43 protein-coding genes (2 of these 43 cut by a window edge) are annotated in these 57671 nt (G+C 62.1%); 24 read left to right on the forward strand and 19 right to left on the reverse strand.

What is annotated here, in order from left to right; all coding sequences use genetic code 11:
• From H7995_RS11650 to H7995_RS11685, 8 genes are all read left to right on the forward strand, one after another.
• On the forward strand, positions 1 to 234 hold the 3' portion of the coding sequence (locus H7995_RS11650; protein ID WP_182342174.1) for a RodZ domain-containing protein. Its footprint begins 765 nt before the window's first position; 234 of the gene's 999 nt are visible here — the last part of the coding sequence; its start codon lies off the left edge, out of view; the stop codon is at positions 232 to 234.
• A 3-nt stretch (positions 235 to 237) separates the two neighbouring features.
• The gene (gene ispG, locus H7995_RS11655; protein WP_095166042.1) at positions 238 to 1347 is read left to right on the forward strand and encodes a flavodoxin-dependent (E)-4-hydroxy-3-methylbut-2-enyl-diphosphate synthase; all 1110 of its coding nucleotides are present in this window, start codon (positions 238 to 240) and stop codon (positions 1345 to 1347) included.
• A 22-nt stretch (positions 1348 to 1369) separates the two neighbouring features.
• Positions 1370 to 2659: a histidine--tRNA ligase gene (gene hisS / locus H7995_RS11660; protein WP_166593063.1), complete on the forward strand. Its 1290-nt coding sequence runs from the start codon at positions 1370 to 1372 to the stop codon at positions 2657 to 2659.
• A gap of 40 nt (positions 2660 to 2699) precedes the next feature.
• Positions 2700 to 3341, forward strand: coding sequence for a tetratricopeptide repeat protein (locus tag H7995_RS11665; protein WP_185818392.1), 642 nt, complete (start codon positions 2700 to 2702; stop codon positions 3339 to 3341).
• The gene (gene bamB, locus H7995_RS11670; protein ID WP_095166036.1) at positions 3334 to 4485 is read left to right on the forward strand and encodes an outer membrane protein assembly factor BamB; all 1152 of its coding nucleotides are present in this window, start codon (positions 3334 to 3336) and stop codon (positions 4483 to 4485) included. The genes H7995_RS11665 and bamB overlap by 8 nt, the downstream gene beginning before the upstream one ends.
• Before the next feature lie 212 nt (positions 4486 to 4697).
• A complete protein-coding gene (der, locus tag H7995_RS11675) occupies positions 4698 to 6161 on the forward strand; it encodes a ribosome biogenesis GTPase Der (RefSeq protein ID WP_166592548.1) in 1464 nt (487 codons plus the stop codon).
• A gap of 123 nt (positions 6162 to 6284) precedes the next feature.
• Complete coding sequence (locus H7995_RS11680; RefSeq protein ID WP_185818393.1) at positions 6285 to 7433, forward strand: pyridoxal phosphate-dependent aminotransferase; 1149 nt, start codon at positions 6285 to 6287, stop codon at positions 7431 to 7433.
• Positions 7421 to 8212, forward strand: coding sequence for an amidohydrolase (locus H7995_RS11685; RefSeq protein WP_185818394.1), 792 nt, complete (start codon positions 7421 to 7423; stop codon positions 8210 to 8212). Before H7995_RS11680 ends, H7995_RS11685 begins: the two co-directional genes overlap by 13 nt.
• A 134-nt stretch (positions 8213 to 8346) precedes the next feature.
• On the opposite strand, the gene leuA is transcribed toward H7995_RS11685, so the two are convergent.
• The 4 genes from leuA to H7995_RS11705 all read right to left on the reverse strand — a co-directional run bounded on the left by leuA (position 8347) and on the right by H7995_RS11705 (position 13597).
• On the reverse strand, positions 8347 to 10026 hold the full coding sequence (gene leuA, locus H7995_RS11690; protein ID WP_166592551.1) for a 2-isopropylmalate synthase: 1680 nt from the start codon (positions 10024 to 10026) through the stop codon (positions 8347 to 8349).
• 426 nt (positions 10027 to 10452) lie between these two features.
• On the reverse strand, positions 10453 to 11274 hold the full coding sequence (locus H7995_RS11695) for a M23 family metallopeptidase (RefSeq protein ID WP_166592552.1): 822 nt from the start codon (positions 11272 to 11274) through the stop codon (positions 10453 to 10455).
• A gap of 3 nt (positions 11275 to 11277) precedes the next feature.
• Entirely contained in the window at positions 11278 to 12657 is a 1380-nt protein-coding gene (gene xseA / locus H7995_RS11700) for an exodeoxyribonuclease VII large subunit (protein WP_166592570.1), read from the reverse strand.
• Between the two features lie 43 nt (positions 12658 to 12700).
• Positions 12701 to 13597 carry a LysR family transcriptional regulator gene (locus H7995_RS11705; protein ID WP_166592553.1) on the reverse strand — a complete coding sequence of 299 codons (897 nt, stop codon included), beginning with the start codon at positions 13595 to 13597 and terminating at the stop codon, positions 12701 to 12703.
• Positions 13598 to 13696: 99 nt separating this feature from the next.
• On the opposite strand from H7995_RS11705, the gene H7995_RS11710 reads away from it, so the two are divergent.
• From H7995_RS11710 to tadA, 7 genes are all read left to right on the forward strand, one after another.
• Positions 13697 to 14464 (forward strand): sulfite exporter TauE/SafE family protein, encoded by a 768-nt coding sequence (locus H7995_RS11710; RefSeq protein ID WP_185818395.1) that lies wholly within the window; start codon positions 13697 to 13699, stop codon positions 14462 to 14464.
• A gap of 163 nt (positions 14465 to 14627) precedes the next feature.
• Positions 14628 to 15176: a sugar ABC transporter ATPase gene (locus tag H7995_RS11715; RefSeq protein WP_166592555.1), complete on the forward strand. Its 549-nt coding sequence runs from the start codon at positions 14628 to 14630 to the stop codon at positions 15174 to 15176.
• Positions 15177 to 15292: 116 nt separating this feature from the next.
• Positions 15293 to 16762, forward strand: coding sequence for an IMP dehydrogenase (guaB, locus tag H7995_RS11720; RefSeq protein WP_095166020.1), 1470 nt, complete (start codon positions 15293 to 15295; stop codon positions 16760 to 16762).
• A 99-nt stretch (positions 16763 to 16861) separates the two neighbouring features.
• The gene (gene guaA, locus H7995_RS11725; protein ID WP_166592556.1) at positions 16862 to 18439 is read left to right on the forward strand and encodes a glutamine-hydrolyzing GMP synthase; all 1578 of its coding nucleotides are present in this window, start codon (positions 16862 to 16864) and stop codon (positions 18437 to 18439) included.
• 267 nt (positions 18440 to 18706) lie between these two features.
• Positions 18707 to 19264 carry a hypothetical protein gene (locus H7995_RS11730; RefSeq protein WP_185818396.1) on the forward strand — a complete coding sequence of 186 codons (558 nt, stop codon included), beginning with the start codon at positions 18707 to 18709 and terminating at the stop codon, positions 19262 to 19264.
• Positions 19265 to 19415: 151 nt separating this feature from the next.
• Positions 19416 to 20792 carry a multicopper oxidase family protein gene (locus H7995_RS11735; RefSeq protein WP_182342163.1) on the forward strand — a complete coding sequence of 459 codons (1377 nt, stop codon included), beginning with the start codon at positions 19416 to 19418 and terminating at the stop codon, positions 20790 to 20792.
• Positions 20792 to 21289 (forward strand): tRNA adenosine(34) deaminase TadA, encoded by a 498-nt coding sequence (gene tadA, locus H7995_RS11740; RefSeq protein ID WP_166592558.1) that lies wholly within the window; start codon positions 20792 to 20794, stop codon positions 21287 to 21289. Before H7995_RS11735 ends, tadA begins: the two co-directional genes overlap by 1 nt.
• 26 nt (positions 21290 to 21315) lie before the next feature.
• Here tadA and cmoB read toward each other — a convergent pair whose 3' ends face one another.
• The 7 genes from cmoB to H7995_RS11775 all read right to left on the reverse strand — a co-directional run bounded on the left by cmoB (position 21316) and on the right by H7995_RS11775 (position 31163).
• On the reverse strand, positions 21316 to 22272 hold the full coding sequence (gene cmoB, locus H7995_RS11745) for a tRNA 5-methoxyuridine(34)/uridine 5-oxyacetic acid(34) synthase CmoB (protein WP_166592559.1): 957 nt from the start codon (positions 22270 to 22272) through the stop codon (positions 21316 to 21318).
• Positions 22269 to 23012 carry a carboxy-S-adenosyl-L-methionine synthase CmoA gene (gene cmoA, locus H7995_RS11750; protein WP_166592560.1) on the reverse strand — a complete coding sequence of 248 codons (744 nt, stop codon included), beginning with the start codon at positions 23010 to 23012 and terminating at the stop codon, positions 22269 to 22271. The genes cmoB and cmoA overlap by 4 nt, the downstream gene beginning before the upstream one ends.
• 211 nt (positions 23013 to 23223) lie before the next feature.
• Entirely contained in the window at positions 23224 to 23874 is a 651-nt protein-coding gene (locus tag H7995_RS11755) for a lysoplasmalogenase (protein ID WP_166592561.1), read from the reverse strand.
• Between the two features lie 2 nt (positions 23875 to 23876).
• A complete protein-coding gene (locus H7995_RS11760; protein WP_166592562.1) occupies positions 23877 to 24269 on the reverse strand; it encodes a protease inhibitor I42 family protein in 393 nt (130 codons plus the stop codon).
• A gap of 169 nt (positions 24270 to 24438) precedes the next feature.
• The gene (gene lon / locus H7995_RS11765) at positions 24439 to 26865 is read right to left on the reverse strand and encodes an endopeptidase La (RefSeq protein ID WP_244647699.1); all 2427 of its coding nucleotides are present in this window, start codon (positions 26863 to 26865) and stop codon (positions 24439 to 24441) included.
• A 295-nt stretch (positions 26866 to 27160) separates the two neighbouring features.
• Entirely contained in the window at positions 27161 to 29569 is a 2409-nt protein-coding gene (locus H7995_RS11770; RefSeq protein WP_182342156.1) for a glucose/quinate/shikimate family membrane-bound PQQ-dependent dehydrogenase, read from the reverse strand.
• A gap of 211 nt (positions 29570 to 29780) precedes the next feature.
• A complete protein-coding gene (locus H7995_RS11775; RefSeq protein WP_166592565.1) occupies positions 29781 to 31163 on the reverse strand; it encodes a carbohydrate porin in 1383 nt (460 codons plus the stop codon).
• A 278-nt stretch (positions 31164 to 31441) separates the two neighbouring features.
• On the opposite strand from H7995_RS11775, the gene H7995_RS11780 reads away from it, so the two are divergent.
• Entirely contained in the window at positions 31442 to 31672 is a 231-nt protein-coding gene (locus H7995_RS11780) for a VF530 family protein (RefSeq protein ID WP_095166001.1), read from the forward strand.
• A 9-nt stretch (positions 31673 to 31681) separates the two neighbouring features.
• Positions 31682 to 32338 (forward strand): Pr6Pr family membrane protein, encoded by a 657-nt coding sequence (locus H7995_RS11785; protein ID WP_166592566.1) that lies wholly within the window; start codon positions 31682 to 31684, stop codon positions 32336 to 32338.
• 28 nt (positions 32339 to 32366) lie between these two features.
• Here H7995_RS11785 and H7995_RS11790 read toward each other — a convergent pair whose 3' ends face one another.
• Entirely contained in the window at positions 32367 to 33143 is a 777-nt protein-coding gene (locus H7995_RS11790; RefSeq protein ID WP_185818397.1) for a siderophore-interacting protein, read from the reverse strand.
• Positions 33140 to 33718, reverse strand: coding sequence for a PadR family transcriptional regulator (locus tag H7995_RS11795; RefSeq protein WP_182342150.1), 579 nt, complete (start codon positions 33716 to 33718; stop codon positions 33140 to 33142). Before H7995_RS11795 ends, H7995_RS11790 begins: the two co-directional genes overlap by 4 nt.
• Before the next feature lie 555 nt (positions 33719 to 34273).
• Here H7995_RS11795 and H7995_RS11800 point away from each other — a divergent pair.
• From H7995_RS11800 to H7995_RS11820, 5 genes are all read left to right on the forward strand, one after another.
• Positions 34274 to 34762, forward strand: coding sequence for a CS1 type fimbrial major subunit (locus H7995_RS11800; RefSeq protein WP_185818398.1), 489 nt, complete (start codon positions 34274 to 34276; stop codon positions 34760 to 34762).
• Between the two features lie 112 nt (positions 34763 to 34874).
• On the forward strand, positions 34875 to 37397 hold the full coding sequence (locus H7995_RS11805) for a TcfC E-set like domain-containing protein (RefSeq protein WP_185818399.1): 2523 nt from the start codon (positions 34875 to 34877) through the stop codon (positions 37395 to 37397).
• A gap of 32 nt (positions 37398 to 37429) precedes the next feature.
• The gene (locus H7995_RS11810; RefSeq protein WP_425312228.1) at positions 37430 to 38695 is read left to right on the forward strand and encodes a hypothetical protein; all 1266 of its coding nucleotides are present in this window, start codon (positions 37430 to 37432) and stop codon (positions 38693 to 38695) included.
• A gap of 59 nt (positions 38696 to 38754) precedes the next feature.
• Positions 38755 to 39498 (forward strand): molecular chaperone, encoded by a 744-nt coding sequence (locus H7995_RS11815; protein WP_166593068.1) that lies wholly within the window; start codon positions 38755 to 38757, stop codon positions 39496 to 39498.
• A 63-nt stretch (positions 39499 to 39561) separates the two neighbouring features.
• Positions 39562 to 40053 (forward strand): CS1 type fimbrial major subunit, encoded by a 492-nt coding sequence (locus H7995_RS11820; protein WP_166593067.1) that lies wholly within the window; start codon positions 39562 to 39564, stop codon positions 40051 to 40053.
• A 97-nt stretch (positions 40054 to 40150) separates the two neighbouring features.
• Here the strand turns inward: H7995_RS11820 and H7995_RS11825 are convergent, their stop codons facing one another.
• Both H7995_RS11825 and H7995_RS11830 read right to left on the reverse strand, forming a co-directional pair.
• Positions 40151 to 44866 carry an NEL-type E3 ubiquitin ligase domain-containing protein gene (locus H7995_RS11825; RefSeq protein WP_425312227.1) on the reverse strand — a complete coding sequence of 1572 codons (4716 nt, stop codon included), beginning with the start codon at positions 44864 to 44866 and terminating at the stop codon, positions 40151 to 40153.
• 167 nt (positions 44867 to 45033) lie between these two features.
• Positions 45034 to 48144 carry a transglycosylase domain-containing protein gene (locus H7995_RS11830; protein WP_166593066.1) on the reverse strand — a complete coding sequence of 1037 codons (3111 nt, stop codon included), beginning with the start codon at positions 48142 to 48144 and terminating at the stop codon, positions 45034 to 45036.
• 491 nt (positions 48145 to 48635) lie between these two features.
• Here H7995_RS11830 and H7995_RS11835 point away from each other — a divergent pair, with 491 nt between their 5' ends.
• Complete coding sequence (locus H7995_RS11835; RefSeq protein WP_166593065.1) at positions 48636 to 50057, forward strand: amino acid permease; 1422 nt, start codon at positions 48636 to 48638, stop codon at positions 50055 to 50057.
• A 1035-nt stretch (positions 50058 to 51092) separates the two neighbouring features.
• Here the strand turns inward: H7995_RS11835 and H7995_RS11840 are convergent.
• From H7995_RS11840 to H7995_RS11850, 3 genes are all read right to left on the reverse strand, one after another.
• Positions 51093 to 52661 carry an FGGY-family carbohydrate kinase gene (locus H7995_RS11840; protein ID WP_185818401.1) on the reverse strand — a complete coding sequence of 523 codons (1569 nt, stop codon included), beginning with the start codon at positions 52659 to 52661 and terminating at the stop codon, positions 51093 to 51095.
• Between the two features lie 75 nt (positions 52662 to 52736).
• Positions 52737 to 54320, reverse strand: a complete 1584-nt coding sequence (locus H7995_RS11845) for a glycerol-3-phosphate dehydrogenase/oxidase (protein WP_185818402.1) — start codon at positions 54318 to 54320, stop codon at positions 52737 to 52739.
• 4 nt (positions 54321 to 54324) lie between these two features.
• The gene (locus H7995_RS11850) at positions 54325 to 55920 is read right to left on the reverse strand and encodes an FAD-binding oxidoreductase (RefSeq protein WP_166590362.1); all 1596 of its coding nucleotides are present in this window, start codon (positions 55918 to 55920) and stop codon (positions 54325 to 54327) included.
• A gap of 211 nt (positions 55921 to 56131) precedes the next feature.
• Between H7995_RS11850 and gliR the strand changes: the two genes are divergently transcribed.
• A complete protein-coding gene (gliR, locus tag H7995_RS11855; protein WP_166590361.1) occupies positions 56132 to 57160 on the forward strand; it encodes an AraC family transcriptional regulator GliR in 1029 nt (342 codons plus the stop codon).
• Between the two features lie 182 nt (positions 57161 to 57342).
• Here the strand turns inward: gliR and ggt are convergent, their stop codons facing one another.
• Positions 57343 to 57671, reverse strand: the 3' end of a protein-coding gene (gene ggt, locus H7995_RS11860) for a gamma-glutamyltransferase (protein ID WP_166590360.1). It continues 1339 nt past the right edge of the window; the window shows 329 of its 1668 coding nt (coding positions 1340-1668); the start codon falls outside the window, past its right edge; it ends in the stop codon at positions 57343 to 57345.

Here is a 57671-nt window from a genome sequence, read left to right on the forward strand (position 1 = left end):
CAGGTCCGGATCCAGTATGTGTCCGACTGCTGGACGCAGGTTTCCGACGGCAATGGCAAAGTGCTGTTCAGCGGTCTGAAACGCAAGGGCGAAACCGTCGACGTCAGCGGCAAGCCACCCTTTGCCGTCCGCCTGGGCTTTGCCCGCGGCGCGCAAGTCAGCTACAACGGACAGGCTGTCGATGTAGCTCCGTTCACCAGTGGCGAGACTGCTCGCCTGAAGTTGGGTCAATAAGTCATGCACGGCGAATCTCCAATCAAACGTCGCGAATCCCGCAAGATCTGGGTCGGTTCGGTACCGGTGGGCGGTGATGCGCCTATCGCTGTGCAGAGCATGACCAACAGCGACACCAACGATGTTGCCGCCACCGTGGCCCAGATCAACCGTCTGGAAGCCGCTGGCGTCGACATCGTGCGGGTTTCCGTCCCGGACATGGATGCTGCTGAAGCCTTCGGTCGGATCAAGCAGTTGGTGAAGGTGCCGCTGGTGGCCGACATTCACTTCGACTACAAGATCGCCCTGCGGGTCGCTGAACTGGGTGTCGACTGCCTGCGGATCAACCCGGGCAACATCGGTCGTGAAGACCGCGTGCGTGCGGTGGTCGATGCCGCCCGCGACCGTGGGATCCCGATCCGTATCGGGGTCAACGCCGGTTCCCTGGAAAAAGACCTGCAAAAGAAATATGGCGAGCCAACGCCGGCGGCGCTGGTGGAGTCGGCCTTGCGCCACGTCGAGCACCTTGAGCGCCTGAATTTCCAGGACTTCAAGGTCAGCGTGAAGGCCTCCGACGTGTTCATGGCCGTCGAAGCCTACCGCTTGCTGGCCAAGGAAATCGTCCAGCCGTTGCACCTGGGCATCACCGAGGCCGGTGGATTGCGTTCAGGCACAGTGAAATCCGCGGTGGGCCTCGGTATGCTGCTCGCCGAAGGGATTGGCGATACTATCCGCATCTCGCTGGCGGCTGATCCCGTCGAGGAAGTGAAAGTCGGCTACGACATCCTCAAGTCCCTGCACCTGCGTTCCCGTGGCATCAACTTCATCGCCTGCCCGAGCTGCTCGCGGCAGAACTTCGATGTGGTCAAGACCATGAACGAGCTGGAAGGGCGCCTCGAAGATCTGCTGGTGCCGCTGGATGTTGCGGTCATCGGCTGCGTGGTCAACGGTCCTGGCGAAGCCAAGGAGGCCCACATCGGCCTCACTGGCGGCACGCCGAACCTGATCTACATCGACGGCAAGCCGGCGCAGAAACTGACGAATGACAATCTGGTGGATGAGCTGGAACGGCTGATCCGCCAGAAGGCGGCCGAAAAGGTCGAAGCCGACGCAGCGCTGATCGCTCGCGGCTGATCAACCGAATTAAGGAATTTTTGTGAGCAAGTCTCTGCAAGCCATCCGTGGCATGAACGACATCCTGCCCGAACAGACCCCACTGTGGCGTTATTTCGAAGGCACCGTTTCGCGTCTGCTGGATAACTACGGTTACAAGCAGATCCGCATGCCGATCGTCGAGTTCACCGAGCTGTTCAAGCGCTCTATCGGTGAAGTGACCGATATCGTCGAAAAAGAGATGTACACCTTCGAGGACCGCAACGGCGATTCCCTGACCTTGCGTCCCGAAGGCACCGCAGCCTGCGTGCGGGCTGTGCTGGAGCACGGCATCACCGGCGGTGGCCAGGTACAGAAACTCTGGTACATCGGCCCGATGTTCCGCCACGAGCGTCCACAGAAAGGCCGCTATCGCCAGTTCCACCAGATTGGTGTCGAAGTGTTCAACCTCGACGGTCCGGACATCGACGCCGAGCTGATCGTGCTGACCTGGCGCCTGTGGGGCGAGCTGGGGATCCGCGACGCGGTCAAGCTCGAGCTCAACAGCCTGGGCACCAGCGAGTCCCGTGGGCGTTACCGCGAGGCGCTGGTCGAGTACCTCTCGGCGCGCCTGGACCAACTGGACGAAGACAGCCAGCGTCGTCTCAAGACCAACCCGCTGCGCGTGCTCGACACCAAGAACGCCGATACCCAGGCGGTACTGGTCGACGCACCGAAGATGGCCGACTACCTGGATGACGAATCGCGCGCGCACTTCGAAGGCCTCAAGGCCCGCCTGGACGCCGCCGGCATTCCTTATGTGATCAATCCCAAGCTGGTACGCGGGCTGGACTACTACAGCAAGACCGTATTCGAGTGGGTCACCGACAAGCTCGGCGCCCAGGGCACCGTGTGCGCGGGCGGCCGTTACGACGGTCTGGTCGAGCAGATGGGCGGCAAGCCGACCACCGGCGTGGGTTTCGCCATGGGCATCGAGCGCCTGGTGTTGCTGCTGGAAACCCTGGAGCAGATCCCGCAAGAGATTTCCCGGCAGGTCGACGTCTACCTGTGCGCCTTCGGCGAGGCTGCCGAACTGGCCGCCCTGACCCTGAGCGAGCGGGTGCGTGACCAGTTGCCCAACCTGCGCCTGCAAGTGAACGCCGGCGCCGGCAGCTTCAAAAGCCAGTTCAAGAAAGCCGACAAGAGCGGTGCGCTGTATGCACTGATCCTCGGTGACGACGAGATGGCCCAGCAAGTGGTAGGTTTCAAACCCCTGCGTGGCCAGGGCGAACAACAAAGCATTGCCTGGGACGCGCTTGCCGCTCACCTGGCCACCTGCGTCGTGCAGGGTTGAAGCTGTCAAACAGCCGATTTAGCGAATAAGGAGTATTGGGGTGTCGAGTACCGAAGATGAACAGCTGGCGGATTTGAAGGACTGGTGGACGCGCAACGGTAAACCCCTGGTCGCTGGCGGCCTGTTGGCGCTGGTCATCGTGTTCGGCTGGCAGGCGTTCCAGAAGTATCAGAGCAACCAGTCGCAAGGCGCCTCGATGCTCTACCAGCAACTGCTGGAAACCACGCTGACCCCGGACGGCAAGCCTGACGCGGCCCGTGTTGCGGACCTCGCCAACAAGCTCAACAGCGAGTTCGGTGGTACTGCCTACGCGCAGTACGGTCGCCTGTTCGTGGCCAAGGTTGCGGTCGACAGCGGTAAGCTCGACGACGCTGCCAACGAACTCAAGGCCGTGGCCGACAAGCCAGTCAACCCGACCCTGGGCGAAGTGGCGCGTCAGCGTCTGGCCCAGGTGCTGGCGGCGCAGAACAAGACCGACGAAGCCCTGAAGCTGCTCGAAGGCGATGCGGACAAGGCCTTCCTGGCCACTCGCGAGGAACTCAAGGGTGACCTGCTGGTCCAGTTGGGTCGTACCGACGAAGCCCATGCGGCCTACCAGAAAGCCAAGGCGGCGCTGTCGGATGAAGCGGCAGTCGGTGGCCTACAAATCAAGCTGGACGACCTGGCCAAAGGGGATGCGTGACGTGATTCGTTGGAAACATGCAGCATTGCTGGCTCTGGCCGTCCTGGCCGCGGGTTGCAGCAGCAACAGCAAAAAAGAACTGCCACCGGCCGAACTGGTCGACTTCAAGGAAGAAGTGGTCCTGCAAAAGCAGTGGAGTCGTTCGATCGGTGACGGTCAGGGCGAAACCTACAACATGCTGGTGCCGGCCATCGACGGCGATACCATCTATGCCGGTGACGTGAATGGCACGGTCATGGCGATGGATCGCGGCAACGGTGACGTCAAGTGGGAGAAAGACCTCGAGCTGCCAGTTTCCGGCGCCGTGGGCGTGGGTTACGGGCTGGTCATGGTCGGTACCCTCAAGGGTGAAGTGATTGCCCTGGACGCCATCAACGGTGAAGAAAAATGGCGTGCCCGGGTCACCAGCGAAGTGCTGGCCCCGCCTGCCAACAACGGTGATGTGGTCGTGGTGCAAACCCAGGACGATCGCCTGATCGGCCTGGACGCCGCCACCGGCAACCAGCGTTGGTTGTACGACAGCACCCCGGCGGTCCTGACCCTGCGTGGCACCAGTGCGCCGATCGTGACCAACCGCCTGGCGCTGGCCGGTCTGTCGACCGGTAAAGTGGTGGCGCTGAACATCAACAACGGCGTGCCGATGTGGGAAACGCGTGTAGCGATCCCGCAGGGCCGTTCCGAGTTGGATCGCGTAGTCGACATCGACGGTGGCCTGCTGTTGTCCGGCGGCACCCTGTATGTCGCCAGCTACCAGGGTCGCGTTGCGGCACTGGACCTGGAGAGCGGTCGTCAGCTGTGGCAGCGTGATGCCTCCAGCTACGCCGGTGTCGCTCAAGGTTTCGGCAACGTTTATGTGAGTCTGTCTTCGGGTACCGTTGAAGGCGTCGACGAACGTTCCACCACAGCCTTGTGGAGCAACGATTCGCTGGCCCGTCGTCAACTGTCGGCCCCGGAAGTGTTCTCCAGCTACGTTGCAGTCGGTGACCTGGAAGGTTACCTGCACCTGTTGAGTCAGGTGGATGGCCGTTTCGTCGGCCGTGAACGCATCGACAGCGACGGCCTTCGTGCCCGTCCGCTGGTGGTGGGTGACACGATTTATGTGTATGGCAACAGCGGCAAACTGGAAGCGCTGACCATCAAGTAAGAACTATGCTTGGGGTTGAACCCCCAGGCGGCTTCACCTGTGGGAGCGAGCTTGCTCGCGATGGACGTCAACGATGACGCGTAGAGCCTGTAGATACGTGGTGTTGTAACGTTTTTCGCGAGCAAGCTCGCTCCCACAGTGCTGCCCCCGAGCACCAGCCGCTGCCTCGCAGCGGCTTTTGTATTTTCTGAAATAACGAAGTGGAGAGCCGCATGGTTCCCGTAATCGCCCTGGTGGGCCGACCGAACGTCGGCAAATCCACCATGTTCAACCGCCTGACCAAAAGCCGCGACGCTATTGTCGGCGACCTTTCCGGTCTGACCCGTGATCGCCAATACGGTGAGGCAAAGTGGCAAGGGCGCTCCTATATCCTGGTCGACACCGGCGGTATTTCCGGTGACGAACACGGCATGGACGAAAAGATGGCCGAGCAGTCGCTGCTGGCCATCGAAGAAGCCGATGTCGTTCTGTTCCTGGTAGACGCCAAGGCGGGTTTCACCGCCGCTGACCAGATGATTGCCGAGCACTTGCGCAAGCGCAACAAACGCTCCCTGTTGGTCGCCAACAAGATCGACAACATCGATCCGGAAATGGCCCGTGCTGAATTTGCTCCCCTGGGCATGGGCCACGCCATTGGCGTTGCCGGTGCACAAGGTCGCGGTGTCAACACCCTGCTGGAAGCCGCCCTCGCCGAATTCCCGCGTGACACCGAAGAAGAGGATCTGAACGCCAACGTCGCCGAAGGCGAAGAAGCGGTACGGATTCCTGGCCCGAGCGAAAAAGATGGCATCAAGATCGCCATCATCGGTCGGCCGAACGTCGGCAAGTCGACCCTGGTCAATCGCATGCTCGGCGAAGACCGAGTCATCGTCTACGACGAGCCGGGCACGACTCGCGACAGTATCTACATCCCGTTCGAGCGTAACGACGAGAAGTACACGCTGATCGACACCGCGGGTGTGCGCAAGCGCGGCAAGATCAACGAGGAAGTCGAAAAGTTCTCGGTGGTCAAGACCCTGCAAGCGATCAAAGACGCCAACGTGGTGATCTTTGTGATGGACGCCCGTGAAGGTGTGGTCGACCACGACCTGAACCTGCTGGGCTTTGCCCTGGAGGCCGGTCGCGCCATCGTCATCGCGCTGAACAAGTGGGACGGCATGACGTCGTCGGAGCGTGACTTCGTGAAGATCGAGCTGGAGCGTCGGTTGTTCTTCGTCGACTTCGCCGACATCCACTTCATCTCGGCCCTGCACGGCACTGGCGTGGGCAACCTGTACCAGTCGGTACAGAACTCGTTCAAGTCGGCGATCACTCGCTGGCCGACCAACCGCCTGACCCAGATCCTCGAAGACGCCGTTGGCGAGCACGCGCCGCCGATGGTCAACAACCGCCGGATCAAGCTGCGCTACGCCCACTTGGGGGGTGCCAACCCGCCGCTGATCGTGATCCACGGTAACCAGGTCGAGAAGGTTCCGAACTCGTACGTGCGTTACCTGGAAAACACCTACCGCCGTGTGCTGAAGCTGGTTGGTACGCCGATCCGCATCGAGTTCAAGGGTGGCGAGAACCCGTACGAGGCGAACAAGAACACGCTCACCGACCGTCAGGTCAACAAGAAGCGTCGTTTGATGTCGCACCACAAGAAAGCCGATAAGAAACGCCGCGACAAGCGTTGATTGCCGCTGCTGTGCAACATCGGAAAGGGCGCCTGCGGGCGCCCTTTTTCGTGTCTGGTGTTTGCGCTATCCTCGGGCTCTCCCGCGCCGTTGTCAGCGCGAGCGTCCAGTAGGGAACACTTGATGATCACCAGCAAGTTGCCGAATGTCGGCATCACTATCTTCACCCAGATGTCCCAGCTCGCGGCTTCGAGCGGCGCGCTCAACCTGTCCCAGGGCTTCCCCGATTTCGACGGCCCGCAAGCCCTGCGCGATGCACTGGGGTGGCACGTGGCCAATGGACACAACCAGTATTGCCCCATGACAGGCCTGCCGGCATTGCGCCAGCAAGTGGCGGCGAAGATCGCCCGCAGCTATGGGGTCAGCGTTGATGCCGAAGACGAGGTGACAATCACCCCGGGTGCCACCCAGGCGATCTTCTGCGCGATCCAGGCGGTGATCCACAGCGGTGACGAGGTCATCGTCTTTGACCCGGCCTATGACAGCTATGAGCCCTCGGTCGCCCTGGCCGGCGGACGCTGCGTGCATGTGCAACTGGCGGCGAACGACTTCGCGATCGATTTCCAGGCCCTCAAGGATGCGCTCAGCCCGCGTACGCGAATGATCATCCTCAACTCGCCGCACAACCCCAGTGGTGCGCTGATTTCCCGCGCCGAGCTTGAGCAGTTGGCCGAACTGATCCGTGACCGCGACATCTACCTGGTCAGCGACGAGGTCTATGAGCACCTGGTGTACGACGGCGTGCCCCATGCCAGCGTGCTGGCCCATCAAGAGCTGTATCAACGGGCCTTTGTGGTCAGCTCGTTCGGCAAGACCTACCACGTCACCGGCTGGAAGACCGGCTACGTGGTGGCGCCACCGGCCCTCACGGCAGAGCTGCGCAAGGTGCACCAGTACGTCAGCTTCTGCGGCGTGACCCCATTGCAGTACGCGCTGGCCGACTACATGGCGGCCCATCCGGAACACGTCGAACAACTGCCAGCCTTCTATCAGGGCAAGCGTGACCTGTTCTGCGATCTGCTGCTGCCATCGCGATTCAGCTTTACCCGGGTCACCGGGACTTATTTCCAACTGGTCGATTACTCGCAGATTCGCCCGGACCTGAACGATGTCGACATGGCCGTCTGGATGACCCGTGAGCACGGCGTGGCCGCTATTCCGGTGTCGGTGTTCTACCAGAACCCACCGCAGGAACAACGCCTGGTGCGCCTGTGTTTTGCCAAGCGAGAGGAGACGCTGCGTGAGGCGGCGGAAAAACTATGCGTGATCTGAGCAATCTACCCAACCTCAACCTGGCACTGATCCAGACCACGCTGGCCTGGCACGACCGCCAGGCGAACTTCGAACACTTCGAACTGTTGCTGGAACAGGCGCTCGGCGCGGACCTGATCATCCTGCCGGAGATGTTCACCACGGGTTTTTCCATGGAATCGGCCACCCTCGCCGAAGCGGAAAACGGCCCGACCAGCAAATGGCTGCGGGCCCAGGCGGCGAAGCTGGATGCAGTGATCACCGGCAGCATCATCGTCCAGGCCGCCGATGGCAGCCATCGCAACCGCCTGCTGTGGGCGCGGCCCGATGGTGAAGTCTGGCACTACGACAAGCGTCACCTGTTCCGCATGGCGGGCGAACACAATCACTTCACGCCCGGCGAGCGCCAGGTGCAGTTCGAACTCAAGGGATGGCGCATACGCCCGTTGATTTGCTACGACCTGCGCTTCCCGGTGTGGAGTCGCGATCCCCAGGACACCGACCTGCTGCTGTACACCGCCAACTGGCCGGGCGCGCGCCGCCAGCACTGGAATCGCCTGTTGCCGGCCCGGGCCATCGAGAACCTGTGCTACGTCGCGGCGGTGAACCGCGTGGGTACCGATGGCAAGGGCTTTGCCTACACCGGCGACAGCCAGGTGCTGGACTTCCAGGGCGAGACCCTGCTCAGCGCCGGCGAGGCCGATGGGGTGTTCCAGGTGGTGCTCGACGCGGCCGAACTGGCCGCCTACCGCACGCGATTCCCGGCGAACCTGGATGCCGATACCTTTGAGTTCACCTGAGTTGATTGTTGCCTGACAGACCGTCATCGCGAGCCTGCTCGCGATGGCGGACCTCCTACTGGCGCATAAACATCAGGCAAATAAGAAGGCCCCGAGGTTCTCACCGCGGGGCCTTTTGTCTTGCGCTCAGCCTGTTACGCCGCTTTGGCCTGTGGCTGGCTCAGGGAGCGGTTCAGCGCGCTGAACAGGGCCTTGAAGCTGGCGGTGGTGATGTTTTCATCGATGCCCACGCCATGCACCGCACGTTCGCCGTTCACTCGCAGTTCAATGTAGGCCGCGGCCTTGGCATTGGTGCCGGCGCCGATGGCGTGTTCGTTGTAGTCCATGATCTCCACCGGGATCGGCAAACCGGCCACCAGGGCTTCCAGGGCGCCATTGCCCTTGCCGCGCCAGTGCAGGTTGGTTTCGCCCTGGCCCTTGCTCGAGACTTCCACTTCCACGGCGCTGTGGCCGTTTTCTTCCTGCAGGCGATGGCTGACCAGCGCGTACGGGGTGTTGGCCTGCAAGTACTCGCTGTGCAACAGGGCGTGGATCTGTTGGGCGGTCATCTCGAGGCCCAGGCGATCGGTCTCGCGTTGCACTACCTGGCTGAACTCGATCTGCATGCGGCGCGGCAAGTTGATGCCGTATTCCTGTTCCAGCAGGTAGGCGATCCCGCCCTTGCCGGACTGGCTGTTGACGCGGATCACCGCCTCGTAGCTGCGACCGATGTCGGCCGGGTCGATCGGCAAGTACGGTACTTCCCACAGGGCGTCCGGCTGCTGCTGGGCGAAGCCCTTGCGGATGGCATCCTGGTGGGAGCCGGAGAACGCGGTGTGCACCAGGTCGCCGACATACGGGTGACGTGGGTGTACGGCAATCTGGTTGCACTCTTCGACGACTTTGCGCACGCCGTCGATGTCGGAGAAGTCCAGCTCAGGGTTCACGCCCTGGGTGTAGAGGTTCAAGGCCACGGTGACCAGGTCGACGTTACCGGTGCGCTCGCCGTTGCCGAACAGGCAGCCTTCGACACGGTCGGCGCCGGCCATCAGGCCCAGCTCGGTGGCGGCAACGCCAGTGCCACGGTCGTTGTGGGTGTGCAGGCTGATGAGCACGCTGTCACGACGGTTGATGTGGCGGCCGAACCACTCGATCTGGTCGGCGTAGATGTTCGGCGTGGCGCACTCGACGGTGGCAGGCAGGTTGAGGATCATCTTGTGTTCCGGCGTCGGGTTCCAGACCTCGATCACCGCGTCACAGACTTCCTTGGCGAACTCCAGCTCAGTGGCGCTGAAGGTCTCTGGCGAGTATTCGAACGTCCACTCGGTCTCTGGCTGCTGGGCGGCGTACTTGACGAACAGCTTGGCCGCGCTGACCGCGATTTCCTTGATGCCGTCCTTGTCCTGATTGAAGACGATCCGGCGGAAGGACGGGGAGGTGGCGTTGTAGAGGTGAACGATGGCCTTTTTCGCCCCACGCAGGGATTCGAAAGTGCGGGCGATCAAGTCTTCACGGCCCTGGGTCAACACCTGGATGGTGGTGTCGTCCGGGATGTGGCCGTCTTCGATCAAGGTCCGCACGAAGTCGAAATCGGTTTGCGAAGCGGCCGGGAAGGAGGCTTCGATTTCCTTCACGCCCACCTGGACCAGGGTTTTCCAGAAGCGCAGCTTTTTCACCGCATCCATCGGCTCGATCAGCGACTGGTTGCCATCGCGCAGGTCGGAGCTGCACCAGATCGGCGCGGACGTGATGGTCTTCGACGGCCAGGTGCGATCAGGAATGTCGATGGTCGGGAACGCGCGGTATTTCGAAGACGGGTCTTTGAGCATGCTCATCTGGGAATCCTTATTCTGTTGTTGGCCGAAAAGAGGCGGCCTGCCGGTGGATCACTGTTGCGTTGGATAAATCTTGGGGCGAGGCGCTGCGATTCAGCCCGGCAGTCGTGCGCTGACGAGGCACAGGCTGCGGTGCTGGCGAAGCTGAATGAGGGTGTGAGAGGTTTTCATGCCTTCAACCCTAACCGCGACGGGAAAAGATGGCAAGCAGTCGGAAAACTTTGATAGGAATACTCGAAAAGCCACTTTTATCGAGATTTTATTGCGGGTTGTTTTGAAAATTATCTGGATGTTTGCGTAGGGTTGGAGCAATGCGCAATTGAAGGCTGGCGGTTCAGGGTGCTTCTTCGCTGTCTTTGGAATTGTCATCGCGGGCAAGCGGAGCGCCGCCCGGCCCGCGATGAGGCCGCTAGCCTCGCCCATGCATCAGGGCTGGAATGCCCCAATGAAAATCGCCGGGTCAACCCGCGCATCATTCAGGCTGATATTCCAATGCATGTGCGGACCGGTCGCGCGGCCGGTGGCGCCGACCTTGCCGACCACGGCACCACGTGCCAGCGACTGGCCGGGCTTCACGTCGATTTTCGACAGGTGGCAGAACATGCTGATGAAGCCCTGGCCGTGGTCGACGAACACGGTATTGCCGTTGAAGAAGTAGTTACCAATCAGGATCACCTTGCCATTGGCCGGGGTCTTGACCGGGGTCCCGGCCGGGACGGCGAAGTCCAGGCCTGAGTGGGGATTGCGCTCTTCACCGTTGAAGAAACGGCGTACGCCGAACTTGCTCGACAGTGGTCCGTTGACCGGTTTGTCCAGCAGCAGGTTGCTCGGGATGTTCGGGCTGAAGGTGCGGTACGCCTGGATCTGCTCGGCCAGTTCGGCCTCGATGCGCTTGAGGTTGGCCGGGTTGGGATTGACCTGCTGGGTGTTTTTCAGGGTGATGCGTTGTTCCGGGTACTTCTTGTTACCCACCGTAAAGCTCAAGTTGCGTCCCGCGCTGCTGATTCGCTGGGTCCCCGGCTTGACGGTCAGGGGCACCCCGACAATGGCCAGCCAATTGTTCTGTTCCTTGACCACCAGCACCGGCTTGCCCTGGTAGCTGGCTTTGGGCGCCTGTGCCGCAGGGCCGAGGTCGACCACCGCCACACCGCCGGGTACCGGCTTGTTCAGCAGGCGGGTGATGTAACTGTCGGCGTGGGCGTTGAAGGTCAGGCATAACAGCAGCAGCGGAGCAAAAAAACGCGGCATCGATCAATCCAGTAAAGAAAGGGTGACAGGTGTCAGGTGATTGTCTTCGACCCGCACCTGCAATTGGCCTTCGCCCAGCCTGGCTGTCAGGCGCTGGCCGGTATGGGTTTGCCCGGCGCTGCGGATCGCATTGCCGCGTTCATCGAGCAAAATGCTGTAGCCACGGGCCAGGGTCGCCAGCGGGCTGACCACTTGCAGGGTCTGGACCTGACTTTGCAACAGCAGGCGCCGCGACTTGAGCCCTTCACGCATGGCCCGGGGCAGGCGTTCGGCAAAACTGTCCAGGCGCTGGCGCAGCAATGCCAGTTGCCGCCCCGGATGTTGCCCGGCGAGGCGGGTTTCCAGGCGGATCAAGCGTTCACGGCGGGTGTTGAGGCTGCGCTCGAAGGCTCGGCGCAGGCGCATGTCCAGGTCGTCGAGGCGTTGCGCTTGTTGGCGCAGGCGTTCACCCGGGTGACGCAGGCGCCGGGACATGCCTTCCAGGCGCAAGCGATCGCGCATCAGGCGGTCGCGCATTCGCATCACCAGGCGTCGATGCAGGCTTTCGACCCGGCGCAGCAGGTCGCTGGAGTCCGGTGCCAGCAGTTCGGCGGCGGCCGACGGCGTGGGCGCGCGGACGTCCGCCACGAAGTCGCTGATCGACACGTCGGTTTCATGCCCGACGGCGCTGACGATCGGCGTGACGCAGGCATCCACGGCGCGGGCCACGGCTTCCTCGTTGAAGCACCAGAGGTCTTCCAGCGAGCCGCCGCCACGGGCCAGGATCAAGGCGTCGAAGCCCCGGGCGTCGGCCAGTTGCAGGGCGCGGACAATCTGCGCGGTGGCTTCGCGGCCCTGCACGGCGGTGGGGATCAGGGTCAGCGACACCTGGGGCGCACGGCGGCGGAACACGCTGATGATGTCGCGGATCACCGCGCCGGTGGGCGAGCTGATGATGCCGATGCGCTGCGGGTGGGCCGGCAGCGGTACCTTGCGCTCGGCGCTGAACAGGCCTTCGGCGCTGAGCTTTTCCTTCAGCGCATCGAACGCCAGGCGCAGTGCACCCTCACCGGCGGGCTCGACGGTGTCGAGAATCAGTTGGTAGTCGCCGCGCCCTTCAAACAGCGAGACCTTGCCCCGCACCTTGACGGCCAGGCCATCCTTGAGTGCCTGGCGCACCCGCGCGGCGTTCTGCCGGAACAGCGCGCAACGCACCTGGGCACCGCTGTCCTTGAGGGTGAAATACACATGACCAGACGCCGGGCGGGCGAGGTTGGAGATTTCGCCTTCGACCCAGATGTTGCTGAACACGTCTTCGAGCAGCACCCGCGCGCGGCCGTTGAGTTGGCTGACGGTGAGGACTTCGCGGTCCAGGCCGAGTCTTGCAAAGGGATCTTTAATCATGGGGCGCATGATAAAGGCAATCTTGCGCCTAATGCACGATCCCCTATGCCGGCCGGCTCATGTGTTCCACGAACTGCTGAACCAGCGCGGTGGGATCTTGCCGGCAGGCGAGGGCGACACTGCTGTAGCAATCCGGGTCGGCCAGGGGCAGGAAGTGAATGTCGGGCGGCGCGATGTCCTGCATCGATTCAGGGAGCAGGGCAATGCCGAACCCAGCCTGGATCAATTGCAACTGAGTGGTTTTGCGCGACACCACCCGCGCGGCCTTGGGAAAGAAGCCCTGGCGCATGCACAGCTCGGCAGACAGGTAACTCAAGCCGCCGCGTTGCGGGTGAGGAATGGAGATGAACGGCAGCTCCTTCAGTTGCCCCAGCCCGATGCCCTGTTCAGGCGTGTTGCGCGCCAGTGCATGCCCAGGCGGCACCGCCAGCAGCAAACGTTCGCGATACAGCTCGATGATCTGTACCCCTTCGCGCTGGCGCAGCACCGGCAAGCGCAGCAGGCCCACGTCCAGGCGACCCTCGGCGAGTTCCTGCAACTGGGCCTCGGAGGACAGCTTGACGATGTCCATCGACACATCGGTCTGCTGCTCCAGATAAGCGCTGATACCGCCCAACACCCGGCCGCTCATGGGAACGGTGCTGGAGTGACTCAGGCGCAAGGTGCCGAGTTGGCCGTTGCCGACCTGGGTCGCCATCTCACTGGCCTTGAGCAGTTCACTGAGCAGGCTTCTGGCACGAGGCAGGAAGGCCTGGCCGGCGGCGGTGAGCCGTGGCTGGCGTGCGGTACGTTCGAACAGCGGGGTCTGCAGGCGGTTCTCCATGTCCTTGATCTGCCGGCTCAGGGCTGACTGGGCGATGAACAGACGTTCGGCAGCGGCACTGAAACTGCCGCACTCGGCGATTTCCACGAAGTAACGCAATTGACGAGTCGAAAGCACGAGCCATGCCTTTTTGAGATGGATAGAGGGTCGGGAAGATATTAGTCGCAATGCTGCAGGCTGGCTAAAGTGATCAGCGCTAAATCAAGGAAAGCCCTGATGAACCTGATCGAGTTGTTGCAACAATGGCCATTTGGCGCCACGGACTGGCTGATCATCGCCCTGGCAATCAGCCTGGCCTATATCGTGTTTGGCATTGCCGGTTTTGGCACGGCCCTGGTGGCGGGGCCGATCCTGATCCTGTTCATGCCGCTGTCGAAAATCGTGCCCTTGCTGGTGCTGCTGGATTTTGTCGCAGCGTTTGGCAACCTGCTGCCCTCGCGCCGTGACGTGGCCAGGCCCGAGTTGTTACGCCTGCTGCCGTGCATGGCGCTGGGCTGCACCCTGGGGGTGATCTTCCTGCTGAACCTCAAGTCCGACCTGTTGCTGCTGTTGATGGGCCTGTTCATCAGTGCCTACGCCATGTACAGCCTGTGGGTGAAGGTTCGCCCAACGCAGTTGGCCGCCGGTTGGGCGATCCCCATGGGCACGGTCGGTGGCTTGTTTGGTGCGTTGTTCGGCAGTGGCGGCTTTCTATATGCCATTTACCTCAACAGCCGCCTGCCCAAGGACGCCGCCCGCGCCACGCAAAGTGCCCTGATCAGTTGCAGCACCCTGGTGCGCCTGAGCCTGTTCCTGATCGCCGGGGTCTACGCCGAGCTACCCTTGTTACTGTTGGCCCTGTGCCTGTTGCCGGCCATGGCGCTGGGATCGTGGATCGGCCTCCGCCTGGCCCTGAAGTTGTCCCGCGAGGCCTTTGTGCGGTTGGTGACCTGGCTGGTGCTGGCCAGCGGGATTGCCTTGCTGACCCGCTACTTCAGCACTTGACCTGAGTCTGTCAGGGATTAAGCTGCCGGCCGCAAATCCTGTGGGAGCGAGCCTGCTCGCGATGAGGCCATACAGCCAACATTGATGTTGCCTGATCCGCCGCCATCGCGAGCAGGCTCGCTCCCACAGGTCAATCTTTCAGTATTTGTACCAGGCCTGCCCCATGAACTCGCAAAGCATCCTCGTCCCGAAAATCTCCACCCTGCCGGTGCACGAACCCCGGGCGCGGGCGATTGTGCGGTGGCTGGTGCGCAAGAACATCATCGAAGAACAACTCACTACCTGCGGGCGTACCGGCAATCGCATGGCCCACGCCATCGCCCCCGGCGCGCGGGAGGTGGTGCTGCACCCGCAGGCGTTGCCGTTCGGTGAGCCGATCAATGGCCTGGAGATCATCACCAAGCGCTGCATCTATACCCCCGCCAAAGGCTTTCTCGAGGAGGCCGGCTGCGCCGAGTGCCGCAAGGAAGTGGGCGAGGCATTGTTCGAAAGCCTGGAAGACTGGATGCCTGGGCGCACCGACAACTTCATCTGCCCCGAGTGTGGGCACGAAGATGACATCAATGGTTTTCTGTTCTTGCAGGAGTGCGGGTTCTCCAACCTGGGCTTCATCTTCAACAATTGGGCCGAGGCCGGGTTCAAGCAGAGTTTTATCGACGAATTTGCCGAGTGGCTGGACTTGCCTGTCAGTTGGGTCAAGGTCGAGTTATAGGCGGCAACAACCCCCGTCGATCACTGCGTCGATAATAGACAGAGTTTTACATTGAACCGCAGGGGGTGTCTGACTATAATGTCGCGCTTCCAATTTCCCGCTCGGGAGCCCCCGCGATGCTGCGTATCAGCCAAGAAGCTCTGACCTTCGACGACATTCTTTTAGTGCCCGGTTATTCCGAAGTACTGCCTAATGAAGTCAGTTTGAAGACCCGCCTTACCCGTGGCATCGAGCTGAATATCCCACTGGTTTCCGCCGCCATGGACACCGTCACTGAAGCCCGTCTGGCAATCGCCATGGCTCAGGAAGGTGGCATCGGCATTATCCACAAGAACATGACCATCGAGCAGCAAGCTGCCGAAGTGCGCAAGGTCAAGCGTTACGAAGCCGGTGTGGTCAAGGACCCGATCACCATCGAGGCTGACGCCACCGTTCGCGAACTGCTCGAACTGACCGGTCTGCACAACATCTCCGGTGTTCCTGTGCTGCACGATGGCGACCTGGTCGGCATCGTCACCTCCCGCGACGTCCGTTTCGAAAACCGTATGGAAGCCACTGTCCGTGAAGTGATGACGCCTAAAGAGCGCCTGGTCACGGTCAAGGAAGGCGCCGACAAGAACGACGTGCGTGAACTGCTGCACAAGCACCGCATCGAGCGCGTGCTGATCGTCGACGACAAGTTTGCCCTCAAAGGCATGATGACCGTCAACGACATCGAAAAAGCCAAGGCTTACCCGCTGGCCAGCAAGGACGACCAAGGTCGTCTGCGTGTGGGCGCTGCCGTCGGTACCGGTAAAGACACCGGTGATCGCGTCGCGGCCCTGGTCAACGCCGGCGTTGACGTGGTGGTGGTCGACACCGCCCACGGTCACTCCAAAGGCGTGATCGACCGCGTGCGTTGGGTCAAGCAGAACTTCCCGCAAGTCCAGGTGATCGGCGGCAACATCGCCACCGGCGCCGCTGCCAAGGCCCTGGCCGAAGCAGGCGCGGATGCGGTCAAGGTCGGTATCGGCCCTGGCTCGATCTGCACCACCCGTATTGTCGCGGGTGTCGGCGTGCCGCAAATCAGCGCCATCGCCAATGTTGCCGCTGCCCTTGAAGGCACCGGCGTGCCGTTGATCGCCGATGGTGGCATCCGTTTCTCCGGTGACCTGTCCAAGGCTATCGTGGCCGGTGCTTCCTGCGTGATGATGGGCTCGATGTTCGCCGGTACTGAAGAAGCGCCAGGCGAGATCGAACTGTACCAGGGCCGTTCGTACAAGGCTTATCGCGGCATGGGTTCGCTGGGCGCCATGTCCCAGGCACAAGGCTCCTCCGACCGTTACTTCCAGGACTCCTCGGCAGGCGCCGAGAAACTGGTTCCGGAAGGCATCGAGGGCCGTGTCCCGTACAAGGGCACCCTGAGCGCGATCATTCACCAGTTGATGGGCGGTCTGCGTTCCTCGATGGGCTACACCGGCAGCGCCGACATCGAAGAAATGCGCACCAAGCCTGAGTTCGTGCGGATCACCGGTGCCGGCATGGCCGAGTCCCACGTCCACGACGTGCAGATCACCAAAGAAGCGCCAAACTACCGTGTAGGTTGAGGCTTCAGGCAAATCATCAAGCAACCGGGGCTGTTTTATTCAGCCCCGAGTTGTTTCTGAATCAAGACTGTTTCTGAATTACTAAGACGAGACTGAATCATGGCCCTCGACATTCACGCTCACCGCATCCTGATCCTCGACTTCGGTTCCCAATACACCCAACTGATCGCCCGCCGCGTGCGTGAGATCGGCGTGTACTGCGAACTGCACCCGTTCGACATGGACGATGAAGCGATTCGCGAGTTCGCTCCCAAAGGCGTCATCCTCGCCGGCGGCCCCGAGTCCGTGCACGTCGCCGACAGCCCGCGCTGCCCGCAAGCGGTGTTTGACCTGGGCGTGCCGGTCTTCGGTATCTGCTACGGCATGCAGACCATGGCTGAACAGCTGGGTGGCAAGGTCGAAGGTTCCGAGCTGCGTGAGTTCGGTTATGCCCGCGTTGACGTAGTCGGCAAGAGCCGCCTGCTCGACGGCATCGAAGACCACATCGACGCCGACGGCCTGTTCGGCCTCGACGTGTGGATGAGCCACGGTGACAAAGTCACCAAGATGCCGGAAGACTTCCACATCCTGGCCAGCACCCCGAGCTGCCCGATCGCCGGCATGTTCAACGACGAGCGCGGCTACTACGGCGTGCAGTTCCACCCGGAAGTGACCCACACCAAGCAGGGCGGGCGCATCCTGTCGCGCTTCATCCTCGACATCTGCGGTTGCGAAGCCCTGTGGACGCCGTCGAAGATCGCCGAAGACGCCATCGCCAACATCCGTGCCCAGGTTGGTACCGACAACGTACTGCTGGGCCTGTCCGGCGGTGTCGACTCTTCCGTCGTTGCTGCGCTGTTGCACAAGGCCATCGGCGACCAACTGACCTGCGTCTTCGTCGACAACGGCCTGCTGCGTCTGCACGAAGGTGAGCAAGTGATGGCCATGTTCGCCGAGAACATGGGCGTCAAGGTGATCCGTGCCAACGCCGAAGAGCAGTTCCTCAACAACCTGGCTGGCGAAAGCGACCCAGAGAAGAAACGCAAAATCATCGGCCGTACCTTCATCGACGTGTTTGATGCCCAGTCCAACAAACTGGACAACATCAAGTACCTGGCCCAGGGCACCATCTACCCGGACGTGATCGAGTCGGCTGGCGCCAAGAGCGGCAAGGCCCACGTGATCAAGTCGCACCACAACGTGGGCGGCCTGCCGGAAGAAATGAACCTCAAGCTGGTCGAACCTCTGCGCGAGCTGTTCAAGGACGAAGTCCGTCGTCTGGGCCTGGAACTGGGCCTGCCGTACGACATGGTCTACCGTCACCCATTCCCAGGCCCGGGCCTGGGCGTGCGGATCCTGGGTGAAGTGAAGAAGGAATACGCCGACCTGCTGCGTCGCGCGGACCACATCTTCATCGAAGAACTGCGCAAGGCCGACTGGTACCACAAGGTCAGCCAGGCATTCGTGGTGTTCCAGCCGGTGAAATCGGTCGGTGTGGTCGGTGATGGCCGTCGTTACGCCTGGGTCGTGGCCCTGCGTGCCGTGGAAACCATCGACTTCATGACCGCGCGTTGGGCACACCTGCCTTACGAACTGCTGGAAACCGTCAGCGGCCGCATCATCAATGAAATCGAAGGCATCTCCCGCGTCACCTACGACGTGTCGAGCAAGCCGCCGGCGACTATTGAGTGGGAATGATTGGATGTCCGGCACTGACCGGCACCCACTAGCAAGAAACACCCTGAAGCCCGCGTAAGTGCGGGCTTTCGGCTTTTTGGGTGTGGCAAATTCTGGCAGCTTTGTGTATCGCCAAGCACTGTCCTACTGCCCTCCGGGATCGTCCCTCCAGTGCCGGGACTAAAACCTGCGCTCGGTGTCAGGGTATCGACAGCCGGGTCAATTCCAGGAACTTTGGCTCTGCAAGTGGCTCTACTCAGGCCTACTTCTAGCTTGTTCAGGGATCGAATGAAAACCTCTTTGGCTTTTCCGTTAGCAATCACTTTCGCGCTTGTCATGACCGGCTGCAGTAGCCGCCAGGCGGGTGATTTGACTTCAGAGCCGGTAGTTCCACTGGTCATGAATGACCATCAAGCCAGCATGACTTTCCGAACCATAGGCGGCGAGGGTGATCATCCTGTCAGTTACACGTACGGCTATGCCAATGCTGGATTTCAGAGCGCGGGTGATCGGGTTTATGACTCCGCTTACTTCAAGCGCATACCGGCTTATCTGAAGAAAATCGCCGGTGGTACCGACAGCATCAGTCAGCTGGTCGAGGCTGACAAAACCGTTTACGTGGAAGGGGAGGTCAAGGCCAAATCGTTTACCTTGAACGGTATTCCCATGCCTACGCCGTTCGACAAGGAGCAGCCTGCTGCGCAGCAATTCACGCCGCACGCCAAGAAGAATTACCTGGTTGAAACCGTGATCGCCGACACGTGGGTCATGAGCGTGTACGAAGTCAGCGCAACCGGTGAGCGCAAAACCATTGGCGTTCGAAAAGTCGATAGCGCCGCAAACTGACCGCGCAGGGAGCTCATGGGTAGCCGCCAACCTGGCCACCCTGCGTCCCGTAGTCACGTGCGCTTTGCTGTTTCTTTCACAATTGCGGGTGTATCGTATTCGCCTTTTGCGGGCCCTGGGCCTGCGGCAGATACGTGAGGTAGTTGAGTCCATGTCCTTTACCCGTCGACAAATACTCGGTGGTCTGGCCGGTCTGGCAGTGGTTGGCGTCGGGGTCGGTGGTGCATCGCGTTACTGGCTGGGGAAAGTGGCGGACGCCAACGCGGGTCATGATTACGAACTGATTGCCGCGCCGCTGGACGTGGAGCTGGTGCCCGGGCACAAGACCCAGGCCTGGGCCTTTGGCCCTTCGGCGCCAGGGACCGAACTGCGGGTGCGCCAGGGTGAGTGGCTGCGGGTGCGTTTCATCAACCACCTGCCGGTGGCGACCACCATTCACTGGCACGGCATCCGCCTGCCGCTGGAGATGGATGGCGTGCCCTACGTCTCGCAACTGCCGGTGCTGCCGGGCGAGTATTTCGACTACAAGTTCCGCGTGCCGGATGCCGGCAGCTACTGGTACCACCCCCATGTCAGCAGCAGCGAAGAGCTGGGCCGTGGGCTGGTGGGACCGTTGATTGTCGAGGAGCGCGAGCCCACCGGGTTCAAGTACGAACAAACCCTGAGCCTGAAAAACTGGCACATCGATGAACAAGGCAACTTTGTCGAGTTCAGCATCCCCCGGGAAGCCGCCCGTGGCGGTACGGCGGGGCGCCTGTCGACCATCAACGGTGTGCCGTTGCCCGTCATCGACTTGCCCGCCGGGCAGATCACCCGCGTACGCCTGCTCAACCTCGATAACACCCTGACCTATCGCATCAATATTCCCGGCGTCGAAGCGCAGATCTACGCGCTGGACGGCAACCCGGTGCAGCCGCGCCCCCTGGGCAAGGAATACTGGCTGGGCCCGGGCATGCGCATCTGCCTGGCGATCAAGGCCCCGCCGGCAGGCACCGAGTTGTCCCTGCGCAACGGCCCGGTACGCCTGGGCACCCTGCGGTCGGTGGCCAACACGGACGCGCCGGGTGAGTGGCCGCCGGCGCTGCCCGCCAACCCGGTTGCCGAGCCGGACATGGCCACTGCGCAGAAGCTCAACTTCAATTTCGAGTGGGTCGGTTCGGTCTCGGTCAATGTCGAAAACGGCAAGCCCCCCAGCCTGTGGCAGATCAACGGCCAGGCCTGGGACATCACCGACAAGACCTGCGCCGACCGACCGATTGCTACGCTCAAGCTAGGCCAAAGCTACATTTTCGAATTGAAGAACATGACCCAGTACCAGCACCCGATCCACCTGCACGGCATGAGCTTCAAGGTCATTGCCTCGAACCGGCACAAGGTCATCCCGTACTTCACCGACACCTACCTGCTGGGCAAGAACGAGCGCGCGCAAGTGGCGTTGGTGGCGGATAACCCGGGAGTGTGGATGTTCCATTGCCATGTGATCGACCACATGGAAACCGGCCTGATGGCCGCGATCGAGGTGAAGTGATGCGCCAGATTCGTCCGACCGCCATTATCGACCGCAGCCGTGACCAGCACTTCATGCGCGAAGCCCTGCTGCTGGCGGCCCAGGGTGCCGCCCTCGGCGAGGTGCCGGTGGGGGCGGTGCTGGTGCAGGAGGGGGAGATCATCGGGCGCGGCTTCAACTGCCCGATCAGTGGCAGCGATCCCAGCGCCCACGCCGAGATGGTCGCGATCCGCGCTGCCGCCCAGGCCGTGAACAACTATCGCCTGCCCGGCAGCACCCTCTACGTGACGCTGGAGCCGTGCAGCATGTGCGCCGGGCTGATCGTCCATTCCCGCATTGCGCGGGTGGTGTATGGCGCGCTGGAGCCCAAGGCCGGGATCGTGCAGAGCCAGGGGCAGTTTTTTACCCAGGGCTTTCTCAACCACCGGGTGTTGTATGAAGGTGGTGTCCTGGCCGAGGAGTGCGGGACGGTGTTGAGTGAGTTCTTCAAGGCCCGGCGCGCCAAGCCAACAAGCTAAAAAACAACGAACTGTGTGGGATTGGCTTACTTCTTCGCGACAATCACCGCGCGCATTGGCGCTGGCAGCCCTTCGATGGTCTTGCTGTGGTCATCCGGGTCGAGGAAGTCGCTCAGCGACTGATACTTCATCCACTCGGTGGCGCGTTGTTCCTCGATCGTGGTCACGCTGACATCGACGCAGCGCACGTCGCTGAACCCGGCGCGGCGCAGCCACAGCATCAGCGCCGGTACCGAGGGCAGGAACCAGACGTTGCGCATCTGCGCGTAGCGGTCTTCCGGCACCAGCACCTGCTGCTCGTTGCCTTCGATCACCAGGGTTTCGAGCACCAGTTCTCCGCCCTTGACCAGGCAGTCCTTGAGCGCCAGCAAATGCTCGATCGGCGAGCGGCGATGGTAGAACACGCCCATGGAGAACACCGTGTCGAAGCCTTCCAGGTTCGCTGGCAGGTCTTCAAAGGGGAACGGCAGGTGCCAGGCATTGGGTTCGGACAGGTAGCGCTGCACCGCCTGGAACTGGCAGAAGAACAGCCAGTTGGGGTCGACGCCGATCACGCTGTCGGCCCCGGCGCCGAGCATGCGCCACATGTAATAGCCGTTGCCGCAGCCGACATCGAGGATGCGTTTGCCCGCAAGGTCCAGGTGCGGGGCGACCCGCGACCATTTCCAGTCCGAGCGCCATTCGGTGTCCACGTGCACGCCAAACAGGTCGAACGGGCCCTTGCGCCACGGCGACAGGCCCATCAGCGCGCTGCGCATCTGCGCCCGGGTGGCGTCGTCGCACTCGGTGTCCAGGGCAAGGCCATTGAGCAGGTCGACCGTGCTGGGCTGGATCTTCGGCAAGGCATCCAGCGCGCTTTGCCAGCGCTCCAGGTCACCGTGGCCTTTGTCCATTTTCACATCGAGTTGCGCTTGCAGGGTGTTGGCCCAGTCGGCCAGCGGTGTGCCGGCCAGGCGGCGGGCGAGGGGAGACAGATCAATCATGGCAAGGCAATCAACGAGGCAAAGTTAAGACACTGGAACCACGGCACGACTTTCGAGAACCCGGCGGCCAGCAGGCGTTCGGTGTGTTCTTCGAGGCTGTCGGGCTTCATGACGTTTTCGATGGCGCTGCGCTTCTGGGCAATTTCCAGTTCGCTGTAGCCGTTGGCGCGCTTGAAGGCGATGTGCAGGTCGCCGAGCAACTGGTGCTCCTGGGCATCGGCAAAGCGCAGTTTTTCCGAGAGGATCAGCGCCCCGCCGGGCAACAGCGACTGACGGATACGGCCGAGCAAAGCCAGGCGTTGTTCGGGGGCGATGAACTGCAGGGTGAAGTTCAGCGCCACCACCGAGGCCGGTTTGAATTCGAGGGCGAGGATGTCACCTTCGATCACCTCCACCGGCAGCAGCTCCTGGAACATCGAGTCCTGGCCGTTGAGGTATTCGCGGCAGCGCTCGACCATGGCGGCGGAGTTGTCCACCGCGATCACCCGGCAGCCCTCGGTGCGCACATGCCGGCGCAGGGCCTGGGTGACCGCGCCGAGGGATGACCCCAGGTCGTACAGCACGCTGTCCGGCTGGGCAAACTGCGCCGCGAGCACGCCGAGGTTTTCGACAATGGTCGGGTAACCCGGCACCGAGCGCTTGATCATGTCCGGGAACACCCGCACCACATCCTCGTTAAAGGCGAAGTCGGGTACCTGGGCCAAAGGCTGGGCGAAAAGGCGGTCGGGTTCTTTGCTCACGGCGGTTCCAGCGGCGGTATTGGAAAGGGCCGGCATTTTAGCCAAGTTGGCGCGCAGATGCGCGCCTTGTCTGATAAAGCGCCCTGGCAGAAGAAACAGCGTCCTTGTAGCCGCTGCCGCAGGCTGCGTTGGGTTGCGCAGCAGCCCCGGCATTGTCAGCCTGAACGAACGTCCTGCGGCCGTCGACGCAGCCTCGCGGGCTCGAGAGCTGCTACAGGTCGCGTTCCGGGCGGTGGCTTTGGTGAAACGCCGACGCGGCGATGCCCCATTGCCCCAGCCAGTAACTGAGGATGATCACATAGGGCGCGGCCGCGAAGGGCAGGGCAAAACGGTCGATGCCGATCACGCTGTCGGAGAACACGAAGGCCAGGGCGCCGCCGGCGGCCAGCAGTGCCGAGCGTTTCGGCACGTCGGTGCCCAGACGGGCCAGGGCGCGCCAGAGCATGGCGCTGATGGCCGTGCCATAGACGATCACCGGAATCAGCAACGGCCCCAGGCCATGGGCAATCAGGATTCCCAGTAGCAGGGCGCCGACCAGCAGCGCCAGCAGCAACGGCCCGGGGGCCAGGCGCCGGCAATCGCTCAGGTACGCCTTGAGGTAGGCCAGGTGGGCCACCAGGAACGCGCCGAGGCCGAACACGAACAAGTCGCCGGGCCAGGCCAGCAGCACGTCACCCAGCAGGGAAAAGATCAGGCCCAGGCTGACCCAGCGCCGATAGTCGCTGGGCGGTGCATCATGCAGCCAGCCCAACAGCGCCAGTACCGGCAGCGGCTTGACCAGCAGGCACAACAGCTCGGCATGCACACTCACTCCGTAGAGGAACGTGACAGCACCCATCAACGCCAGAATCAGCCAGCCCATGTTCAGTTCACCACGATTGCGCAGTCGAAAATGTCTACCGGATCGACTTCCGGGGCCCACGGCTGCTGTGAGGTCAGGCGCAGGCGCCCGTTACCGCTGGTGAACGCCTGGAAGCGCCAGGTCGATAGCCCCGCGCTGCCCACAAGGCCGCTGTTTTCCGGGTTGGTGTAGACCTCGGGGCTGATGGCCCGCAACACACCGCCGGCTGAATCCTGGATCGCCCAGCGATACCCGGTGGTCGGGTTGCTCGGCAGGGTCAGGATCAGGTTTTGCCCCGTGTGCAGTTGCACCGGGCATTGGCTCTGCTGCTCCACCGTCAGGTTCTGTTTCGGCTGCGAGGCGCAGGCCGTCAGCAGGGCAAGGCTCAAGGGCAATAGCAGGCGGGCGGGGGACATCAAGTCAGGCACTCCGGAATTCGCGACGAACGGCGAGCATAACCGAAGATGAGACAAATTGTGACCGTCAGGCCTGGATTGGGATGTCAGTGCCGCCGCCATCGCGGGCGAGCCCGCTCTCCCACAGGGATGTGGGAGCGGGCTTGCCCGTCCAGGCGCTACACAGACCTCAGAACAACACCTTGGCCACGTCGGCAAACCGCTTGGCAAAGTGCACGGTAATGCCTTCCTTCAGGTAGTCCGGCAATTCTTCGAAGCTGCCACGGTTGGGTTCCGGCAGGATCAGTTCGTGGATCTTCTGCCGGCGTGCGGCGATCACCTTTTCGCGCACCCCGCCAATGGGCAGCACGTGCCCGGTCAGCGTCAGTTCACCGGTCATGGCCACGCCTTTTTTCGGCGCCTGGTTACGTGCCAGGGAGAGCAGGGCGCTGGCCATGGTCACGCCGGCACTCGGGCCGTCTTTCGGGGTGGCACCTTCCGGTACGTGCAGGTGGATGAACGCTTCGTCGAAGAACTTGGCGTCGCCACCGAACTGCTTGAGGTGCGAGCTGATGTAGCTGTAGGCGATCTCGGCCGATTCCTTCATCACGTCACCCAGTTGCCCGGTGAGCTTGAAGCCCCGGTTGAGGGTGTGGATGCGGGTGGCTTCGATCGGCAGGGTGGCGCCGCCCATGCTGGTCCAGGCAAGACCGGTGATCACCCCGATGCCCGACAGCACCTGCTCATTGCGGAACACCGGCATGCCCAGGGAGGCCTCGAGATCCTTGGGGCTGATCTTGATCACCTGCTGCGGATCGTCCATCAGCTTGACCACCGCCTTGCGCACCAGCTTGCCCAGCTGTTTCTCCAACTGGCGCACCCCGGCTTCGCGGGCATACCCATCGATCAGGGCCTTGAGCGCGCTGTCGCTGATGGACAGGCTGGTTTTCGCCACGCCGGCCTTGTCCAGTTGCTTGGGCCACAGGTGGCGCTTGGCGATGGCGACTTTTTCTTCAGTGATATAGCCGGACAGGCGAATCACTTCCATGCGGTCGAGCAACGGTCCGGGGATTGAATCCAGGGTGTTGGCGGTGCACACGAACAGCACTTTGGACAGGTCCAGGCGCAGGTCCAGGTAGTGGTCGAGGAATTCCACGTTCTGTTCCGGATCGAGGGTTTCCAGCAACGCCGAGGCCGGGTCGCCCTGGTAGCTCTGGCCCATCTTGTCGATCTCGTCGAGCATGATCACCGGGTTCATCACTTCGACGTCTTTCAACGCCTGCACCAGCTTGCCCGGCAGGGCGCCGATGTAGGTGCGGCGGTGGCCCTTGATCTCGGCTTCGTCACGCATGCCGCCGACACTGAAACGATAGAACGGCCGCCCCAGGGATTCGGCAATGGACTTGCCGACGCTGGTCTTGCCTACGCCCGGCGGGCCCACCAGCAACACGATGGAGCCGGCGATCTCGCCCTTGTAGGCGCCGACCGCGAGGAATTCGAGGATCCGGTCCTTGATGTCATCGAGGCCGGCGTGGTGTTTGTCGAGCACCTTGCGGGCGTGCTTGAGGTCGAGCTTGTCTTCCCCGTACACGCCCCACGGCACGGCCGTCGCCCACTCCAGGTAGTTGCGGGTCACGGCGTATTCGGGGGAGCCGGTCTCCAGGATCGACAGCTTGTTCATTTCCTCTTCGATGCGTTTTTGCGCCTGGGGCGACAGGACCTTGCCCGTCAGGCGTTGCTCGAACTGTTCGACGTCGGCGCTGCGATCGTCCTTGGTCAGCCCCAGCTCCTGCTGGATCACCTTGAGTTGTTCCTTGAGGAAAAACTCGCGCTGGTGCTCGCCGATCTTGCGGTTCACTTCCGCGGAAATTTCTTTCTGCAGGCGCGCGACTTCGACTTCCTTGCGCAGCATCGGCAGGACTTTTTCCATGCGCTTGAGCATGGGCACGCAGTCGAGCACTTCCTGCAACTCGTTACCGGTGGCCGAGGTCAGGGCGGCGGCGAAGTCGGTCAGTGGCGAGGGGTCGTTGGGGCTGAAGCGGTTGAGGTAGTTCTTCAGCTCTTCGCTGTACAGCGGGTTGAGCGGCAGCAGTTCCTTGATCGCGTTGATCAGCGCCATGCCGTAGGCCTTGACCTCGTCGGTCGGCTCGCTTGGCTGGTGCGGGTATTCGACTTCCACCAGGTACGGTGGGCGATGGTGCTTGAGCCAGGTGCGGATGCGCACGCGGGTCAGGCCCTGGGCGACGAACTGCAGCTTGCCGTTTTCGCGGCTGGCGTGGTGGACCTTGACCAGGGTGCCGTACAGCGGCAGGGCGCTGGTGTCGAAATGCCGTGGGTCTTCCTGGGGGGTGTCCATGTAGAACAGCGCCAGGGAGTGGTGCTCGGACTTGGCGACCAGGTCCAGGGTCTCGGCCCAGGGTTCTTCGTTGACGATCACCGGCAGGACTTGCGCGGGGAAGAATGGCCGGTTGTGGATCGGGATGATGTAGACCTTGTCCGGCAGGTTCTGCCCGGGCAGGGCCAGGCCTGTGCCGGCGGCGTGGTGTTCGGGGTGTTCGGCGTTTTCCGGGTCGGCGTATTCGCTGGGGTCTTCGGGGAATGCTTGCTGGTCGCTCATGGGGCACCTGCGCAATGGAGTATGGGAGTTAGATGGGGCAGGTGGCGGGTGGTTTCAATGGTGGGGGGAGTTTGTTTGGTAAGCGGGTTGTTACTTGCGGGGGCTGTGTGCAGATCCGTTGTTGGGGTGATGGCGGCTTACCGGCCGGCCTGGCTTTTCCTGGTGTACGAATTTCCCTTGTAGGAGCGGGCGCCCGCTTGCGGGCTTGGCAGCTGCTACACGGTTTGTGATGTGGGTAGGCACAAAAAAGGCGACTACCCTGCGGTAGTCGCCTTTTGTTCACGGCCGATGCAGCTTATTTCGGCAGTTTGTAGGCGATGACGTAGTCGCCCATTTTGGTGCCCAGGGAGCCATGGCCGCCTACGACGAGCAGGACGTATTGCTGGCCGTCCTTGCCGGTGTAGGTCATTGGTGTGGCCTGGCCGCCGGCTGGCAGGCGGGATTTCCACAGTTCCTTGCCGGTGTTGACGTCATAGGCGCGCAGGTACTGGTCCAGGGTGCCGCTGAGGAAGCCGACGCCGCCGGCAGTGACGATCGAGCCGCCCATGCTTGGTACGCCGATCGGCAGGCCGATGGGCAGTGGCGAGCTGTCGCGGCTGGTGCCGTTCTTGCGCTTCCACACCACTTTGCTGGTGGTCAGGTCGATGCCGGCCACGTAGCCCCAGGCTGGCGCCTGGCAGGGTACGCCGAACGGCGACATGAACGGGTGCATGATCACCGCGTACGGCGCGCCGGTGTTCGGTTGCACACCCGCGGTTTCGCTCTCGCGCTTGCTGTCGGCCGCCACTTGGGCGCGCGGCACCATTTTCGAGACGAAGGCCATGTAGTTCGGGCTGGTGAACAGCATCTGGCGCACTGGGTCGACCGACACGCCGCCCCAGTTGAACACACCGACGTTACCCGGGTAGATCAGGCTGCCCTGTTCCGACGGTGGGGTGTATTGGCCTTCGTAGCGCAGTTCCTTGAACTGGATGCGGCACAGCATCTGGTCGAACGGGCTGGCGCCCCACATGGCTTTTTCGGTCAGTTCCGGAGCCAGCAGGTTGAGGTCCGAACGGGCCTGGGTCGGTGCGGTGCGATCGCCCGGTACCGCGCCTTGCGGAACCGGGATCTCACGAATCGGCACGATCGGCGTACCGTCGCGACGGTCCAGCACGTACAGGCTGCCCTGTTTGGTCGGTGCGATCAGCGCCGGCTTGATGCCGTCGGCGGTTTTCATGTCCAGCAGGGTTGGCTGGCTGCCAACGTCCATGTCCCACAGGTCGTGGTGGGTGAACTGGTAGTTCCAGCGCACCTTGCCGGTGGCCAGGTCCAGGGCCACCAGGCCGGCGCTGTATTTCTCGGCGCCCGGGGTGCGGTCGGCGCCCCATTGGTCTGGGGTCTGGTTGCCCAGTGGCAGGTAGACCATGCCGAGTTTTTCATCGACGCTGGCCAGCGACCACATGTTCGCCGAGTTGCGGCTGTAGTGTTCGCCCGCTGGCAATGGCTCGGTGGCGTCCGGGTTGTTGCTGTCCCAGTTCCACACCAGGTGACCGTCGCGGACGTCAAAGGCGCGGATCACGCCGGACGGCTCGTTGGTCGACTCGTTGTCGGTAACGTGGCCGCCCATGATCACCAGGTCACGGGTGATGGCGGCTGGCGAGGTGGCGTAGTAGCCGCCCGGGGTGAACGGGCCGATACCGGTGGTCAGGTCGACCACGCCCTGGTTGCCGAAGCCTTCGCAGACCTTGCCGGTGTCGGCGTTCAGGGCAATCAGGCGCGCGTCGGCGGTCGGCAGGTACAGGCGGCGAGGGCACGCCTGGGCCACGGCCTTGCCGGCGTCGGAGATCACGGCCGAAGACGCGCCAGCGGCTGCGTAGGCGTTTTCGTCATAGTAGGAAACGCCACGGCAGGTCATGTGGGCGAAACCCTTGAAGCCGACCGGGCTCTTGATCTGCGGGTCGAAGCGCCAGATTTCCTTGCCGGTGTCCGGGTCCAGCGCCAACACCTTGCTGTGGGCGGTGCAGGCATAGAGCATGCCGTTGACCTTGAGCGGGGTGTTTTCGTTGGTCAGCTCGACCGGGTCGCCAGCGGTTGGCAGGTCGCCGGTGCGGATGCGCCAGGCTTCCTGCAGCGTGCCGACGTTGTCCGGGGTGATCTGCTTGAGCGGCGAGTAGCGGTCACCGAACTCGGTGCGGCCATAGGCCTGCCAGTCACCGTCAGGCATGGTCGGTGCTGTACTGGTCATGTCGGCACTGTCGCGCCCCAGTTCGCCGAACACTTCGCCCGGGTGGGTGAATTGGCTGCCCAGGGCCGCGGCGCCGGCCAGGACCACGGCCACGCTCAAGGCTGCGGTGCCCAGCGGCGCAGGGCCCTGGCGCAGCAACGGACGGCGGAACCACGGCAGCAGCAGGACGATGCCGAGGGCGAACCACAGCGACAGCCGCGGCACCAGTTGCCACCAGTCCAGGCCCACTTCCCACAACGACCATGCGGTACTGGCCAACAGCACCAGTGCATACAGGCCCAAGGCTGCACGACGGCCGGCCAGCAGCAGAATGCCGGTCAGCGCCAGGCCGATACCGGCCAGCAGGTAGTACAACGAGCCGCCAAGCATGCTCAGCTTGATCCCCCCGGCCAGCAAGGCCAGGCCCATTAGCAGCAGCAGGATGCCGAGCAGGCTCGGCATCAGGCGGCTTGGACTTGAAGCACCTTCAGTGCTCATAGTGCGATTCTCCGTGACGTTTTAAGTAGCCTTGCGCAAGTTCACTGTAGATGAGGATCGTGCGCGGGCGTGGTTCAGATAAAAACGGTGATCCCTGTAGGAGCGAGCCTGCTCGCGATGGACGTAAACGATGACGTTGGGTGCCTGACACCCCGCGTAGCTTTCGGGTTCATCGCGAGCGGGCTCGCTCCTACAGGGTTTGTAGCGCGGGTCAGAACGACGACTGCACCTTGATACCGCCGATCAGCGCGTCATCCACCTCGTTCACGCCACCGGGATGGCGGATGTACTGCAGGTTCGGGCGCACGGTCAGCCAGTTGGTCAGGTGCACGCCGTAATAGAGTTCGGCGCTGTATTCGGTGTCTTGCGGTGGCAGGTAGGCCGGGTTGTCGTAATCGAACACCGCGCGGGCCTGGTTGCTGGCCTCGGCATTCTTGCGATAGGCCGGGTTGACGTGGACGCGGGCCATGGCAAAGCCGATGTCATCCTTGGCGCGGGCATCGAACAGGCCTTTGTAGACCAGGCCTGCCTGCACATAGTTGTCGATCGCGTTGGTCTTCTTGTCGTGCATCGTGCCGTTGGCGAACAGGCTCAGGCCGCGCGAGTTGTCGCTGGCCACGCTGCTCACTTGCTGCTGGATGCCCAGCCACACCCCATGTTTGCTCGACGAGCTGCGATAAGCCTCGCCGCTGAGGGCGGCGCTCTGGCCATTGCTGTCCTTGTAGACGTCGCTGGCCTTGGCGCTGCTGTAGTAGTAACCGGCGCGGTATTCACCCGGCAGGCCGTTGAATTTCGGCGTCCACACCAGCTCCACCGGGACCACGGTGCCCTGGGTACCACTGCCGCTGAGCTTGAAGCCGTTGTCCTTGTCCAGGTTGGACGGGTTCTGCTCGTAGGCGCCGATCTGGGCGTAGACCTCCGGGCTCAGGTGGTACTTGACCCGCAGTGCCCACTGGCTGACCGGCCAGTTGTACCAGATGCCGCCAGCCCAGTTGCCGACCTGGGAACCGCAGAACGCCAGGTTCTGGAAGTCGCAGGGGAAGCTGTTGAAATCTTCGCCTTCGCCGAACCGACCGGCCTTGATATCGAGTTTCTGGTCGAGGAATTTCTGCTGGTACCACATCTGCGTCAGGCGTGTGGTCTGGCCCCGGCCCCAGACTTCCTGGGCCGACGTGAAGCCGCCGACCCGTGGATCGTTGATCCGGTCGTTGCTGATGTTGTTGCCGCTGCGCTTGGTGATGGTCAGTTGAAACTCGGCGTCGTCCCAGCCGAGGATCTTTTGCAGGTCCAGGTGAGTGCCCAGGCCAAACTGGTCGCTGTAGCGCGCAGTGCGATCGTCGTCGTAGCCACCGTGCAGGTTGCTGCCCATTTCGCCGGTGTAGTCGAGCTTGAAGTCGTAGCCTTTTTGCGCAAGCTCGGTGCGCGTGCCGTTCCAGTCGCCGAGCATCCACGGCGATTGGCTATCGAACGCCGCAGCGGCCTGAACGCAGTTGGCAAGACCCAGGGCGGTGAAGCCACCGATCAGGTTCAGGGTTTTACGGCGCGCAGCCGGTGTTGAGACAGCGCTGTCTCGGAAGATCTGCAAGTAAGGCATAAAGAAGAAATTCTGGGTCTTTTTCTAAGGGAGTGAGCTGCAGGGCAGGAGCAAAGGCCGGCAGCGGAAGCGTTTCAGCTTAAGGGCGTAAGGATAATGATCTGTTACAAATAGAGAAAGTGCTTTTCTCGACATGCTTCCTTTCGGATTCGGTAACAGTCGTCCGTGGCCGCTCAGGTGACCTACATTTACCCCTGAGCGCACAGAATCCTTCCACCCGCTGTCCCCCTCGGCTAAGGTGCGCGCCTTCCCATCCTGATTAGGTTCAAAGGCCCGGCATGACCGAACACACCACCGACCCGCTGCATGGCGTGACGCTTGAACAGATCCTCAACGCGCTGGTTCAACACTACGAATGGTCGGGGTTGGCCGAGCGTATCGATATTCGCTGCTTCAAGAGCGACCCGAGCATCAAGTCGAGCCTGACTTTCCTGCGCAAGACCCCCTGGGCCCGCGAGAAGGTCGAAAAGCTGTACGTGAAGTTGATGCGCACCAAACGCCCGCTCTAAGGAGTGTCCATGGCTGTCGAGCTGACGCGGGGTTCGCCCGTCGAACGCCAATGCATTCGTCTGGCGGCCGTACTCGGTTGGCTGGGCCTGAGCATCCAGCTGTACCTGGTGTTTTATGGACGCTGGAGTGTCGAGGCCAGTCTGCTGGGCGGCCTGGTGAGCTACTTCAGCTACTTCACGGTACTGACCAATACCCTGGTGGCCGCCGTGCTGACCAGTGCGGCCACGACCCGAGAGTCCCGCGGCCGGACGTTTCTGTTGCAACCGTGGGTCAGCAGCGGCATTGCGGTCAGCATAAGCGTGGTCGGCCTGGCCTACAGTCTGTTGCTGCGCCACCTGTGGCACCCGCAGGGTTGGCAGTTGATCGCCGATGAGTTGCTGCACGACGTGATGCCGCTGCTGTTTGTGCTCTATTGGTGGCGTTGCGTACCCAAGGGCCACTTGCGCCTGGGGCATATCGGCCTGTGGGCAATCTACCCGCTGCTGTACTTTGCCTATGTCCTGCTGCGGGGGCGCTCGCTGGGGATTTACCCTTATCCCTTTGTGGATGTGGAAAAGCTTGGTTATCCCCAGGTGTTTCTCAACGCCTCGGGGATCCTGCTGGGGTTTGTGGTGGTGGCGCTGGTGGTGCTGGGGTTGGATCGCTGGCGCGGATCACGCCCCTAGCCTCGCAGGCTCGACAGCTGCGAACGGCTCAGTGGGGATCGAGCTGCCAGTAGCCCACGGCTTTGACGAACTGCTGATCCAGACCCTTGTCGTCCAGCAGCACCCGGCGGATCTGCCGTGAGGCCTTGGCTTCGGTGGCGATCCAGGCGTAGAGCTGGCCCTGGGGCAGGACCAGTTGCTGCACGGTGGTCAGCAGGTGATCCTTGCCACCTTCACGCAGGACCCAGATCACCTCGACCTCGGCCGGGCTGTCGAGCACTTGCTGCTCGGCGCCATTCTCGATCTCCACCACCACCAGTGCCCGGCGATTGGCCGCCAACCCTTCCAGGCGACGAGCAATGGCGGGCAGGGCGGTTTCGTCGCCGATCAGCAGGTAACTGTCGAAAATGTCCGGCACCACCATCGAGCCGCGCGGCCCGGCAATGTGCAGGAATTGGCCGGGTTGGGCCTGTGCCGCCCAGGTCGATGCAGGGCCGTCGCCGTGCAGGACGAAATCAATGTCCAGCTCCAGGGTGTCCAGGTCATAGCGGCGCGGGGTGTAGTCGCGCATCGCCGGCTTTGGCCCCTGTTCGCTATTGGCCCCCAGTTCGAGCGTTTCCAGGGCAGCCTGTTCCTCGGCATTTTGTGGGAACAGCAGTTTGACGTGGTCATCCGTGCCCAGGCTGATGAACCCGGCCAGCTCTGGCCCGCCGACGGTGATCCGGCGCATGCGCGGCGTCAGGTCGACGGCCCGCAGTACCTGCAGGCGGCGGCGTTTGATTTCGTGCATGACGCGGTGGATGGTCTGGGTGATCACTTCAGTCATTGCGCGTTCTCCTGAGCCGCTGGTGTCAGCGGGCCATCGACTATGGCTTTGGCGGTGTTGTTGAGCAGGTCGCGGACCCGCAGGATTTCTTCCGGGCTCCAGCGGCCATGGTGCATCTGCAGGGCATGGCGCAGGTTATGCACCGCCTCGTGGATCTCGGCCGGGCGGTCGTGGCCGCGCAGCGAGCGCTTGCTGACTTCAATGCGCATGCGCACGCCGTCCAGGGCAATCGCCTGTTCGCCCAGCGACTGGCGCCCGGCGTCGGTGATGGCGTAGCGTTTTTTTCCGCCGTCGGCGTCGCCCAGGATCAGTTCGCTTTCTTCCAGGAAGGTCAGGGTCGGGTAGATCACCCCGGGGCTGGGGCTATAGGCGCCATCGAACATGCTTTCGATCTGGCGGATCAGGTCATAGCCGTGGCAGGGCTGTTCGGCGATCAGCGCCAGCAACAGCAGTTTCAGGTCGCCAGGGGCGAATACCCGGGGCCCACGGCCACCGCGTTCGCGGCCCGGGCCAGGGCGTTTTTCGAAGCCGTCGCGACCGTCGGAGTGTTCGCGGTGGGAATGATGGTCTCTCATTTTTCTTTCTCTCGTCGTGTTTAGACATAACTTAAGATATATCTTTTAGAAAAAGCAAGCACCCCGGACCAGCGGTGCCGGTTGTATGCAACCCCCCTGATCGACCCCCCCCTGCGAATCTGCCGGGCTCGCCGTGTGCTCGCCTGGTGACGACTCGATCCTGCGCAGGCGGCAATTTCCTTATTGCACTAGCGGGTATTTTTAGTGCTAACTCTCTAATTAACTTGTTTGCCCCTTTATTTATTAAGGCCGTGCTATTAGTCTTACAGAAGTTGCACTGCTGGTTCTCTCTGTATGGGATTTCCAGAGAATCTGTATGTGGTTAATGTCTGACGGCTGTTGAGCTGAGTGTTTGATTTTTATTGTTTTTTCTTTCCGCTTGGGTAGCACTCCAGCTACGCCAAAGACGGAACTTGCCTGCTTACTTTTAAAAATAAATGTTCGATGATTTGCTGGCTTTGAAAGTTGAGACAAAACGCCATCTCGGCGTTTGGCTGGTCACTAGCCAGTTGTCGCTTTTACTGCATCGACCCTTTTAAAAGACAGGTACTGAAGATGTTCAAGAAAATCGCGTTCACTGCTCCCCTGGCTGTTCTGGCTCTGAGTTCTTCGATGGTGTTTGCTGCCACTGAGGCACGCCACACCATCAGCCTTGTTGCTACGATTTCGTCCCCGGAGTTCAAGGCAGAAGTAGTTGATCCGGATCTGGTCAACAAAGATCAGAATATGAGCCCTAACTCAACTACCAACGGTAAGTTGGCAACTATCGTGGGGGCCTTCGATGTTCTCCATACTGCTGGATCGGTACACGCCAGACTGGAGTATATGCCCAAGCTTGTGCAGACCGCTGGGAGCAAGAGTATTGATATCGATGTCACCGTCAATGGTAGAAAGCTCAACACCGTGTCACAGGAAGTCGTCGGTGTTGCTGAGTCCAATGTTACTTACCGCGCACCGATAGAGATTAGCGCTTTGGATGGTACCTATACAGCAGGCGATTACACTGGCGTCGCGGTGGTGATTTTTGAGCCTTCCGTTAGCTAAGTGAGTCGTGGCGGTAAACGCTTACTGACTTTCTTTAGGTAACGTCCTCGGTCGGCAAACTTTTGCGGTTTGTCGGCCGTGCTGAACTTCTTTGTAATTAGAGAGCTCGTTCATGTTCCCGATGACGCCCATCGCGGCTGCGCTCGCGCTGCTGTTATGTAGCAGTGCATTTGCGGCGCCCGCTTCCGTTGATAATACGCCGCGAAGTTTGCTGGCACAGGCCAAGGGCCTGCCGGCCGAGTTCGAAGAACATTTTTTCGATGTGCCGCTGGCGGTTCGGGTCGAGCTTGATCAACAACCGCTGGGCGAGGCGATGATTGTGTTGTCCCGCGATGACCGAGTGACCTTGCTCGATTTCACCGACACCAGCGAAAGCCGCTTCGGCGCCGGTGAGCGTGACACCTGGGCCGATATCCTGAAGTCCGGTGTGGCGCTGGGCGCCTGCACGGGCCAATGCCCGGAACAGATGCTGGCGGTGCACTACAACCTGGAAAATTCTTTGCTGTCGATCGTCACCGAAAATGCCGAGCGCGATAGCCAAGCCAAACATTTCTACGATCAGCCCGAAGGCGGCAGCAGCGGGTTGATGGTACGTAACCAAATCAATCTCAACGGCGGCCAGGATCAAGACCTGGGCGGACGTTTTGGCCTGGAGGCCAGCGCCAGCCTGGGCAACTGGAGCCAGGCCTTCAACATGCAATTGGCGCGTCTGGGCGGTCCGGACGACAAGACCTACCACTCCGTGCATGAGCTCTACACCCAGCGCGAACTGCAGGGCAGTTTTGTGCGCCTGGGCTATTTCACCCCCAGCTCCGAAGGCCTGACACGGGAACCGCGCTCCTTCGGTACCAGCCCCGACACCGCAGTGGGCGTGATGTATGGCAGCTCCGACAGCCTGGCGATCGACAGCCCCAAGCCCAGCGTGTACCCGGTGTATGTCACGGCCAACCGCCAGGCATCCGTGGAGATCTATCGCGAGGGCCTGCTGATCAACACACAGTCGGTGCCGGCCGGTTTGCAGACCCTCGACACGCGTCCGCTGCCAGGTGGCATCTACGAGGTGGAGGTGCGCTTGATCGAAGACGGGCAAATCACCTCGACCACCCAGGAGCTGATCTACAAGCCCAACAACTGGCGCAACCACGAGGACCGCTGGCGTTACAACGTGTTTGCCGGGCAGGAAAGCAAACTGCTGAGCAACTGGGATGAGCAGGGCAGCGGCGATCTCACCGCGGGCGCATCAATCAACTACCTGCTGCACCCACGGGTGATTCTCGGGCTTTCGGCCCGCCAGGTGCAGGAAAAGCTGCAGTACGGCAGCTCCATCGATTGGAGCCTGGGCGATAGCACCAGTCTCTACGCCAACCTCTACCAGACCGAAGATCACGGCACCGGTGCTGACCTGCAAGGGCTGTACAACTACGGCTCCGGCAGCCTGGTGATCAGCCACAACCGTAGTTGGCTCGACACCACCAACACTTACGAAACCCTGCCCGACGGCACTCGCGTGCGCCAACGCAACGTGTTTACCGGCGAGGCCAGCAACTCATCGCTGGCGCTCAATCATCGGATCAGTCGCAAAAACTCGCTCAATGCGCGGGTCTCCCACAGCGAGGGGAACGTTGAAGGCGTGGGGGTCGACCTGGGCTGGACGCAACGCACCGAATTGTTTGGCAGCGATGCGAACTGGCGGCTGTCGCTGTTCGATCGCCCCGGCAGCTACAGCAGCGGCGACGCGCGTAATCGCGGGGTCGACCTGAGCGTCAACGTGGCGCTCGGTGGGCCGGGGCAGCAGATTTCCGGCAGCATCGGCAGCCGCACGGCCCGTGATGGCAGCCGCGACAACAATGCCTCGTTCGGCTACCGCAAAGACCTGCAGGACCACGTCTTGCAGAGCGTCTCGGTGACTGCGCTCACCGATACCTATGGCGTCGGCTTGTCGAGCCTGGCGAGCTTCAGCTCCGACGCCGTCAACGGCGACGGGTTTATCCAACGCTCATCGTTCAGCGAAAAAATCACCGGTGGCGTGAACCTCGACAGCACCCTGGTGGTGGGGGCGCAACGCATGGCCCTGACCAGCCAGAATCAAGGGCGGGGCGCCGGGATGATTGTCGACGTCGAGTCCGATATCGACGGGATCGCCCTGCGTGCCGACGACCTGAGCGGTGGCAGCGCGGCCTTGCGACCGGGTCGCAACTTCATACCGCTGACGGCTTATCGGAACAGCTCGGTGAGCTTCGACTTCGAAGGCAATCACGTGCCCGCGGCCAGCATCGAACCGGCGCGCACCCGCTATCACCTGAACAAGGGCGGCGTGGAGTACCGCAAGCTGCGGGTGATGAAAACCCTCACCGTACTCGGGCGCTTGCTCGACCCCATGGGGCGGCCGCTCAAGGGCCACCACGTGATCAACCACGCCAGCCGTGGCGTCAGCGAAGTCGATGGCTTTTTCTCGATGGAAATGAATGCCGGCTCACCGACCCTGGAGGTGCGTTATGCCGACCAGTTGCTCTGTCAGTTCCGCCTCGATGTCGACAAACACCGCCGTGAAAACAATGTGCTGATGATCGGTGATTTGCGTTGCTCGCCGGACACGTTGGCGGACGTCTCAATCATTCGGCAAGAGGCCGGTTGAATGGCGCGGCTACGTACCTTTCAAGGAGAGTTCTGATGTTTCTCAAGAATTATGTGCCGCAATGGCAGCAATGTGGTCAATGGCTTGGGTTACTGACGATGTTCGCGGCTCCCGCGGCAGGCGCGGTGACCCAAGAGATCAGGGCGTTGTTCACCCCCGACTCGGCCAATCCGCAACGTAACGAGTTTCTCAATAAGACGCCCTCCAGTGGCTACTGTGAGTACTACCCCGATATCTGTCGCAACAGCAATACCTTCAGTATCCGGTTGCTGACGCGTCTTGATTCGAACAAGGCCATCCCAGCCGATGGTAGCCCGCGCAACAGTGCGATGTTCAAGGTGCCGGCGCAGTGGCGCCCATTGACGATCACGAATGAAGATACGGGGGATGTCCAAACAGTTGAAGTACGTATTTCCGGTGTGGGTTCCAATTATGTGTTGAGTGATTCGGCCGCTAAGCTGACAGGGCTCACGAACGCGGGAGATGGGCACCGAGCCTTATGGAAAGGCTCGAGCTGGGTGAATGCCCCCCATCCCTGTGTCACCACCGGCATGGGGTTTTATGGGGACAACACGTACGCTTTTTTCTGGATGGCCCGAGGTGAAAGCGCCTGCGTCAAAGTAGCCAACTTTCAGATTCCGGCCATGTCGTATGGCTATCTGGACTTCGCCTACGAGCTGCGTACGCCTGACCCGCTGAAAATGTCCTCAGGGCTCTACACGGGGAGTCTGAACTATCGTCTCGGCCCTGGTGGTGATTTCGACTTCGGCGACATCATGGTCCCGAACGACCCTGACCTGACCCTGAATTTCGTGCTCGATGTGCAGCACACCCTCAAGGTCGATATCCCGCCGGGTGGCGAGAAGGTCAATCTGGTCCCGGCCGGTGGCTGGCAGAGCTGGTTGCAGGCGGGGCGCAAACCGGCGCGGTTGTTCCGTGACCAGACCTTCAATATCTCGGCCTCCTCGCGTTTCAAGATGTATTACGAATGTCAGGCCTGGTCCACTTTCGATTGCACGATCAAGGACGCGCTCGGCAGGCGACAGGTGGAGTTGCAGGTTTTCGTCAGCCTGCCCAATGGCTTGACCGACCCGTCCGGCCAGCCGGTCAGGCATCGGCGCCTGAAGAGCGGGCCTGAAGGTGCGCAAATTTTCCAACCGGGTTTTTACGTGGACAGGACGCCAGGTGTCCTGCACTTCGAGGTATCCAAGGAGGAAGTGGAGTGGATGCTTCGGCAACCCAACGTGGCGAGCCCGTACACCGGCAGTGTCACCGTGATCTGGGATTCGGAAATCTGATGGGCCGTCTATCGATGGACCGCGCCTGTGTTGTGCTCACTCTCATGAGGTTCAAGCGTATGAAGTGTCTTTGGTTGCTGTTGGGTTTGAGTGGGTTTTCTCTGGCGGTTCAGGCCGGTCCCCAGATCAATGTCGGAACGGTGTATGACTACCTGGACAGTGACAAGAGCACCTACCTCAAGCGCGTGTTCAACAGCGGTGACAGCACCGCGTTCGTCAAGGTCAGCATCCTGGAAATTATCTACGACGCCGATGGCAGTCACCGCGAAGTACCGGTCGAGCCGCAAACCGATGGCAGCAGCCGCAATGGCTTGATGGCCAGTCCTGCGCGTCTGATCGTCCCTGCCAACGGCATGCAGGGCACCCGCCTGCTGCTCATGGGAGACCGTGACACCGAGCGCTACTTCCGTGTGCGCTTCGTGCCTGTGGTGCCGGAGAAGGAAGACGAGTTCGCCGTCTCGAGTGAGGAGCGCGACGCCTACAAGGAGAACCTGTCGGCGGGGGTCAACGTGATGACCGGGTTTGGCACGGTGTTTTTTGTTCGGCCGAACAACAGTCGGTTCGACAGTGTGATCGATGACACTACCGGCCTTTACCGGCTGCGTAATAACGGCAATACCGTGGTGGTGATCGATGAGTTTCGCAACTGCTCGCTGAAGAATGAAACCGAATGTGAGCCAACCACCAAACACCACATCCTGGCGGGAAAAACTTTTGAGTTCGAGAAGAAACCCGGTAGGGAGTACCGCTTCAATCTGGTGGAAGGCGCGGCCAAAAAAACCATGCGCATCGCCAGCCAGTAAGTCTGTCGGCGGCGAACCGGCTGGACTGGCTCGCGGCATTATTTGACGCAACAGGTACCTGACATGATCAAGCAATCGACCCTCTTTGTGTGGAGCGTGATGGCGCTGATGAGTGCCCAGGCTTTCGCCGCGCGGGAGGAGCATACGTTCGAGGTGTCGGTGGATATTCCGACCCTGGGCTTCTACGTGATACCGGCCGAATCGAACTGGATTCATCTGCAACAGACCCTGCCGTGGAACATCAACACATCGACGCTGGGGGGCCTGCGCAAGAACTTCGACGTCAAGCACGACACCAGTGCGATCGAGGCGAGGCTGGAGGCGGAGCCCTATCTGTCCAACGGGCGTGCTGAGCAGAACATCTACTTGCGAGTCAGTTTTAACGGCAGGGAGTTGAATCACGACCCGCAACCACGGGAAGTCGTGTCTGCTGCAGAGGCCATGGCTGGGGGGCGTTATGCCTTGGAGATCGTGCCGAGGGTGCCGGTGGGTGGCTACCAGCCCGGGACCTACTACGGTAGCGTCAATCTGATCTTTAATGCGGCAGCACCTTGAACCCCCGGCATGCTGCGCATCCAGACGGTGCGGTGTTACATCAACCAGATCATGCAGCCTGACGCGGGACACCGTCAGGCTGCATGATCCCGGCGGGTTACAGGCCGGCGCGCCGCATGGCGTCGCGCGTTAGGCGCCTGGACAATTGTTTCTCTTCCTCGCCCAGATCGACCAGCATCCTGTCGAAGTCTGCTTCGCTGATGGGGCGCTCGGCCAGTACCACGGTGGGCTGTGCGGGCAAGTCGTTCATCAGCTCCCCGAGCTGGCTGCGCAGTTCGGCTCGCGAGCTATCCGTTGTCGCCTCGAACCATTCGTGCTGGGTGGTGCGCAAGGTCTCCAGTCGATCGGACAGGCGCTGATAGCGTCGTTTGTTCGCTTCCAGGCGAACCGGATAACGTTCCTCCAGATAGGCCTGCCAAAAGTCCTGCTCAAGCATTTTGTTCACCAGGCCGTCGCCTTCGCTGAGGGCCTGCACCGTGCTATAGGCTTGATCGATCATGGCATCGGTAACCCCGGACACCGGACGGTAGAGCATGCCAGCGGATTGCCAGGGCAGGTTAAGGCGTTCGGCCAGACCCGTGTGATAGGCCAGGTAGACTTCAACCTCGTCGGGGTTGCCGCCTCGGCTCTGGACGTCGGCGCGGGCAATGTCGTTCACCAGGTCCAGGTGTGCCGCGCCCCTGGCCAGGTTCACCAGTTTGTTTTCCAGCTGCGCGGGGTCGGTGGAGTAGGAGTGGGCCTCGGACGCCATCACCCGGATGCCCATGTTGTTGAACAGTTGCGCACCGGCATCGGCGCAGTCCACGGGGGCAATCGCCATGGTGAACAGCGTGTCGCGCAAGTCAGTGTCGATATGCACGGCATCGAGCATGCGCCAGACGCGTTCCAGCAATTGATGACGATACTCGCCACCGGCGCGGAAGTCGGCGAAGTCCTGGGTATCGGCCAGTACCGCCATGAACCGTTCGGCCTGTGGTTCATCGATCATGCGTGACCAGAGATTGGCCCGGTCAACGCCCCAGCCGGGCACGTTGCTCCAGTGTTCAAGGGTGTACTGGGAGCTGATCTCCGAGTCGGCCAGGGCGCCAGGCATGGGGCTGGGCTCGGGTGGCAGCGCCACCGAGCGCCGGATCTGCTGATAACCGACCTCCGTCACCTCCGGCAGTTGACCGATGCTCAGGCGCGTGCGGGCCACGGTCCAGGCTTGCGGGGAACCCGGCACCACGTCTGGAATCGACGTCAGCGGGTTGTCCCGTAGGTCCAGGAGAAACCCTCGGGGGCGGGTTTTGGCCAGCGTGCCCGTGGGCCAGGTACTGAGCCCGGTGTTTCTCAGGACCACGACTTTGAGCCGGGGCATGCGGCCAATGTCCGGCGACAGTTGCAGCGGATTGTCTTCTAGCCTGAGGACTTCCAGGTAGGTGAGGTGCTTCAGTTGTTCGACGGCGACGGTGTCCAGGGTGATCTGATTGTGGCTCAGGCGCAGGTGCTCCAGCTTGCGTTGGCTCCCGATACTGTGGGGCATGCGCTTGAGCTCACAGCCTTTGGCGCTGAGTTGGCGAAGGTTGGGGAAGGCATTGAGCAGCCCGTGTGGTTCGGCGCTGAAGCGCGTGTTGTCGAGTTTCAGCACGCTGACTTTGTCGAGATACCGTTGCAGTTCGGGGGGGCGCTTTGACCACCAGGTCTGCAGGTCCAGGGACAGCAGTTCGTGGGACAGGTCGAGGGCGTAGTGCGCCGGATCGCTACGCGGGCCCAGGTCGGTGTTGCTGCGCCGGAAACACGCGAGCAGGCGCCTGGCGATATGTTTGCCGCCACCGTTGCGAAAGCCCTGGGTATCAGGCCCCCAGCTTTCGGGTTGCTGGTACTCCCAACGGTTGAGTATGACCCGCAACTGATCCAGCTCGTTTTCAAGCTGTTCAATGGCCTTCATCGGTTCACCCTGGGCGATCAAGGCCTCGGCGAACGTGTCCACTTCATTGCTGCTGAAGTCCGGGTGCAGGTCCTGGATCCGCTCGTGCAAGGTCTCGCCGGCCCGGCTGAGCGCTGGGCCGCGCACCAGCAGCAGGGTTTGGTGTTCGGCAGCCGCACGAATGGGCGGGCTGGCGAGGGCAACACGACGCTCGCCGGGCGCTGCAGTCTTGGCAAGCAGCCACTGCCGGAAGGCTTCGCTGTCGCCCGGTTTGTACCCCAGGGCGGCTTGGCGATCCTTGCCCATGGCCTGCAGGATCGCTTCCAGCAAGGTATCGGCGGCGTGCAGCGGCTGGTCCGCAGCGTCGCGCACGTGGTATCGGGCATCTGCGTCACGGACCAGGATGCGCACCTGTGTCGCCTCCTCTGGCCCGGCACTGCAACGCAGCTCGCCGGCGGAGGAGCCCTGACGGATCTCAATGCGCAGATCGCCGAAGGTGTCGGTGTTGATTCGCAGTGTGCCCAGCACCAGGCGCTCGGTGTCGATGCTGCTCAACGAGTCCTGGTACAGGCCTTGGGCAGCCCGTACCGACTGCGTCTCGAATTGCAGTTCCCGGGCCTGGGCTTTCAGGCGCAGCGGCAGGTGGTTGTCGTGTGTGAGCTGGCGACGCTCTGACGGGGTGGCGCTGTCGATGATTGTTTGGGCAATGTTTTCGGGCAGTTGGGGGAAGTCTTTGAGCAGCCGCGCGACTTCGGGAGAGGGCGCTGGCGCGGGACTCGGCGCTGTGGTTGCGAGGCGCTGCAGGGTGTCGCTCAGCAGGGGGGGAGGTGGTGCGTTTTCCACGTGCATGCGGCGCAACTCCCCCTCTTCAGTGCCGCTGATCTCACGAATCTGCTCCAGTTGTTCATCGTTGAAACCGTCGGTGCTATGGCCGAGGCGCCGCATCAGGGTCGGGCCTTCCCACGCACGTGGGTTTTCCGTTTCGCAGACCCAGGCGCCATGGCTGTTGTGGCGCAGGGTCGGTGCGTAAGCATCGACGCGTCGCGGATGGCGGATGCGTGGTTGCCCGGTGACCGCGTCTTCCAGCACTTCGAAATGCTGATTGTTCAGGGGCAAAATACGCCGGCCCTGATGCAGGTGAATACCTTGGGCATCCGGCCGGACGTGCGGCGCAAGTACGACATCGGCGCATTGGTAAGGCTTGAGGTCCGGGTTCCACAAACGCGTCTGTGCGTTTGCCAATTGCACCGGTTTGAGGCCTTCGAAGAATGGCGAGAGCTTTGCCTGTGCGACAGTACCGACCGCGCCCGCTGCCGCGAAGGTACCCAACTGCACCACGTTTTCCAGCACACCGATGATCTGCTCACCGGCTTCGGCCAGGTGTCCTTCAGCGAGATCGACCACCCCTTCGACCACTTCTTCGGTCAGTTGATAGGCGGTGTAGGCCAACATCAGCGTGCCCAGGCCCGGCGCCAGTGGCGTCGCGACCAGCAAGGCGACGTTGAGGATGTCCGAGAGCATTTTTTCCAGGTTGTCCCACCAGGCCCACCGCGCCATGCGGTCGACGTACGCGGTGGAAATGGCAATGCCCCGGGCATCGTTGAGGATCTTGTTGAGTGTGCGCTGGCAGAAGTAGCGCCACAGATCGCCGGTGAATGCGTCTGTGCGATCCTCCTCGATGCTGGATACGCTGAACTGCAGGTCCGGCTTGTCCACCGGCGTTTCGCGCCAGCTGGGGAGATTGGAGCCCGGGGCGGCGGGGCGCCAGGTCACTTTGCTCAAGCGTTCATTCAACCGGGAAAAAAAGTACCCGCGTTGCTCGTGCGCCACGAACTGGCTGAAGAACTGCTGATAGCTCTGGGTCACTGGCGAGCCGGTCGAGGCGGATGTTTGTGGCACCTGGCTGTCTCGCAGTTGGCGCGTCAACTCGGTCATGAATTCGATCGACGAGGCGTACTCCTTGAGAGGGTGTTCCGGGTCGTGGGGGATGTAGGCAATCAACCGTTGCGGCTCAGCGCTGCTCGATGCCCCACAAACAATCAGGGTAATCCCGGTCAGGGCGGTATCCATCATTGCCAGGTTGCAGTACCTGACGTCTGTGCCATGCCATTTCAGGTTCCTGCGCCTTTCGAGAATGCCTTGTACAACCTCATAAGCGTCCTGGCTGATGTCTTTTTTCATCAGGGCCAAGTGGGCGGCGGCATTCAGTGCGCTCTTCTGGCTGAGGATGACTTTGTGCTGCAAGGCGCTGCTGGCCACGGTCTTAGTGGGCAATAACACGGCGCTCAAGTGGTGTTGATACTGGGCACCGATATCCAGTTCACGGCACAGTGACTTGAACTGTTCAATGCTGATCTTGGATTTAAGCGGTTTTATCTGGAAGTGCCCACGGGCATCGGGGCGGGTGATGAACTCGGAGTCGCTGGTAAAACGTTCGTGGCTGGCGAAGTTATGCAACGCCGCGTCCAGCAGGGAAGTCGTTCGGCTGGTAACAGGGGAGGCGAAATCATGGGTCCACCAGGAAGTGGCCACCGGGGCATAGAGTCGCAGCCAGGTTTGCTGGACGTCGACTTCGACACCATAGCGCTCCTTGAGGGCTTTTTGCAGCAGCGGTTCGGCAAAGGTGTAGACGTCCTGCAGGCCACTGAGTGCCTGGTCCAAGGCATTCAGGTTGCTCCAGTGACCCTTGATGGCCTGTTGCAAGTGCTGGTGCGCGGACGCCGGGGCGGTCTTGTTCCACTCCGGGATGCGCAGTGGGACGTTTTTTAGTTCGCTGACTCTGCGGGGAGAGGTTTCTTTCAACCAGGCGGGAATGGCCTTTTTAATAAACTCATGGTGTTTGCTGTTGGTATTCAAGGCGAGCGCAGTCAGGCCTGGCTCGAATGGCATCGGCGCAATGATGGGCATGTTTTTTATCCGATTACTGAATGTTGAAATATCAGACTAAGTAAAGGGATAGGTGAAAAAAAGTTCAAATACAGACTGGATTGTTGCCAGTCTGTTAGTTGATACATTTAATATCAAAGAGTGAAAAACATATAGTTACCGACACTTGAATGCCGTTCGATCTGCGGTTATCGCGCCGCACTGGCCACGGGTGCCTGGCACAAGGTGTTGCTGCCCGGTTGCAGGTAGGGCGTCAGGATCGGCGCCATGCCCTTGAGCACTTGCACCGGCAAGGCCGAGGTGAACTTGAAGCCTTGGGCGGAGGCTCCCGGCACGAAGGCGGTCAGGGTGCCGAAGTGATGGTCGCCAATGTAGAACACGAAGGTCGCGGTGCGGTTGATCGCCTTGGAGCTGAGAATGCGTCCGCCCGAACCGATGGCTTCGATGCGGTTGTCGCCGGTACCGGTCTTGCCGCCCATGGCCAGTGGCGTGCCATCGGCCAGTTTGAAGCTGCCGGCCACACGTTTTGCGGTACCGGCATCGACCACCTGTGACAGCGCTTCGCGCAGGGCGGTGGCCACTTCCGAGGGCATCACCCGCTTGCCGGCGTCGGGGTCGTTGATCAGGCGCGTCTCGTAGGGGGTGTCGGCGGCGAAATGCAGGCTGTCGATGCGCAGGGTCGGCATGCGCACACCGTCGTTGAGGATGGTGCCGACCAGTTCCGCCAGGGCCGCAGGGCGGTCGCCGGAACTGCCGATGGCGGTGGCCAGGGACGGCACCAGGTGGTCGAAGGGGTAACCGACTTTTTGCCAGCGCTGGTGAATGTCGAGGAAGGCTTCGATTTCCAGCATGGTGCGGATGCGGCTGTCGCGGGCGCTCTTGTGCCGGCTCTTGAACAGCCAGCTGTAGACCTCCTGACGCTCGAACTGGCTGGCCTTGACGATCTGGCTGAATTTGGCGTCGGGGTTATTGAGCAGGTAGCCGATCAGCCACAGGTCCAGCGGGTGGACCTTGGCGATGAAACCCTGGTCGGGCAGGTCGTAGGCGCCGGGGCCGTAGCTGGCGTAGAGGCGCTCCAGGCGTTCGTCGGTGAGTTTTTCCTTGGTCTTGAGGGTTTTCAGGTGCGAGCGCACGAAGCTGTTGAAGTTTTCCTGGGAGGCTTCGGGCAGCAAGTAGCGGTGCACCGCAGCCAGGCGGATTGCCGTGGGGTGCATGCTGTCCAGGAAGGTGTCGAGACGGGCCTGGGTGTCTTTTTTCTGGTACTTCTTCCAGAACTTCAGCAGGAACGAAGTGCCTTCGCGGTCGGCGAACTGAGCCAGGTACTCCTGGCGTCGCGGGTTGACGTCATCCTTGAGCAACTGGCCGCTGTTGTCCGGCCCGGAATAGGTGGTGTAGCGCACCAGGTCGCGCATCAGGCGAATGAACGGCAGGTTGATTGACTCGCGCAGGGAGTCGCGCAAGGTCGGCAGGCGGCCGTTGTCCTCTTTGCGGAAGTTGTTGAAGGTGTGCAGTCCGCCGCCGGTGAAAAAGGCTTCGCCGGGGCTCGCCGAGTATTTGCGGTCCAGGGCCGCGCCGAGCATTTTCGCCAGGCTGCGGTCGCTGTTCTGAATCAGGTAGTCGACGGCCCAGCGGGTCAGCCGATCCTGGTCGGCGACTTCGACTTTTTTCAGTTCGGCTGGGGTCTGGCTGACGTAACGGTCGTGCAGCTCCGCGATGATTTGCAGGTAGGTGGTCAGCACCCGCAGCTTGGCGGTGGAGCCCAGTTCCAGTTTGCTGCCTTCGTTGATGTCGAACGGTTGGTCGGTGCTGTCGGTTTGTACCCGCACTCGCGAGCCGTCGGGGGTCAACTCCAGCAAGGTGAAGCTGTAGCGCACCTGCGCGGTGGTGGTGGGCGTCAGCAGGCGCTCGCCGAGCAGGCCGATTTCGGCGGCAAACGTCGGGTCGGCGAGGCGCTTGAGGTAGTCGCTGGCCTGGGTCTGCAGGTCGCCCTGCAAGGTGCTGGTGGCGGACAGGTCGAGACGGTCCAGGTCATACAGCGGGCGGTTGAGCATCGAAGCCAGGCGACTGCGCGCAACGCTGATGCCTTTGTTGGTTTCAATCGGCTGGATGGTCGGTTGTTGTACCCAGTCGCGGTAGGTGATTTTGCTGGCGAGTGCCGCGGCGGTCAGGGCCGGGTCGAGCACGGCGTTCTGTGCCAGCAGGCGGATATGGCTGTCAGTGAGATCGGCCAGGTCGGCCTGGCCCTTGGTCAGGTAATACGACGGCCGACGCTGGGCAATCATCAACGAGAGTACCTGGCGCAGGGCCAGGCCGCGTTGGGCCAGGCTTTGCGGGTCGCTGGCCTCGCTGGCCAGGGCCTGGTTGACCTGGGTGAAGTCGGCGCCGTACCACACGCGCAAGCCCTCGGCCATGCCATGGACTTCGCCATGGCCAGGGACGGCCGACAGCGGCACGCTGTTGAGGTAGTCACGCACGATGTTCTGCCGGGCCTCGAGGGTCTGCGGGCCGTCCTGATAGGCGCGCACGCTGGCGGAAATCATCTGCCGAATCTTTTCGCCACCGGAGACGGTCAGGCCATCCGGCGAGTGGCGGTACTTCTCCAGTTGGGTGGCCAGGGTACTGCCGCCGGCGGTCTGTCCGGGCAAGTGGAGCATCTTGGCCACTTGCGACCAGGCCGCCTTGGCGAAACGCGGCCAGTCGACGGCGGGGTTGGCCTTGGGTTCCTTGGGGTCGAGCAGGTCACGGTTTTCGATGAACAGCAGGCTATGGGTGACCAGTGGCGGAATCGACGCGAAGCTCGAATACAGCTGCTGTGGGTATTTGAACTGATAGAGCGCGGTGCCGGTGCAATCGGTGATCGACAGGCCGGCCTGGATTTTCTCGGCGTAGGGCACGAAAAAACCGTTCTTGCTGTATTCGAGCAGTTTGGGCGAGAAGCGGGTTTGCGCGGCGATCACATAATCGCGCTTGAGCAAGCGCGGCAAAAATTCCCCCAGGGCGCTGTAGCCCAGGCGTTTGTCGAAAGGCCCGGCGCCCGGGTAGAAAATCGAATCGCTGGGCCCCGGGTGCATCGAGTAGCTCAAGGACGCCGCGAAGCGGCTGAACTCCCGTGCCTGGAGTCGCGAGGTGCGCACCTCTTTTTCAATGGCAAAGGCGAGCACGATCAGGATGATCACCAGCAATAGCCAGAACGAACGCCAGGCATAGCGGCGACGGCTTTTTTTCGGTAAAGGCGCTTCTTCCACGCTGTCAGTTGGCACCACAGGTTTACTCGAGTCGGTTTGCCACAAAGCGCCCATAGTCGACTGATCCATTCACGCAGATTGATCGGACTTGTCTGAAGCTTAGACGCTGGTTGCGCGGGGTGAAAAATTTGTATGAGCACAATCGCAGCGCGTGGTGCGCAGCACCTACCGGTCGTCGGAGAACCGCTGGAATCCGCGCACTAGAGCCTTCAAACCGGTAAATACGGCCTAGGTAGGGGCATGACGTTGCACCATCGCTGTGCAATACTCCGCGCCGCTTTTCAGCTCAGTGAATGCGCGAAATCCAGGTGATACACCTCTGCAGATGGGGCTTTTGTCGAGAGTTCCATCTGAATTTTGTCGTTTATAGAGTGAAAATAACTGCGATAAGCTTTTTATACTGCGCGCCCCGCTGATCTTGCAGGTTTTGTCCTACAAGACGGGCCCACCCACGAAGTGGATCCGGTTTCAGGAAGTATCGGCTTATCGGTCTGTGCTTCGACACTCGGTGGTCATATCCAATAACAAGACGAGGTTGTACCCCTATGCCAGTCGGCAATCACCAGCCCCACGGCGAGACCGCTCAGGGCGGCCCGCTTAAACGCGAACTCGGCGAACGGCATATTCGCTTGATGGCGCTCGGCGCCTGTATCGGTGTCGGTCTGTTCCTGGGTTCGGCCAAGGCCATTGAAATGGCCGGCCCGGCAATCATGCTGTCCTACATCATCGGCGGTCTGGCGATCCTGGTGATCATGCGCGCCCTCGGTGAGATGGCCGTGCACAACCCCGTGGCGGGCTCGTTCAGCCGTTACGCGCAAGACTACCTGGGCCCGTTGGCAGGTTTTCTCACTGGCTGGAACTACTGGTTCCTGTGGCTGGTGACCTGCGTGGCGGAAATTACCGCGGTGGCGGTGTACATGGGCGTCTGGTTCCCGGATGTGCCGCGCTGGATCTGGGCGCTCGCCGCACTGATCAGCATGGGCTCGATCAACCTGATCGCGGTCAAGGCATTCGGTGAGTTCGAGTTCTGGTTCGCCCTGATCAAGATCGTCACCATCATCGCGATGGTAGTCGGCGGCATCGGTGTGATTGCCTTCGGCTTCGGCAACGATGGCGTGGCCCTGGGCATTTCCAACCTGTGGACCCATGGCGGCTTCATGCCCAACGGCGTGCAAGGCGTGCTGATGTCGCTGCAGATGGTGATGTTCGCCTACCTGGGCGTAGAGATGATCGGCCTGACTGCCGGTGAAGCGAAGAACCCGCAGAAGACCATCCCCAATGCGATCGGCTCGGTGTTCTGGCGGATTCTGCTGTTCTACGTGGGTGCGCTGTTCGTGATCCTGTCGATCTACCCATGGAACGAAATCGGCACCCAGGGCAGCCCGTTCGTGATGACCTTCGAGCGTCTGGGCATCAAGACCGCCGCCGGCATCATCAACTTCGTGGTGATCACCGCAGCCCTGTCGTCCTGCAACGGCGGCATCTTCAGCACCGGCCGCATGCTCTACAGCCTGGCGCAGAACGGTCAGGCACCTGCCGGTTTCGCCACCACCTCGAGCAACGGCGTCCCGCGTCGGGCCTTGCTGCTGTCGATCTTCGTGCTGTTGCTGGGCGTGTTGCTGAACTACATGGTTCCGGAAAAAGTCTTCGTCTGGGTGACGGCGATCGCCACCTTCGGCGCAATCTGGACCTGGGTGATGATCCTGCTGGCGCAACTCAAGTTCCGTCGCGGCCTGAGCGCCTCCGAGCGTGCAGCCCTGAAGTACCGCATGTGGCTGTACCCGATCAGTTCCTACCTGGCGCTGGCGTTCCTGGTGCTGGTGGTCGGCCTGATGGCCTACTTCCCGGAAACCCGCATCGCCCTGTACGTCGGCCCGGCGTTCCTGGTGCTGCTGACCGTGCTGTTCTATGTGTTCAAGCTGCAACCGACCAATGCCACACAAGGTGCGGTCAGCCAGGCGTCTTGATGGCCTGATGCGTTGTACCTGAAAGCCCCGGTCAATCGACCGGGGCTTTTTACATTGTGTTGTATGCATGCCGCCTGGCTCGCTCCCGCAGTAAATCTGGCTGCCCGCAAATCTTGCGTATGGTCACTAGACCTGTGGGAGTGGGCCGACCGGGGTGTTGGATTAGGCCGCGTACATATCCATTTCTGCGGTAACGGCCACTTATGGTTCCGCTCTTACAGCGGCTCACTTTTGACAAGCACAAAAGTAAGCAAAACGCTTTTTGCCCCACCACTTGGTGCCTCGCTTAGGCTCGGCATGCCCGTACTCCGACATTGATTTGGGGGCCGCCGCAATGGGCCATCCCTGGCCCAGTGCGGCTAAACCGGCGTCCTGCCGGTTTACCCCCCAAATCAATATCGGACTCCGGCCAGCGTGGTTAACGGGGCGCCCAGGATCAAAAACAAAGCGAGGCGGCCTGAAAGCCGACCTGATTGCTAGGGCATGCGCGGTGTAGCTTCTACTTCCTCAGACGCTGACGAAGTCAGCCATATTTTGATCTGGCTTTTGCTTTTGCTTTTGCTTTTGCTTTTGCTTTTGCTTTTGCTTTTGCTTTGGCTCTGGCTCTGGCTTTTGATCCTGGGCGCCCCGTTAACCACGCTGGCCGAACGCAGGCTTGAAGCCGTGGGCAACCCGGCAGGACGCCGGGTTAGCCGCCCCGCGCCATGGATGGCGCGTGGCGGCGGCCCACGGATTCAAGCCGGAGTGAGGGAACACCGAGCCCAAGCGAGGTGCCGAGTGGTGGGGGTAAGAGCGTTTTGCTTACTTTTGGGCTCTCAAAAGTGAGCCGCTGTAAGAGCGGAACCATAAGTGGCCGTTACCGCAAGAATGGATATGTACTCGGACTAATCCAACATCCTGGTCGGCCCAGAGGCCGCCACGCGAGCAAGCCCGCTCCCACAGGGGACATTCGGACACCAGGAAAGATAGCGGAGTGCCAGGCTGCACCGGTGTTGGCTGTGCGGGCCCTATCGCGAGCAGGCTCGCTCCCACACATCAGGCGGGATAACCGGTGATCTTCCGGATGCTCTGGTACAGCGGTTTGAGCTGGCGGTACATGCGCAGGTAGACCTCTTTGTACAGCCGCTCATAGATCTGCTGCGCCTCGGGCTGTGGATAAAACACCGTACCGACCCGGGTCATGGAGGCGATCGCCGAAGGGAAGTCGGTGTGCAGGCCGAGGCCCACTGCGCAGCAGATGGCCGCCCCCAGCCCGGAGGCTTCATAGACATGCGGGCGCTCGGCCGGCAGGCCGAAAATGTCCGCCGTGAGCTGCATCGCCGCATCGCTCTGCGAGCCGCCACCGGCCACCCGCAAACGCTGGATCGGCTGCTTGGAACGCCGTTCGAGGTTCTCCTTGCCCTGGCGCAAGGCATAGGCCAGGCCTTCGAGGATCGCCCGATAGATGTGCGCCCGGGTGTGTACATCGCCAAACCCGATCATCGCGCCCTTGGCTTCCACCCCCGGCTCGCGGATGCCCGGCGACCAGTAGGGTTGCAGCATCAGGCCCATGGAGCCGGGCGGCACCGCATTGACCAGGGCGTCGAACAATTGCTCCGGCTCCAGCCCCTGTTCCTTGGCCTGCTGCATTTCCCGCAGGCCGAACTCATTCTTGAACCAGCTGACCATCCAGTAGCCGCGATAGATCATCACTTCGCAGTTGTACTGGTCCGGTACCGCAGCGGGGTACGGCGGAATCAACGGGACGATTTCCAGATAGCGCGAGCGGGTTGTGGTGATGGTGGCCGTGGTGCCGTAGGACAGGCACACCGTGGCCGGGTCGACCACGCCGGCGCCCAGCACTTCGCAGGCTTTGTCGGCACCGGCGGCAATCAGCGGCACACCCTCGGGGATACCGGTGTGCCGGCTGGCCTCGGCACTGATATGGCCCAGGGTTTCCCCGGGCTTGAGCAGGCTCGGCAACTGTTCGGGACGGACCGCCAGCGCCTGCCATTTCCAGTCGGCAGGCGCGGCCCAGCGCAGGCGCTTGAAGTCGAATGGCAGGTAGCCGACGCAGCAGCCCACCGAGTCGACGAAGCGCCCGCACAGGCGATGGGTGAGAAACCCCGAAAGCAGCAGGAACTTGTCGGTTGCCGCCCACACCTGGGGTTGATGCCGGGCGATCCAGTTGGCTTCGGCCTGGGCCCGAAAGTAGTCGACGGTGGCCTGGGCACCGACCAGCTTGAACAGCCAGCCCCAGGGTCCCTTGATCCCGCCTTCGACTTCGGTCTGGCGCTGGTCGAGCCACAGAATCGCCGGGCGCAGGGGCTGGCCCTGGGCATCGACGTTGATCAGGGTGCCGCGCTGGGTGGTCAGTGAAACCCCGGCGATCTGCGTGCGGTCGACGCCGGTCTGCTGCCACAACAACTGGCAGGCCTCGCCCAGTTTGGCCCAGTAGTAGTCCGGGTCCTGCTCGGCCCAGCCGGGCTGGCTGGAATAGTAGGCCTGCAGCTCGACCTTGCCCTTGCCCAACAGATTGCCCTGCAGGTCGAACAGCAAGGCGCGCACGCTCTGGGTGCCATTGTCGATTGCCAGCAGGTAGCGCTTGTTCTTGTCGTTATCCATGGAGCTCTCTTGAATGGGCACTGATATCTACACATCGTTGGCAACTGACGCCCCGTAACAGCCGTGACGCAAGCGTCATGGCAACCCGTGATGGCGTTGCCACAAGTCCCGATAACGCTGTTCTTCCACCTGCCAGCGGGCATCGTCCCAGCCCAGGCGGGGCTGGCACAGACTGCGAATGGCCGGCAGATACTGCGCCGCCCCCTGGGCCAGCAATAGGCCAATCCGGGTGCGACGCAGCAACAGGTCGTCCAGGTGCAGGATCAGTTCCGCGTCGCAGGCGAACGCCAGCTCCGCCCACAGGGTGTCGCTCGCGCCGACACAGCCGTAACCCAGTTGCTCCAGCAACCGCGCCAGGCGTGGCAAGTCGCGGCCATGGCGTCCGGCCAGGCGCCGCCACTGGCTGGCGCTGAGCCCGGGGATCGGCAACGTCGGCACGCTGGCAAACACCGGCGCGCCGTCATCGCTGACCTCGCGCCCGAGCATCTGCCCACAGGCCTTGAGCACCTCCAGAGCCTGCGGGCGGAACGTGGTCAGCTTGCCGCCGGCCAGGGTCACGCAGCCAGGTTCGAGCCACAACACATGCTCGCGGGTTTCATTGGACGGCTTGCCCGCCTGCTCGCCATGGGCACTGCCCACCACCGGACGCACCCCCGACCAGGTCGACAGCACATCGTCCGCCACCACCTCGGCCTGGGGAAACTGCTGGGCACAGGCGGCCAGCAGGTACTCGAGTTCTTCGCTGCTGATGCTCGCGCTCGTGTCCAGGTCGTCCTGGTGATCGAGGTCCGTGGTGCCCACCACCGTGGCGCCCTCCCAGGGAAATACAAACACCGGCCGCCGATCCCGCGCATGCAGGAAGGTGAAGGCCTGTGCCACCGGCAAGCGCCAACCCGGCAGCAACAGATGACTGCCGCGCAGTGGACGCAGTTGCGACGGGGCATCACGGGGGCGCAGTCGCTCGGCCCAGGCCCCGGTGGCCACCGCCAACGCGCCACAGCGCAATTGCATTGGCTCGCAGCCCTCGCTGTCGGCCACCTGCACCCCGCAGACCCGACCGTCTTCGCGCAGCAATTGTTCGACCCGCATGCCATTGAGCGCCAGCGCGCCGTCCGCCCGCGCTTCCGCGAGCACGCGCATCACCAGGCGTGCATCGTCGGTCAGCGCATCGACAAAACAGGTGCCCCCCAGCAACCGGTCTTCCTTCAGCCCGGGGGCCAGGTAGCGCAGTTGCTGGGCGTCATGAAAGTGATGGTTACGGCGCCCGGCCAGGGCGTCGTACACCGTCAACAATCCACCGAACACCCGTGGCCCGGGAAACCCGCCCCGGTAGTGCGGCATCATGAAACTCATGGGCTCCACCAGCCCCGGCGCTTCGTCGAGCAGGCGCTGGCGTTCGTGGACCGAGTCTCGGGTCAGGCGCCATTGGCCCTTGGCGATGTAGCGCAAGCCGCCATGGACCATCTTCGAGGAACGGCTGGAAGTGCCCCAGGCAAAGTCGCGCTGCTCCAGCAGCAGGCAACGCCAACCGCGACGGGCCGCTTCGCGCAGGATCCCGGCCCCGCTGATGCCGCCACCGATGACGATCAGGTCCCAGGGTTGCTGCGCCAGGGTCGGCAGTACCTGCTGGCGCCACGCGGCATTCCAGTCCTGGCTCATGCCGTCACTCCTGCAGCAGGGTGCCGGGGTTCAGACGCCCGGCCGGATCGAAGTGTTGGCTCAGCGCCTGCAGGGTGTCCATGGCCAGCGCGCCCTTCTCGCGCAACAGGTAGGGGGCGTGATCCTTGCCCACGCCGTGCTGGTGGCTGATGGTGCCGTGGTGCTCGACAATGGTCTGGCTGGCCGCGTGCTTGAGCGCCTGCCAGCGCGCCAGGGTGGCCGGGTAAGTGGCCGCCGGGCGGAACACGTAGGTGGTGTAGATGCTCGAGCCTTCGCCATAGACATGGGACAGGTGGGTAAACACGTGCACCTGCTCGCCTTCGGTCGCCAGACCGTCGCGCAGGCTGGTTTCGATGCGATTGAGCAGGTTGTCGACATTGCTCCAGTCGGTGGCGGTCTCCAGGGTGTCCACCACGTAGCCGGCGTTCCACAGGTTCTCGCGCAGATAAGGAAAGCGGAACCGGTTCTGGGCCCACTTCTTGCCCAGCAAGGTTCCGGTGAACACTCCGCCAAAGGCTTTGAGGTGCTGCCGCGCCTGGCTCAGGGACAAGGCATTCTGCCGTCGGTTACCGGTCACGCCGAAGGTCAGCAGGCACTTGCCGGCAGCGGCACCGCGCAGGGCCAGGTACTTCTCCAGCCAGGCGATCTGTTGCGGGTGACCCGCCAGCGCCAGCTGGGTTTCGGTCTCCACGGCATTGGACAGGCGCAGCATCGACAGGGGCACGCGGGCCTGGGTCAACTGGCGGATGGCTTGCAGGGCCTGGCTCCAGTTCGGCAGGAACACCCCATAAAAGCGCTCGTCGGCCGGCAGCGGGCTGATCCGCACCTTGACCTCGGAAATGATCCCGAACCGTCCTTCACACCCCAGCACCACCTCACGCAGGTCGGGGCCGGCGGCCGAGGCCGGAAAGGTCGCGATCTGCAGCGGGCCGGCGAAGGTTTCCAGGGTGCCGCCGGCGAACAGTTGCTCGATCCGTCCATAACGCAGCGACTGCTGGCCGCTGGAGCGACTCGCCACCCAGCCGCCGAGGGTCGACAACTCCCACGACTGCGGGAAATGCCCCAGGGTGTAGCCCCGGGCACGCAACTGGCTTTCCACTTGTGGCCCGCTGGCGCCTGGGCCAAAGGTGGCCAGCAGGCTCTGCTCGTCGAGGTCGAGCAAACGGTTCATGTGGGCCAGGGACACGGTCAGCACCGGGCGGGTGGAGGCCGGGGGATTGATGTGCCCGGCCACCGAGGTGCCGCCCCCGTAGGGAATCAGGCACAGGTCGCGCTCCTGGGCCAACGCCAGCAACTCGCGGATCTGCTCGGCGCTCTGCGGGAAGGCCACCCCGTCGGGGTAGACGCCCAGCGCCCCCTCACGCAGCGCCAGCCAGTCCGGCAGGCTCTGGCCACGGGCGTGCATCAGCCGGTCCTGGGCCTGCACGCTGTACAGCGGGTGCTCCGCCAGGCGCGAAGCCGGGACCCGGGCCAGGGCTGTTTCCAGTGTGGCGTCGGGCAATGCCCGTCCGGTGCCCACCCGTGCGGCGAGAAACCCCGCGCCCTGGGCCGGCAATTCGACCACCGTGGTTGCATCCCCCCAGCCGTTCCAGCGTCGCATGCGTGTGTCCTTTTGCGGTTCTTATAAGTGACATTTCAGGCGCCTATACTAGCCAGCCCCCCGCGCCTGTCACGGTCGCATCCGGCCAGCGCGAGTAGCCAATTGAGCCAACACGCGAACCCGGCCCCAGGCATTTACTTTAGCTGTGCTTTCAAATTACCTTTCAGGGTCTTGACCCGCGCCAGTCTGCCTCGATCAAAGGACCCCGATCATGCAATCCCTCGGCTACACCTCGCTGCCCCCGCTGCTCAAGTACGTGCGCCATGCCGAACAGCTGGGCTTGGCCATCGAACCGGCGTTGGCGGCGGCCGGGTTGCAGGTCGAGCAATTGAGCGACAACAGCCTGCGGTTGCCGGGCGAGGCCCATGAACGGCTGCTGGACTACTTCTGCGAACACTCCGGCGACCCGTTGTTCGGCCTCAATTCGGCGCGTTTCGTGTTGCCCAACTCCTGGAGCGTGCTGGGCTACATCACCATGAACTGCGCGACCCTGGGTGACGCCATGAATCGCATCATGCCGTTCGAGAAACTGGTGGGTGACATGGGGGTCAGCCGCGCCGAACTGCAGGGTGAGCACGTGCACCTGATCTGGAACTGCCGCCACCAGCGCCCACGCATCCGCCGCCACCTGGTGGAAAACGTGCTGGGTTCGTGGCTGCAATACGCACGCTGGATCGCCGACACCCACCTCTCGCCCGCCGCGGTGTGGTTCGAACATGCGCTGCCCAGTGACACCGATCCGGCGTCCTATCAACAATTCTTCGACTGCCCGGTACTGTTCGGCCAGCCCTACTCAGCCCTGATCGTGCCCCTGCCCTACCTGCAACTGCCGCTGCGCCAGGCCGACGCACAATTGCTGCGCACCCTGGAAGAACACGCCCTGGGCCTGATGGCCACACTGGAAGACGCCTCGCTGGAACAACGGGTGAAAAACATCCTGCGCCAACTGCTCAAGGAGGGCCTGCCGCGCAAGGAACAGGTAGCCGAACAGTTCGCCATCTCGGTAAGGACCCTGCAGCGCCAACTGCACCAGGCCGGCACCTCGTACCAACAGATCCTCGACGACCTGCGCCAGGAACTGGCCGAACACTACCTGCTGCACAGCACCCTGCCGATCCAGGACATCGCCCAGTACCTGGGCTTCACCGAACCACGCTCCTTCCACCGCACCTTCAAAAGCCGACGCGGCATGCCCCCAGGCGAGTTTCGCCAGATGCACCGTGAGGCGGATGGGGTCTGAGTCGAACGCAGCGACGCAGCCTCGCGGGCTCGGCAGCTGCTACAGGGGATTGAGGGGATTACCGAGACCTAGGGTGTGGCGCAGATCGCCATCGCGAGCAAGCCGCAAGCGGGCGCTCGCTCCCACAGGAGAAATGCGAGCGCAGTAACCCGGCGACTGTGCAGCCGCCGGGTTGCGCCAGGTTATTTCACGACTGTGCCAACCCCACGTCCCCGTGGGTCGGAGGCGGTTTCCAGTTGGTTGCCGTTGATACGAATGGCCTGGATGTCACCCATTTCCCAGCCTTGGTCTTCCAGGGTGTAACCCATGGCTTTCAACTCGTCGGCGACCTTGCCGGTCAGCGGCGCGTAGGCGTCGTAGTAGATGGTGTCCTTGGGTAGCAGCTGGTGGTGGACGCGTTGCGCGGCCACGGCTTTTTCCAGCGGCAGGTTGTAGTCATAGAGGTTGTTCAGCACCTGGAAGATCGAGGTGAAGATCCGCGAACCGCCTGGGGTGCCCAGGACCAGGGTGA

It is taken from the genome of Pseudomonas kielensis, from assembly GCF_014236655.1.
Taxonomy (GTDB): Bacteria; Pseudomonadota; Gammaproteobacteria; order Pseudomonadales; family Pseudomonadaceae; genus Aquipseudomonas; species Aquipseudomonas kielensis.

Bases quoted from the DNA above. Each gene is read 5' to 3' on its own strand.
- ispG (WP_095166042.1), top strand. From the start codon at position 238: ATGCACGGCGAATCTCCAATCAAACGTCGCGAATCCCGCAAGATCTGG.
- bamB (WP_095166036.1), top strand. From the start codon at position 3,334: ATGCGTGACGTGATTCGTTGGAAACATGCAGCATTGCTGGCTCTGGCC.
- der (WP_166592548.1), top strand. From the start codon at position 4,698: ATGGTTCCCGTAATCGCCCTGGTGGGCCGACCGAACGTCGGCAAATCC.
- H7995_RS11680 (WP_185818393.1), top strand. From the start codon at position 6,285: ATGATCACCAGCAAGTTGCCGAATGTCGGCATCACTATCTTCACCCAG.
- H7995_RS11685 (WP_185818394.1), top strand. From the start codon at position 7,421: ATGCGTGATCTGAGCAATCTACCCAACCTCAACCTGGCACTGATCCAG.
- leuA (WP_166592551.1), bottom strand. From the start codon at position 10,026: ATGAGCATGCTCAAAGACCCGTCTTCGAAATACCGCGCGTTCCCGACC.
- H7995_RS11695 (WP_166592552.1), bottom strand. From the start codon at position 11,274: ATGCCGCGTTTTTTTGCTCCGCTGCTGCTGTTATGCCTGACCTTCAAC.
- xseA (WP_166592570.1), bottom strand. From the start codon at position 12,657: ATGATTAAAGATCCCTTTGCAAGACTCGGCCTGGACCGCGAAGTCCTC.
- H7995_RS11710 (WP_185818395.1), top strand. From the start codon at position 13,697: ATGAACCTGATCGAGTTGTTGCAACAATGGCCATTTGGCGCCACGGAC.
- H7995_RS11715 (WP_166592555.1), top strand. From the start codon at position 14,628: ATGAACTCGCAAAGCATCCTCGTCCCGAAAATCTCCACCCTGCCGGTG.
- guaB (WP_095166020.1), top strand. From the start codon at position 15,293: ATGCTGCGTATCAGCCAAGAAGCTCTGACCTTCGACGACATTCTTTTA.
- guaA (WP_166592556.1), top strand. From the start codon at position 16,862: ATGGCCCTCGACATTCACGCTCACCGCATCCTGATCCTCGACTTCGGT.
- H7995_RS11730 (WP_185818396.1), top strand. From the start codon at position 18,707: ATGAAAACCTCTTTGGCTTTTCCGTTAGCAATCACTTTCGCGCTTGTC.
- H7995_RS11735 (WP_182342163.1), top strand. From the start codon at position 19,416: ATGTCCTTTACCCGTCGACAAATACTCGGTGGTCTGGCCGGTCTGGCA.
- tadA (WP_166592558.1), top strand. From the start codon at position 20,792: ATGCGCCAGATTCGTCCGACCGCCATTATCGACCGCAGCCGTGACCAG.
- cmoB (WP_166592559.1), bottom strand. From the start codon at position 22,272: ATGATTGATCTGTCTCCCCTCGCCCGCCGCCTGGCCGGCACACCGCTG.
- H7995_RS11755 (WP_166592561.1), bottom strand. From the start codon at position 23,874: ATGGGCTGGCTGATTCTGGCGTTGATGGGTGCTGTCACGTTCCTCTAC.
- H7995_RS11760 (WP_166592562.1), bottom strand. From the start codon at position 24,269: ATGTCCCCCGCCCGCCTGCTATTGCCCTTGAGCCTTGCCCTGCTGACG.
- lon (WP_244647699.1), bottom strand. From the start codon at position 26,865: ATGAGCGACCAGCAAGCATTCCCCGAAGACCCCAGCGAATACGCCGAC.
- H7995_RS11770 (WP_182342156.1), bottom strand. From the start codon at position 29,569: ATGAGCACTGAAGGTGCTTCAAGTCCAAGCCGCCTGATGCCGAGCCTG.
- H7995_RS11775 (WP_166592565.1), bottom strand. From the start codon at position 31,163: ATGCCTTACTTGCAGATCTTCCGAGACAGCGCTGTCTCAACACCGGCT.
- H7995_RS11780 (WP_095166001.1), top strand. From the start codon at position 31,442: ATGACCGAACACACCACCGACCCGCTGCATGGCGTGACGCTTGAACAG.
- H7995_RS11785 (WP_166592566.1), top strand. From the start codon at position 31,682: ATGGCTGTCGAGCTGACGCGGGGTTCGCCCGTCGAACGCCAATGCATT.
- H7995_RS11790 (WP_185818397.1), bottom strand. From the start codon at position 33,143: ATGACTGAAGTGATCACCCAGACCATCCACCGCGTCATGCACGAAATC.
- H7995_RS11795 (WP_182342150.1), bottom strand. From the start codon at position 33,718: ATGAGAGACCATCATTCCCACCGCGAACACTCCGACGGTCGCGACGGC.
- H7995_RS11800 (WP_185818398.1), top strand. From the start codon at position 34,274: ATGTTCAAGAAAATCGCGTTCACTGCTCCCCTGGCTGTTCTGGCTCTG.
- H7995_RS11805 (WP_185818399.1), top strand. From the start codon at position 34,875: ATGTTCCCGATGACGCCCATCGCGGCTGCGCTCGCGCTGCTGTTATGT.
- H7995_RS11815 (WP_166593068.1), top strand. From the start codon at position 38,755: ATGAAGTGTCTTTGGTTGCTGTTGGGTTTGAGTGGGTTTTCTCTGGCG.
- H7995_RS11820 (WP_166593067.1), top strand. From the start codon at position 39,562: ATGATCAAGCAATCGACCCTCTTTGTGTGGAGCGTGATGGCGCTGATG.
- H7995_RS11825 (WP_425312227.1), bottom strand. From the start codon at position 44,866: ATGCCCATCATTGCGCCGATGCCATTCGAGCCAGGCCTGACTGCGCTC.
- H7995_RS11830 (WP_166593066.1), bottom strand. From the start codon at position 48,144: ATGGGCGCTTTGTGGCAAACCGACTCGAGTAAACCTGTGGTGCCAACT.
- H7995_RS11835 (WP_166593065.1), top strand. From the start codon at position 48,636: ATGCCAGTCGGCAATCACCAGCCCCACGGCGAGACCGCTCAGGGCGGC.
- H7995_RS11840 (WP_185818401.1), bottom strand. From the start codon at position 52,661: ATGGATAACGACAAGAACAAGCGCTACCTGCTGGCAATCGACAATGGC.
- H7995_RS11845 (WP_185818402.1), bottom strand. From the start codon at position 54,320: ATGAGCCAGGACTGGAATGCCGCGTGGCGCCAGCAGGTACTGCCGACC.
- H7995_RS11850 (WP_166590362.1), bottom strand. From the start codon at position 55,920: ATGCGACGCTGGAACGGCTGGGGGGATGCAACCACGGTGGTCGAATTG.
- gliR (WP_166590361.1), top strand. From the start codon at position 56,132: ATGCAATCCCTCGGCTACACCTCGCTGCCCCCGCTGCTCAAGTACGTG.